Source organism: Streptomyces sp. AA1529 (assembly GCF_000280905.1).
GTDB lineage: Bacteria > Actinomycetota > Actinomycetes > Streptomycetales > Streptomycetaceae > Streptomyces.
On sequence record NZ_ALAP01000059.1, the window covers coordinates 1 to 50280 of the forward strand.

The 50280-nt window shown below is 72.0% G+C and carries 42 protein-coding genes; 15 read left to right on the forward strand and 27 right to left on the reverse strand.

Features of this window, described 5'->3' with window-relative positions:
* From A949_RS33725 to A949_RS39525, 13 genes are all read right to left on the reverse strand, one after another.
* A partial coding sequence (locus tag A949_RS33725; RefSeq protein ID WP_037706687.1) for a glycosyltransferase family 39 protein occupies positions 1–699 on the reverse strand: 699 nt, incomplete at its 3' end.
* A gap of 407 nt (positions 700–1106) precedes the next feature.
* Positions 1107–3023: a 1-deoxy-D-xylulose-5-phosphate synthase gene (gene dxs / locus A949_RS0117535; protein WP_019357327.1), complete on the reverse strand. Its 1917-nt coding sequence runs from the start codon at positions 3021–3023 to the stop codon at positions 1107–1109.
* 423 nt (positions 3024–3446) lie between these two features.
* Entirely contained in the window at positions 3447–4775 is a 1329-nt protein-coding gene (locus A949_RS0117540) for an ABC transporter permease subunit (protein ID WP_019357328.1), read from the reverse strand.
* Positions 4772–5578: an ATP-binding cassette domain-containing protein gene (locus A949_RS0117545; RefSeq protein ID WP_074999911.1), complete on the reverse strand. Its 807-nt coding sequence runs from the start codon at positions 5576–5578 to the stop codon at positions 4772–4774. The genes A949_RS0117540 and A949_RS0117545 overlap by 4 nt, the downstream gene beginning before the upstream one ends.
* 67 nt (positions 5579–5645) lie before the next feature.
* Positions 5646–6758 carry a substrate-binding domain-containing protein gene (locus A949_RS0117550; RefSeq protein ID WP_019357330.1) on the reverse strand — a complete coding sequence of 371 codons (1113 nt, stop codon included), beginning with the start codon at positions 6756–6758 and terminating at the stop codon, positions 5646–5648.
* 165 nt (positions 6759–6923) lie between these two features.
* Positions 6924–8108 (reverse strand): ROK family transcriptional regulator, encoded by a 1185-nt coding sequence (locus A949_RS0117555; RefSeq protein ID WP_026004758.1) that lies wholly within the window; start codon positions 8106–8108, stop codon positions 6924–6926.
* A gap of 304 nt (positions 8109–8412) precedes the next feature.
* Positions 8413–9336, reverse strand: coding sequence for a carbohydrate ABC transporter permease (locus A949_RS0117560; protein ID WP_019357332.1), 924 nt, complete (start codon positions 9334–9336; stop codon positions 8413–8415).
* Positions 9336–10280 carry a carbohydrate ABC transporter permease gene (locus tag A949_RS0117565; RefSeq protein WP_019357333.1) on the reverse strand — a complete coding sequence of 315 codons (945 nt, stop codon included), beginning with the start codon at positions 10278–10280 and terminating at the stop codon, positions 9336–9338. Before A949_RS0117565 ends, A949_RS0117560 begins: the two co-directional genes overlap by 1 nt.
* 52 nt (positions 10281–10332) lie before the next feature.
* Positions 10333–11592, reverse strand: coding sequence for an extracellular solute-binding protein (locus A949_RS0117570; protein WP_019357334.1), 1260 nt, complete (start codon positions 11590–11592; stop codon positions 10333–10335).
* 234 nt (positions 11593–11826) lie between these two features.
* Positions 11827–12768, reverse strand: a complete 942-nt coding sequence (locus tag A949_RS0117575; RefSeq protein ID WP_019357335.1) for a carbohydrate ABC transporter permease — start codon at positions 12766–12768, stop codon at positions 11827–11829.
* Positions 12769–12787: 19 nt separating this feature from the next.
* On the reverse strand, positions 12788–13708 hold the full coding sequence (locus A949_RS0117580) for an ABC transporter permease subunit (RefSeq protein ID WP_026004759.1): 921 nt from the start codon (positions 13706–13708) through the stop codon (positions 12788–12790).
* Between the two features lie 175 nt (positions 13709–13883).
* Positions 13884–15308 (reverse strand): N-acetylglucosamine/diacetylchitobiose ABC transporter substrate-binding protein, encoded by a 1425-nt coding sequence (ngcE, locus tag A949_RS0117585; protein WP_019357337.1) that lies wholly within the window; start codon positions 15306–15308, stop codon positions 13884–13886.
* A 26-nt stretch (positions 15309–15334) separates the two neighbouring features.
* A complete protein-coding gene (locus A949_RS39525; protein WP_272944205.1) occupies positions 15335–15469 on the reverse strand; it encodes a hypothetical protein in 135 nt (44 codons plus the stop codon).
* Between the two features lie 325 nt (positions 15470–15794).
* Here A949_RS39525 and A949_RS0117590 point away from each other — a divergent pair, with 325 nt between their 5' ends.
* The gene (locus tag A949_RS0117590; protein WP_026004760.1) at positions 15795–19193 is read left to right on the forward strand and encodes a GH92 family glycosyl hydrolase; all 3399 of its coding nucleotides are present in this window, start codon (positions 15795–15797) and stop codon (positions 19191–19193) included.
* A gap of 174 nt (positions 19194–19367) precedes the next feature.
* On the opposite strand, the gene acnA is transcribed toward A949_RS0117590, so the two are convergent.
* Complete coding sequence (gene acnA, locus A949_RS0117595; RefSeq protein ID WP_019357339.1) at positions 19368–22088, reverse strand: aconitate hydratase AcnA; 2721 nt, start codon at positions 22086–22088, stop codon at positions 19368–19370.
* Positions 22089–22579: 491 nt separating this feature from the next.
* Here acnA and A949_RS0117600 point away from each other — a divergent pair, with 491 nt between their 5' ends.
* Together A949_RS0117600 and A949_RS0117605 are read left to right on the forward strand one after the other, a co-directional pair.
* Entirely contained in the window at positions 22580–23953 is a 1374-nt protein-coding gene (locus A949_RS0117600) for an amino acid permease (RefSeq protein WP_019357340.1), read from the forward strand.
* A 275-nt stretch (positions 23954–24228) separates the two neighbouring features.
* On the forward strand, positions 24229–25758 hold the full coding sequence (locus tag A949_RS0117605) for a helix-turn-helix domain-containing protein (RefSeq protein WP_019357341.1): 1530 nt from the start codon (positions 24229–24231) through the stop codon (positions 25756–25758).
* 105 nt (positions 25759–25863) lie between these two features.
* Here the strand turns inward: A949_RS0117605 and A949_RS0117610 are convergent, their stop codons facing one another.
* The 5 genes from A949_RS0117610 to A949_RS35610 all read right to left on the reverse strand — a co-directional run bounded on the left by A949_RS0117610 (position 25864) and on the right by A949_RS35610 (position 31232).
* Positions 25864–27285 (reverse strand): amidase, encoded by a 1422-nt coding sequence (locus A949_RS0117610; protein ID WP_019357342.1) that lies wholly within the window; start codon positions 27283–27285, stop codon positions 25864–25866.
* Positions 27276–28460 carry an MAB_1171c family putative transporter gene (locus A949_RS0117615; RefSeq protein WP_158687597.1) on the reverse strand — a complete coding sequence of 395 codons (1185 nt, stop codon included), beginning with the start codon at positions 28458–28460 and terminating at the stop codon, positions 27276–27278. The genes A949_RS0117610 and A949_RS0117615 overlap by 10 nt, the downstream gene beginning before the upstream one ends.
* A gap of 35 nt (positions 28461–28495) precedes the next feature.
* A complete protein-coding gene (locus A949_RS33730) occupies positions 28496–29002 on the reverse strand; it encodes a hypothetical protein (RefSeq protein ID WP_019357344.1) in 507 nt (168 codons plus the stop codon).
* Entirely contained in the window at positions 29002–29430 is a 429-nt protein-coding gene (locus tag A949_RS0117625; protein ID WP_019357345.1) for a helix-turn-helix domain-containing protein, read from the reverse strand. The genes A949_RS33730 and A949_RS0117625 overlap by 1 nt, the downstream gene beginning before the upstream one ends.
* Before the next feature lie 437 nt (positions 29431–29867).
* Positions 29868–31232, reverse strand: coding sequence for an MFS transporter (locus A949_RS35610; RefSeq protein ID WP_019357346.1), 1365 nt, complete (start codon positions 31230–31232; stop codon positions 29868–29870).
* Between the two features lie 125 nt (positions 31233–31357).
* On the opposite strand from A949_RS35610, the gene A949_RS33740 reads away from it, so the two are divergent.
* Entirely contained in the window at positions 31358–31966 is a 609-nt protein-coding gene (locus A949_RS33740; RefSeq protein WP_019357347.1) for a CGNR zinc finger domain-containing protein, read from the forward strand.
* Positions 31967–32045: 79 nt separating this feature from the next.
* On the opposite strand, the gene A949_RS0117640 is transcribed toward A949_RS33740, so the two are convergent.
* Positions 32046–32492 carry a RidA family protein gene (locus A949_RS0117640; RefSeq protein WP_019357348.1) on the reverse strand — a complete coding sequence of 149 codons (447 nt, stop codon included), beginning with the start codon at positions 32490–32492 and terminating at the stop codon, positions 32046–32048.
* Positions 32489–33805: an acyl-CoA dehydrogenase family protein gene (locus A949_RS0117645; protein WP_019357349.1), complete on the reverse strand. Its 1317-nt coding sequence runs from the start codon at positions 33803–33805 to the stop codon at positions 32489–32491. Before A949_RS0117645 ends, A949_RS0117640 begins: the two co-directional genes overlap by 4 nt.
* A gap of 203 nt (positions 33806–34008) precedes the next feature.
* On the opposite strand from A949_RS0117645, the gene A949_RS0117650 reads away from it, so the two are divergent.
* Positions 34009–35730, forward strand: a complete 1722-nt coding sequence (locus tag A949_RS0117650; RefSeq protein WP_019357350.1) for an AMP-binding protein — start codon at positions 34009–34011, stop codon at positions 35728–35730.
* A gap of 21 nt (positions 35731–35751) precedes the next feature.
* Entirely contained in the window at positions 35752–36624 is an 873-nt protein-coding gene (locus A949_RS0117655) for a PaaX family transcriptional regulator (RefSeq protein WP_051019542.1), read from the forward strand.
* An 87-nt stretch (positions 36625–36711) separates the two neighbouring features.
* On the opposite strand, the gene A949_RS0117660 is transcribed toward A949_RS0117655, so the two are convergent.
* The 4 genes from A949_RS0117660 to A949_RS0117675 all read right to left on the reverse strand — a co-directional run bounded on the left by A949_RS0117660 (position 36712) and on the right by A949_RS0117675 (position 41077).
* Complete coding sequence (locus tag A949_RS0117660) at positions 36712–36984, reverse strand: DUF3099 domain-containing protein (protein WP_026004763.1); 273 nt, start codon at positions 36982–36984, stop codon at positions 36712–36714.
* Between the two features lie 31 nt (positions 36985–37015).
* Complete coding sequence (locus tag A949_RS0117665) at positions 37016–37765, reverse strand: hypothetical protein (protein WP_019357353.1); 750 nt, start codon at positions 37763–37765, stop codon at positions 37016–37018.
* 170 nt (positions 37766–37935) lie between these two features.
* Complete coding sequence (locus A949_RS0117670) at positions 37936–40242, reverse strand: bifunctional salicylyl-CoA 5-hydroxylase/oxidoreductase (protein ID WP_019357354.1); 2307 nt, start codon at positions 40240–40242, stop codon at positions 37936–37938.
* Between the two features lie 7 nt (positions 40243–40249).
* Positions 40250–41077, reverse strand: a complete 828-nt coding sequence (locus tag A949_RS0117675) for an enoyl-CoA hydratase family protein (RefSeq protein ID WP_019357355.1) — start codon at positions 41075–41077, stop codon at positions 40250–40252.
* Between the two features lie 237 nt (positions 41078–41314).
* Here A949_RS0117675 and A949_RS0117680 point away from each other — a divergent pair, with 237 nt between their 5' ends.
* From A949_RS0117680 to A949_RS0117690, 3 genes are all read left to right on the forward strand, one after another.
* Positions 41315–42643: an AAA family ATPase gene (locus tag A949_RS0117680; RefSeq protein WP_019357356.1), complete on the forward strand. Its 1329-nt coding sequence runs from the start codon at positions 41315–41317 to the stop codon at positions 42641–42643.
* The gene (locus tag A949_RS0117685; protein WP_019357357.1) at positions 42640–43053 is read left to right on the forward strand and encodes a nucleotide pyrophosphohydrolase; all 414 of its coding nucleotides are present in this window, start codon (positions 42640–42642) and stop codon (positions 43051–43053) included. Before A949_RS0117680 ends, A949_RS0117685 begins: the two co-directional genes overlap by 4 nt.
* A gap of 103 nt (positions 43054–43156) precedes the next feature.
* On the forward strand, positions 43157–43612 hold the full coding sequence (locus A949_RS0117690) for a DUF6099 family protein (protein WP_019357358.1): 456 nt from the start codon (positions 43157–43159) through the stop codon (positions 43610–43612).
* A gap of 19 nt (positions 43613–43631) precedes the next feature.
* Here the strand turns inward: A949_RS0117690 and A949_RS0117695 are convergent, their stop codons facing one another.
* The gene (locus tag A949_RS0117695; protein ID WP_019357359.1) at positions 43632–43865 is read right to left on the reverse strand and encodes a heavy-metal-associated domain-containing protein; all 234 of its coding nucleotides are present in this window, start codon (positions 43863–43865) and stop codon (positions 43632–43634) included.
* Positions 43862–44305 (reverse strand): nuclear transport factor 2 family protein, encoded by a 444-nt coding sequence (locus A949_RS0117700; protein ID WP_019357360.1) that lies wholly within the window; start codon positions 44303–44305, stop codon positions 43862–43864. Before A949_RS0117700 ends, A949_RS0117695 begins: the two co-directional genes overlap by 4 nt.
* An 83-nt stretch (positions 44306–44388) precedes the next feature.
* Here A949_RS0117700 and A949_RS0117705 point away from each other — a divergent pair, with 83 nt between their 5' ends.
* From A949_RS0117705 to A949_RS0117730, 6 genes are all read left to right on the forward strand, one after another.
* A complete protein-coding gene (locus tag A949_RS0117705; protein ID WP_019357361.1) occupies positions 44389–45063 on the forward strand; it encodes a TetR/AcrR family transcriptional regulator in 675 nt (224 codons plus the stop codon).
* An 87-nt stretch (positions 45064–45150) separates the two neighbouring features.
* On the forward strand, positions 45151–46074 hold the full coding sequence (locus A949_RS0117710) for an LLM class F420-dependent oxidoreductase (protein ID WP_019357362.1): 924 nt from the start codon (positions 45151–45153) through the stop codon (positions 46072–46074).
* Positions 46071–46991: a homocysteine S-methyltransferase gene (mmuM, locus tag A949_RS0117715; RefSeq protein WP_019357363.1), complete on the forward strand. Its 921-nt coding sequence runs from the start codon at positions 46071–46073 to the stop codon at positions 46989–46991. The genes A949_RS0117710 and mmuM overlap by 4 nt, the downstream gene beginning before the upstream one ends.
* A 75-nt stretch (positions 46992–47066) precedes the next feature.
* A complete protein-coding gene (locus A949_RS0117720) occupies positions 47067–48314 on the forward strand; it encodes an arginine deiminase (RefSeq protein ID WP_019357364.1) in 1248 nt (415 codons plus the stop codon).
* Positions 48315–48374: 60 nt separating this feature from the next.
* On the forward strand, positions 48375–49385 hold the full coding sequence (argF, locus tag A949_RS0117725; protein ID WP_019357365.1) for an ornithine carbamoyltransferase: 1011 nt from the start codon (positions 48375–48377) through the stop codon (positions 49383–49385).
* A 248-nt stretch (positions 49386–49633) separates the two neighbouring features.
* Positions 49634–50280 (forward strand): amino acid permease (locus A949_RS0117730; protein ID WP_019357366.1); only part of this gene is annotated, 647 nt, incomplete at its 3' end.

The following is a 50280-nucleotide window of genomic DNA, read 5'->3' on the forward strand; positions in this document are numbered from 1 at the left end:
GTACAGGAACCGTCCCGGATCGAATGCGAGAGCAGCGATCACCACCGGGAGCGCCGCTCCGGCGGCCACCCGGACGACCGCCGGCCAGCCGGCCCGGTGCTGCCACAGCAGCACCAGGACTGGCAGCAGCACCGCACCGCCGGTCTGCTTCGAGAGCACCGCTCCGGCGACCGCCAGCCCGGCCCCGAGCCACCGGGCGCGCTCGGCGTACCAGATCGCGGCGACGGTCCACGGCAGCATGAAGACCTCGAACGTCGCCGCCTGGGTGTCCTCCGGCTTGAGCCCCACCGACAGGAAGACGTAGCAGATCCCCGCCGTCCACCCGGCCCGCTCACCCCAGCGGCCGGACGCCAGGGACGCGGCCAGGGCCGCACCCACCACGACCGCGACGACGGCCGCGACCCGCACCGGCCACAGCGAACCGTCGCCGAAGACCGCGAAGGCACCCCGGTAGAGCAGCGGCACGAACGGAGGCTTGCGGTCCACGACCGTGTCGTAGAGGACGCCGCCGTCGGCCAGTTGACGCGCCTGTGTGGCCAGATATCCCTCGTCCGGGTTCCACGGCGTGCGGGCGAAGGACGGGAGGCGGGTGAGGATCGTGAGCACGGCGAGGACGGCGAGGAGCCGCGTCCGGTTCGCCACCGCCTCCTTGGCGCGCGCGGCGGTGGTAGGGCGCTCCGTGGCAGGGGACAACGGCATACCGCTCAATCTAGCGAGCCGCCGGGGCCGCGGCCTCCCCGGCCCCGGAATCGCCCCCCGACCGGCGGACCCTCCGCCGGGGGCCCACCCGCCGGCCGCCCCGCGCCCGTCGCCTGCCGCGGTGTCCTCGGCTCGTCCTGGGCTCGGCTCGTCCTGGGCTCGGCTCGTCCTGGGCGGCCCTGCGGCTCCGGCCGCCGCCCGGATGCCGCGGCCCGTCCCGCCCGTTGCCGGGGCGCTGCACCCACGGTCCCGCACCGGGCCGGTGCGGGAGACGATTCCGGGTGCGGGCGCCCCTCGGGGCCCGGACCACAGCGGCCGGGCCCCGAGGGGCACACCGGATCCGCCGGACAGCGCCGAGCGGAGCCCCGCGGCCGGCGAGCCGCGGGGCGCGGTGCGCGGTGCGCGGGTCAGTCGCTGGCCACCTCGGCACGCGCCGCGTCGAAGCGCCCTTCCAGCTTGGCGACGAGTCCCGTCACCTGCCGGGCGATGTCCGGCGCGGTCAGCCCGATCTCCGCCATGATCTCCTTGCGGGAGCCGTGGTCCAGGAAGCGCTCGGGGATGCCGAAGTCCCGCAGCGGCACGTCCACTCCTGCGTCCCGCAGCGCCTGCGCCACGGCGGAGCCGACGCCGCCCGCACGGCTGTTGTCCTCCACCGTGACGACGACCCGGTGCCGGTCCGCCAGTGCGGGGAGCGCCTCGTCGACCGGCTTGACCCAGCGCGGGTCCACCACGGTGGCGGTGATGCCCTGCTTGTCCAGCAGGTCGGCGATCTCCAGGCACATCGGCGCCAGCGCTCCGACGGACACGATCAGCGCATCGCCGGCCGCGTCCTCGGCGGGCTCCCGCAGCACGTCCATGCCGCCGATCCGGCGCAGTGCGGGGACGGCGGGGCCGACGGCGCCCTTGGAGTAGCGCACCACGGTCGGCGCGTCGTCCACCTCGACGGCTTCGCGCAACTGGGCGCGCACCTGGTCGGCGTCGCGGGGCGCGGCCAGCCGCAGGCCGGGCACGCACTGGAGGATGGACATGTCCCACATGCCGTTGTGCGAGGCGCCGTCCGAACCGGTGACCCCGGCGCGGTCCAGCACGAAGGTCACGCCGCACCGGTGCAGTGCCACGTCCATCAGGAGCTGGTCGAAGGCGCGGTTGAGGAAGGTGGCGTAGACGGCGAAGACGGGGTGGAGTCCGCCGGTCGCGAGCCCGGCGGCGGAGACCGCGCCGTGCTGCTCGGCGATCCCCACGTCGTACACGCGTTCGGGGAACTCCTGTGCGAAGGCGTGCAGTCCGACCGGCCGCATCATGGCCGCCGTGATGGCGACGACGTCCTTGCGCTCCCGGCCGAGCGCGACCATCTCCTCGCTGAAGACGGAAGTCCAGTCGGCACCCGAGGACTTCACCGGCAGCCCGGTGTCGGGGTGGATGACCCCGACGGCGTGGAACTGGTCGGCCTCGTCCTGCCGGGCCGGCTGGTAGCCGCGCCCCTTCTCGGTGAGGCAGTGCACCAGCACCGGGCCCCCGAACCGCTTGGCGCGCTGCAGCGCCGACTCCACCGCCGTGATGTCGTGCCCGTCGATCGGGCCGACGTACTTCAGCCCCAGGTCCTCGAACATCCCCTGCGGCGCGATGAAGTCCTTCAGCCCCTTCTTCGCGCCGTGCAGCGTCTCGTACAGCGGCTTGCCCACCACCGGGGTGCGGTTGAGCACGTCCTTGCCGCGGGCGAGGAAGCGCTCGTAGCCGTCGGTGGTGCGCAGCGTGGCCAGATGGTCGGCGAGTCCGCCGATGGTGGGCGAGTAGGAGCGCTCGTTGTCGTTGACCACGATCACCAGCGGCCGGTCCTGGGCCGCGGCGATGTTGTTGAGCGCCTCCCAGGCCATTCCGCCGGTCAGCGCGCCGTCGCCGATGACCGCGACCACATGGTCGTCGGCGCCCCGCACCTCGTTCGCCTTGGCCAGGCCGTCCGCCCAGCCCAGCACCGTCGAGGCGTGCGAGTTCTCGATCACGTCGTGCGCCGACTCGGCGCGCGAGGGGTAACCCGACAGGCCGCCCTTGAGCCGCAGCTTCGAGAAGTCCTGCCGCCCGGTCAGCAGCTTGTGCACATACGACTGGTGCCCGGTGTCGAACAGCACCCGGTCTCTCGGCGAGTCGAACACCCGGTGCAAGGCGATGGTCAGCTCCACCACGCCCAGGTTCGGACCCAGATGGCCACCGGTCTTGGAGACCGCTTCGACCAGGAAGGTGCGGATCTCCTCGGCCAGCTCCTCGAGCTGCTCCGGAGCGAGCCGGTCCAGATCGCGTGGTCCCCTGATGCGGGTCAGCAACGCCACCCGTACCTCCTTGCGTCAAGCGTGATCGAACGCTGTCGAGAGCCGTCGTTGTCGGACCGTACCGATTCCTCCTCCGGGCCGCGGCCCGGAGGTACCACCGGACCGGGTCCGGAAGAGGTGCTCCCAAAGTCTAATGTTCCGCCGCCGCACGGGTTCACCGGACGGTGGCAACTCAGTCACACGAATGCCGAGCCCCCGCCGGTCTCCCCACCGGCCCGCGCCGGTCCCGGACCCGCTCCGGAGCGCCCCCGGGCCGGTCACGCGCGAGGGGTACCCCGGGAGGATCTCCCGGGGTACCCCTGGTGGCCCGGCCGCAGGCCGGGCCACTGTGCGGCGGACTCGGAATCCGCCGTCGGGCCGAGTGGACCCGCAGGCCGGACGCCCATCCGAGGGTCCCTCCCGCGGCCTCCGGCCCCGGGCGGGTCAGGCCCGCCCGGCGGTCTTCTGCGTCCGCCGGGAGACCGAGTCGATCACCACCGCGGCCAGCAGCACCGCGCCGGTGATCATGTCGCGCAGCGCGGAGCCGGTGCCCAGCAGCGCCATGCCCGAGTTGATCGACTGGATGACCAGCGCGCCCAACAGCGCCGACCAGGTCTTCCCGCGGCCGCCGAAGAGGCTGGTGCCGCCGATGACGGCTGCGGCGATGCAGTTCATCAGCAGGCTGCCCGCGCCGGAGGACTGGTTGGCCGCATTGATCTGTGACGCGAGGAACAGTCCGCCGACGGCCGCCATCGTTCCCGCGATCGCGTAGACCGTGATCCGGATCAGCGGCACGTTGATCCCGGCCCGGCCCGCCGCCTCGCTGCTCCCGCCGACGGCGAAGACCTTGCGGCCGTAGCCCGTACGGCGCAGCACGAAGTCCCCGAGGACGACCATGCCCAGGAAGATCACCACGGCCAGCGGCAGCCCCCGGTAGGAGTTGAAGACGGCCGCCGCCGCGTAGGCCGGGACCGCCAGGATCACGGTGCGCAGCAGGATCTCGCTCAGCGGGCGGCTGGGGACCTCGGCCGCCTTGCGCCGCCGCGCGTCCAGCAGCGAGAAGGCCAGGAAGGCCAGCACGCAGACGGTGGCCAGGCCCATGGCCGCCGCCTTGTCGGCGAAGTAGTAGTTGGTGAGATGCGCCACCACGCCGTCGCCGTCGAGGTTGATCGTTCCGCTCGGCCCCAGGATCTGGAGCATCAGGCCGTTCCAGCCCAGCAGACCCGCCAGGGTGACCACGAAGGCCGGGACGCCGATCCTGGCGAAGAAGAAGCCGTGGACGGCACCGGCCGCCATCCCGGTGAGGATGGCCAGCAGGACCGCCAGGACCTCGTTCATCCCGTGGTTGATGTTGAGGACGGCCAGCACCGCAGCGGCCATGCCGCTGACCGAACCGACCGACAGGTCGATCTCGCCGAGGATCAGCACGAAGACGATCCCGACGGCGATCAGCCCGGTGCCCGCGCTCTGCACGAACAGGTTGCTGAGGTTGTTCGCGCTCAGGAACGCCGAGTCCTGCAGCTGGAAGACCACACCGATGACCAGCAGGCCGATGACGACCGGGACCGAGCCCAGCTCGCCGGTCCGCAGCCGGCGCAGCAGGACGTCCAGATATCCGCTGAAGCCCTGCTGGCGCACCAGCAGCCGGGGGTCGACGGTGGAGACCTCGGCCGCCGGGGCCGGCGCTCCGCTCGCCCCGTCCTCCGGGGCCTTCGCCATGTCCACGGGCGCGTCGTCGGCCGGCGTGCCGTTCGTGGGGGTGTCGGTGGTCACTGCTGCACCTCCTTCGGGCGCGCGTTCTGGGCGGTACGGGCGTCGCGGCGGGTGACGACGTTGTCGGTCGCCCCGGTGATCGCGGAGACGATCTCCTCCTGGGTGGTCTCGCTCACCGTGTACGTCCCGTTGTTGCGGCCGAGGCGGAGCACCGCGACCCGGTCGCTGACGGCCCGGACGTCCGCCATGTTGTGGCTGATCAGCAGCACCCCCAGGTCCCGCTCCCGGAGCCGTTCGACCAGGTCGAGGACCTGCGCGGTCTGCTCGACACCGAGCGCCGCCGTGGGTTCGTCGAGGATGACGACGCGCGGCTCGCCCAGCAGGGAGCGGGCGATGGCGACGGTCTGCCGCTGCCCGCCGGAGAGCGAGGCGACGGGGACGCGGACGCTGGGGATGCGGATGGAGAGGGTGGAGAGCAGCTCGCGGGCGCGGCGCTCCATCTCCACCTCGTCCAGGATCCCGCGCGGCTTGATCTCGTTGCCGAGGAAGAGGTTCCCGACGACATCGAGGTTGTCGCACAGCGCAAGGTCCTGGTAGACGGTCGCGATGCCCAGCTCCTGGGCGTCGTGCGGCCGGTCGATCCGGACGGGTTCGCCGTTCCATTCCACCGTGCCCTCGTCGGCCGGGCCGACGCCCGCGATGGCCTTGACCAGGGTGGACTTTCCTGCACCGTTGTCCCCGACGAGTGCGACGACCTCGCCGGGGTGGACCTCCAGCTCGACGTCCGTGAGCGCCTGGACGGCGCCGAACCGCTTGGAGACTCCGCGCAACGCCAGCACGGGCGTAGCGGACACGTGAATCACTCCTTCTGCCCCGGGGCCGTGCCCGGGCCCACCGCCGCGGCGGTGGGCGGGCCGGCCGCCTGAGGGGTTACTTGATGCCCGCCTCGGTGCACGCCTTCTTGAAGTCGGCGGTGCAGATCTCCTTGGCCGTGAAGAATCCGGACTTGCCGACGTACTTCTTGATGTCGTCCTTGGTCAGCGGAAGCGGCGTGACGATCTTCGTCGGGACGCCCTTCTCGGACTGGCTGTCGGTCTTCGAGGAAGCGATCTTGTCCAGGGACTCGCCGCGGGCCAGCGCGACGGCGAACTCCGCGGCCGCCGAGGTCTCGGGCACGTAGGGCTTGTAGACGCTCATGAACTGCGAGCCCGCGAGGATCCGCTGCACCGCGTTGAGCTCGGCGTCCTGGCCGGTGACCGGGGGCAGCTTGTCCTTGTCGAAGCCCGCGCGCTTCAGCGCGGTGATGATGCCGCCCGCCATGCCGTCGTTGGCGGAGTAGACGCCGACGATGTTCTTCTTGCCGAGCGAGGAGATGGCGCCCTTCATGTTCTCGTTGGCGTTCTCCGGCTTCCACTCCTTGGTGTCGTACTCCTTGCCGATCTTCACCTTGCCGTCGAGGACGGAGTGGGCGCCGTCCTTGTACATCTTGGCGTTCGGGTCGGTGACGGAGCCGTTCATCATGACGATCTTGCCCTTGTCGGCCTTGTCGCCCAGCTCGTCGAGCAGGGACTGGGCCTGGATTCTGCCGACCCGGGGGTTGTCGACCGAGGTGTAGGCCTTGATCGGGCCCTCGGCCAGCCGGTCGTAGGCCACGACGGGGATGTCGCTGTCGTCGGCCTTCTTGACCGAGCTGGAGATCGACTTGGCGTCCACCGCGTCGACGATCAGTGCGTCGACCTTCTTGGTGATCATCGTTTCGACCTGCTGCTGCTGCAGGTTGGCGTCCTGCTTGGCGTTGGCGTAGAGGACCTTGGTGTCCTTGCCCGCCAGTTCCTTGATCTTCTTGACCATCAGCGGCTTGTCGAACCGCTCGTAGCGGGCCGTCTGGTTCTCGGGCAGCAGCAGCCCGATGGTCAGCGGACCCTTCTTGGACTTGTCGCTGTCCTTGCCGTCCGCCTGGTCCGCACTGCCGCAGGCGGCTGTGCTGAGGGCGAGCGAGAGCGTGATGGTGCCGAGGGCGATGCCGCGCAGCGCTGCGTGCATTTCAGAGACCTCCCTGACGGGGCCGCGGCGGTGCGGCCGGGGTGTCCGGAAGTCAACTCGCAGGAAACTCCGCGGTCAATAAGCTAATACTTAACGAGACGACAACGATGCCATCCGTTGAAGACAGAAACCCAGGATGTTGCTGTCCGGTGAACGGGACGCCCCTCAGGCAGCCGCCGACGCGGCGTCCACCAGGGTGGCGTCGCCCATCTCGTCGAGGACCAGCGCGAGGGCGCCCAACACCTCCGCGCGGCTGTCGAGTTCGCCGGGAAGGACCTTCAGTCGGCGCGCCGCGCTGGGGATGGCGTAACGCGCGACCGAGTCCCGCACCGGACCCAGCACCAGGTCCCCCGCCTCCGCGAGGTCGCCGCCGAGCACGACCCGCGAGGGGTTGAGGAGGTTGCAGAGGCTGGCGACACCGCTGCCGATGTAGCGGCCGATGTCCGCGACGACCCGGCGGCAGCCCGGATCGCCCTCCGCCGCCAGCCGCACCACCCGGGCCATGGTCAGATCCGTGCCGTGGCTGGAGTGCAGCAGCGGCAGCACGTAGCGGGCCGCGGTGAAGGTCTCCAGGCAGCCGCGGTTGCCGCAGCGGCAGACCGGGCCGGACTCGTCCAGCGTGATGTGCCCGATCTCGCCCGCTGTGCCGCCCGGGCCGCGGTAGATCTGGCCGTTGATCACCAGGCCGGCGCCGACACCGCTGGCGACCTTGATGTAGGCCAGGTCGCGGGCGCCGTGGCCGGCACCCCAGACCTGTTCGCCGAGCGCGCCGAGGTTGGCGTCGTTGTCGACGTAGACGGGCACCCCGGTCCGCGCGGCGAGCTCGTCGCGCGGGTTGGTGCCCGCCCAGCCGGGGAGGATGGCGGTGGAGCCGAGCACACCGGTCTCGATGTCGATGGGGCCCGGGACGCCCAGCCCGATGCCGATGACCTTGCCCGGGCTGATGCCGCTCTCCCCCACCAGCCGCCGCACCAGGCGCTCGGCACGGTCGAAGCCCTGCTCGGCCGAGGCGTCCACGTCGATGGGCTCGGCGTCCTCGGCCAGCACGGTGTGCGCCAGGTTGCCGACGGCGACCCGCAGGTGGGAGTGGCCGAAGTCGACCCCGACGACGATCCCGGCGTCGGCGCTCAGCGAGACGGCACGGGCCCGGCGTCCGCCCGACGAGGTGGGCGTGACCTCCACCGTCCCGGCGTCCTTGAGCTCACGGACGATGTTGGAGACGGTCGCCGCCGACAACCCCGTGCCGCGGGCGATCTCCGCCTGGGTGAGCGAACCGGCCATCCGGACCGCCCGTACGACACGCTCGAGATTGGCCCGGTGCAGCGAGGACTGCGACCCCGGAGTCTCCACCACTGTTCACTCCCCGCTTGTCTCCAACATCTGAACCCTTAGCAGAGCCCCGGCGGTTCTTCCCGTCAAGCCCTGCGAACCGGGCGGGGAACAGCTGGTGCTCATTTGTGGCTCATCATACGGAGCTGAGCGGGGAGAAAGCGCCGGGTCCCCGGCGGCGGCCGGGGACCCGGGAACAGCCACGGGCATGCAGAAGTCTATGCCCGCTTTCTGCCCGTGTACGGCGCTCGGCGCAGTCCGCGCCACGGAGCCGCGCGCGACCGCTCCCCGGCCGGCCGGTGGCCGGCGAGGGAGCGGCGGGCGGTCACTTCACGGAGCCCGCGGTCAGGCCGGAGACCACGTGCCGCTCGATGAAGGCGAACAGGACGATCACCGGGATGATCGCGACCACCGACGCGGCGAACAGGTAGTTCCACTGCACCGTGTAGGCGCCGATGAAGTTGTTGATCCCGACGGTCAGCGGCTGCTTGTCCGGCTCGGTGGAGAGCGTCAGCCCCATCACGAACTCGTTCCAGGAGGTGATGAAGGTGAAGATCACCGCGGTCACCACGCCCGGCAGTGCCAGCGGCAGCGTCACCTTGATCATCGCCCCGAAGCGGCTGGTGCCGTCCACCATCGCCGCCTCCTCCAGCTCCGGCGGGATCGACCCGATGTAGGCGGTCAGGATCCACACGGCGAAGGCCAGGTTGAACGCGGCGTTGCTGAGGATCAGCGTCCAGATCGAGTTGAGCATCTCCAGCTGGTGGAACTCCCGGTAGAGCCCCACCAGCAGCGCCGTCGGCTGGAACATCTGGGTGACCAGCACCAGCAGCAGGAACCACTTGCGTCCCCGGAACCGCATCCGCGCCGTGTAGTACGCGGCCGGCAGCGAGACGAGCAGCACCAGGATCGTGGCGCCGCCGGAGATCAGCAGCGTCACCTGGAGGTTGTCCCCGAGCGAGGACTCCTTCCAGACGTCGATGAAGTTCGACCAGTTCAGCGTGTCCGGCAGATAGGTGCGGTCCCGCAGTTCGTCCGCCGGCCGCAGGGCCGTGACGATCATCTCCAGATACGGCGCGAGGAACAGCGCCGCGAGCAGCCAGGCCACGGCGGTGATCACCAGGGTGCGGGGCCGGAAGACGCGCTTCGGCGGCCGCGCCACCGGCCTGGCCGGCGCGGCGGGAGCCCGCTCGGCGGACTCGGGGTCGCGGCCGGGGCCGGCTCCGGCGGTCTGGGTTGCGGTCGCCATCAGTCCTCCTCGTTCCACCGGCTGACCTTCAGGAAGATCAGCACGAGCACGACGACCATCGCGAAGTTGACCACCGACATCGCCGCGGACTCGGCGATGTCCGTCTCCTTCAGCTTGTACATGAACACCGTGGTCGTCGCGGTGTCGCTGCCCGGTCCGCCCTGCGTCATCGCCCAGATGATCGGGAACGAGTTGAAGACGTTGATCAGGTTGATGACCACGCCGACGAGGAAAGCCGGGCGCAGCAGCGGCAGCGTGATGCCCTTGTAGGTCTGCCAGGAGCCGGCGCCGTCGATCCGCGCGGCCTCGTAGACGTCGGCCGGGATCGTCTGGAGCCCGGCCAGCAAGGTGTAGGTGGTGAAGGGCAGCGAGACGAAGACCGCCACGAACATCATCCAGGGCCAGGCGGTACCCGCCGATCCCAGCCAGTCCTTGGACGAGTCGATGATGCCCAGATCGATCATGACGGTGTTCAGGACACCGGCCGTCCGGTTGAGCATCCATTTGAAGCCGATCGCCGTCATCAGCACCGAGGCGGCCCAGGGTGCGATGAGGGCCCAGCGGGTGACGCGGCGGCCCGGGAAGTTCTGGTTGAACAGCTGCGCCAGGCACAGCGAGAGCAGCATCGTCACGCCGACGACCACGACCGTCCACAGCACGGTCCACAGCAGGACGTGCCCGAAGTCGGTCTCGTCGAAGAGCTTCTTGTACTTGTCGGTGCCGGCCGAGCCCCGCACGATCCCCGCGATGCTGATGTTCAGGAACGAGGTCCTGATCAGCTCGATGACGGGCCAGACGACGACAGCGAGAATGAGCAGGACGACAGGGGCGATCCAGGGGAGCGGGCCCAGCCGGGCCAGCCCGCCGCTCGTGCGGCGGACCGGCCGGCCGGACTGCCCTCCCCGCCCCCGGCTCCTGCGGGCCGGGGACGGCGGGGCCTTCATTGACACGGGGTCTCCTTGCGGTACGGAGGTGCTGGGTTATGCGGCCCGCGGCCTACTTGTCGGCCGCCGCCTCCTCCGCCTTCTTCTGCAGGTCGCCGAGGACCTTCTTCGGGTCCTCCTTGGCCGCCTTGCCGCCGCTCTTCTTGATCTCGGCGGAGACGACGTCCCAGGACGGGTCGCCCAGCGGGTAGAACTTCGCGTTCTGCAGCTCGTCGAAGAAGGGCTTCAGGTCCTCGTGCTTGCCGTTGGACTGCATCGTCTCCAGCGCGTCCTGGGTGACGGGCGGGAAGTTGTACATCTCGTCGAACTTCAGCATCTTCTTCGAGTAGACGAAGTCGAGGAACTTCTTGATCTGCTTCTGCTTGCCGCCGTCCTTGAAGGCCATCATCCAGTCGGCGACGCCGAGGGTGGACTTCAGCGGCCCGTCCTTGCCGGGGATGGTGGTGACGCCGTAGTCGACCTTGCCCTGCTTGGCCATCTGGACCAGGCTCGGGTGGCCGTTGAGCATGCCCGCCTTGCCGGCCGCGAAGTCCGCGAAGGCGGTCTTGCGGTCGGTGGTGCCCGGGTTGGAGTAGGTCAGCCCCGGCTTGACCAGGTTGTCCTGCAGCCAGTTGAAGGTCTCGACGTTCTTGGCGCTGTCGATGGTGTACTTGCCGCTGCCGTCGGTGTAGCCACCGCCGTTGCCCAGCTCCCACATCATCATCTCGCCCTGGGCCTCCTCGGGGCCGAGGGGCAGCGCGTAGGGGGTGTCGGCGGCCTTGGACTTCTTTATCTTCTCCGCGGCGTCGGCCAGCTCGTCCCAGGTCTTCGGCGGGTTCTTGATGCCCGCTTTCTTGAAGACCTCCTTGTTGTAGAAGAGCACGCGCGAGGAGGAGACCCACGGGATGCCGTACTGGGTGCCGTCCACCTCGCCGGCCTTGGCGAAGGAGGGGATGAGGTTCTTCTGCGTCGCGGGCGAGAGGACGTCGTCCGCCTTGTAGAGCAGGTCGTCGGCGACCTTGTCGGCGTAGCCGCCGGTCTGCAGCAGATCCGGCACGTTGCCGCTCTGGATCATCGTCTTGACCTGCTTGTCGATGTCGTTCCAGTTGATGACCTGGACGTCGACCTTGATGTCCTTGTTCTGCTTCTCGAAGTCCTCGGCCACCTTGTCCCAGTAGATCTTGGAGGCGTTGGACTTCTTGTCGCCGTAGTCGGCGGCCACCAGTTTGATGGTGTTCTTGTCCCCGGAGCCCCCGCTGTCACCGCCGCAGGCGGTCACGCTCAGTGCCATGGCGAGCACTGCGGCGCCGGCCGCCGCTGCTCTCTTGTTCATGTTGCTCAACCCTTCGACATCGGTGTCGACTTGCTCGCAGGTGATGCGTCACACTCCGGGCGCGACCCGGACCTCCCGGGCAGCGTCGGTCGAGGAGGGCCCCGACCGCTCGGTGAGGTGTTCCCCCGTGCCGCTACGGCGCAGAGACTACTCACGGCATATTCCGCCGCACAGGTCTAGGCCACTTTCGTGGCCAACCTGAAATCACTGCGCCCCACGGAGGATTAGACCTGCCTACTTCAGGGCACCGGCCGTCAGGCCCGCCTGCACCTGCCGCTGGAAGACGGCATAGACCACCAGCACCGGCACCATGGCGATGGTCAGCCCGGCGAACAGGGCTCCCCAGTCTCCCGCGTACCCCTGCGACACCGTCAACGCCGCGAGTCCCTGGGGCAGCACGTAGTTGTTCTCGTCCTCGTTGTTGAGCAGCAGCGGCAGCAGGTACTGGTTCCACTGACCGAGGAAGTTGAAGATCCCGATGCTCACCAGGCCCGGCTTGGCCATGGGCATCATCACCTGGAAGAACGTCCGGGTGTGCGAGGCCCCGTCGATCATCGCCGCCTCCTGGACCCCGCTGGGCAGGGTCCGGAAGAACGAGGTGAGGAAGAAGGTGGTGAAGGGCAGCGAGTAGGCGATGTAGGCGATGATCAGGCCCGGGCGGGTATCCAGCAGGGACATGTTGTCCATGATCGTGAAGAGCGGGATCAGCGCCAGGATCACCGGGAACATCATGCCGCCGGCGAACAGCAGGAAGACGAACCGGTTGCCGGGGAAGGTGAACCGGGCGATGACATAGGCCGCCATCGAGCCCAGCAGCATGGTGCCGGTCAGCGAGCCCGCCAGGATGATCACCGAGTTGAACGCGTACCGGCCGATCTTGGCCTCGGTCCAGGCGTGCACGAAGTTCTGCCAGTGGAGCGAGGTCGGCAGGCCCATCGGGTCGTTGAGGAAGTCCGCGGTGGGGCGGAAGGCCGTCAGCGCCACCCAGATCAGCGGCCCGGCCGCCATCACCACCCAGGCGATCAGGAAGGCGTGCGAGAAGACGTTCAGCACGCCGCTCCCGCCGCGCCCCGGGCCGGAGCGCGCCGCGTCCCCGGCGGCGCGCGGGGAGGGGGACGCGGCGGGTTCCTCCGCCCGGTCGGTGACGGTGTCGGTGGACATCGGTTCGGCACTCATCGCTTCGCTTCCCCGCTTCTCAGTACTCGATCTGGTCACGGCGCCCGACCCGCATCACGATCAGTGTGAAGACCATGCTGAGGACGAGGAGCACCACGCCGATGGCCGTGGCGTAGCCGAACTGCCCCTCCCGGAAGCGCTCGTAGAGGTAGACCGGGGTCACCTTCAGCGCGTGCGGCGGCACCATGATCAGCACGACCGCGAAGGCGTCCAGGGCCTGGATGCCCATGTAGATCCAGCCGGTGCGCACGGTGTCCCAGATCAGCGGCAGGGTGACCCGGAAGAAGGTGGCGGCGCGCCCGGCGCCGTCCAGCAGCGCGGCTTCGTAGATGTCCTTGGGGATGGCGCCCATGGCGGCCGAGAAGAGCACCACGTAGAAGCCGACGAAGCTCCAGGCGATCACCGCCATGGTCGAGAAGAGGGCGAGCTTGTAGTCACCGCCGAGCCAGCGCTGTTCGAGTCCCTCCAGCCCCACGGAGCCGAGCAGGCCGTTGAGCAGGCCGCTGCGGGAGCTGTAGACCTGCTGCCAGACCACGGCGATCAGCGCGATGGACAGCACCTGCGGGAAGAAGTAGACGATCTTGTAGAGCGAGGAGCCCGCCACGCCCGAGACCGCCTGTCCTCTGCGGTGCCGTCCGCCCGCGGTGATCATGTAGGCGAAGAAGATGCCCAGCGCCAGGGTGACCAGCGGAACGACGACCAGCAGCAGCAGACTGGACTGCAGGGAGGCCCAGAACCGCTCGTCGTGCCACATCTTCACGTAGTTGTCGAAGCCGACGAAGTTCGCCGTGGCACCGCCCGCCCAGTCCGTGAACGAGTAGTAGATCGCCTGGAGGAACGGGGAGATGACGAAGACCGCGTAGAAGGCCAGCGGAAGGGCCAGAAAGCCCACGATGAAGCGGTACTTGTCCAGCGTGCGGTATCTGCGGTCGTTGCGCACCCGCTCGGGGGTGAACCGGGGCGGCAGGACGACGGCCAGCGCGAAGGCCGCGCCCCCGCCCGCCCGGGTCCGCCCGACAGCCCGCTTGCCGCTCGTCTGCCCGCCCGTGGCCGGCCGTGTCTCAGTCTTCACGCCGCTCCGATTCTCCCCGGGTCCGTGCCCGCCGCCCGGTCGCTCAGGACTTCTTGATCCTCGTGACGTCGGGGTCCTTGGCGGTGCGGTCGGCAGCCTTCTGCATCGCGCTCATGGCCTCCTTCACCGATGTCTCGCCATTCATGAACTTCCCCACGACGGCGTCGAAGTCCACCCGCCACAGGTCGGCGTACCACTCCTTGAAGAAGGCGATCACGATGTCGTCGCCCGCGGCCTTGACGGCCTGCTGTGCGCTCTCCACCCCCGGGGGCAGCTTCATCCCGTCGATGGCGCCCTTGACCACGGGCATCGAGGAGACCTCGTGGAAGAGGTTCACCGCGGCCTTCTTGCTGTACATCATCCGCATCCACTCCAGCCCGCCCCGCCGGTTCGAGGCCTTGGCCGGGACGATGTAGGGCTCACCGGGCGGCGCGTAGAGGGTGCCGAAGGGCATCGCGTCACCCTTGTCGAGCGAGGGCGTGGCGCCGACCCGCATCTCGAAGTCCTTGGGAGTGGTGTCCTTCGCCTCGTTCTCCACCCAGGAGCCGTCCGGGATGAAGACGGCCTTGCCCTTCGTCCAGGCGGTCTGCGCCTCGATGTGGGCGTTCTTTCCGTCGAAACCGGTCAGCACGTACTTCTTGGCGAGCAGTTCCTCATACGCTTCGAAGACCTGCTTGACGGCGTCGGTCTTCCAGGCGTTCGGCTCCAGATAGTCGAAGGCGTCCAGCTGCTTGCGCCCGCCCGCCTGGCCGAACATGGCGTACATGCTGAAGAACATGTAGCGGGGGTGGCCCGCCGGGTACGTCCAGCCGTGCAGCCCCTTCTTCTTGGCCTTCTTGCAGAGGGCCAGCATGTCGTCCCACGTCTTGGGGTATTCGGCCTCCAGCGTGTCGCGGAGCATCCGGTCCGAATACCAGATGCCGTACACGGTCTGGGCGATGTTGAGCTGGTAGCAGGCGTCGCCGCCGAACTGCCCCATCTCCACGACACCGGGCACCAGGGTGTCGCGCACCTTGACGTCCGGGTCGTCCCAGCTCGGCGCGTCGAGCAGTTCGGTGACATCGCTGACCTGCTTGTTCTTGACCAGTTTCGAGATCGACATCATCTCGGCGCCGGAGTTGTTGACCACGTCCGGCGGGTCGCCCTTGATGATCCGCGGCTGGACCTGGGTGGCGATGCGTTCGGTCCGCTTCTGGTCGACCTCGGCCTTCGTGTACCGCTTTTCGTACATGTCGCTGACGAAGCGCGCGTACTTGTCGTCGTATCCGCCGTTGAAGACGTAGACCTGCAGTCCGGCGTCCTTCTTGACGCCGAGCGGATTCTTGTCCGTCTTCTCGCCCTTTTCCGCCTTGGTGTCCTCACCACCACCGGTGGCGCAGGACGTCAGCGAACCGAGGGCCGGCACGGCGAGAAGTCCGGCCGCGGTGGCCTTGACGATGTCGCGACGGTTGACGCTGTTGGTTCCCATGCTCAAGTCCTCGCCTTCTTCAGGACTCAGGCGGTGTACCGGTCTCCCGTCAACTCGCCACCGGCGAAGGGCCCGACACCGCGGGTCAGTTGGAGCTGGGTGGTGCGGATCGTGCGGATGGTGCGGCGCTGGGGCGGCGTCCGTGCGCGGGTACCGCTCAAGGTGCGGACAGGTATAGTCCACTCTTCGCCATCCGGGCAAGATCGAGAACATTCCCGTCCGCCATCTTTCCCGAGTTGAGACCTGTTTCGATTCCCTCCTTCCGGCGGATTACCCCGAGTTCCTCCGGAATCCCCGACTCCCCTTGACACTCAGGGGAAGACGTACGTTACTTGTCGCTGATATCCACAATCTGACAACGTTGTCGGCCTGTTCGCCTGTTGAGAGGTGCGTGTGCGCCGCAGCCCGCAACCCCGTACCCGGTCCGACGCCGGATCCGGCCCCGCACCCCGGCTCCGCCGCGAACCGCGGGGCCTGCTGCGGGCCTTGTCCCGTCGGACGGCCGCGCGCCGCCGGGCGCTCGCCGTGCTCCTCGCGCTGCTCGTCACCGCCACGGCACAGGCCACCACGGCCGTCGCGGCACCGGACCCGGGAACCGGACCGCGGGCCACCCGCTTCGCCTCCTCGTTCGAGGCGGACACGCCACCGCCCGACTGGAACGACACCGTCGAGACCGGCCCGGACGGCAGACCCCGCGCCGACGGAGTCAGCGCCGACGGCCGCCCCGGACTGGCCACCCGCACCGGCGGTGGACCCGAGTCCTCGCCCACCGCCAAGACCGGCGCCGGCTTCACCGGCACCCGCGCCCTGCGCTTCGCGGGCGACCACGCGGCACCGGGCCGCGGATACGCGTACAACAAGATCTTCGACGTCGATGTCACCGTCACCCGCGACACCGTGCTCTCCTACCGGCTCTTCCCCGAGATGACCGGCCAGGACCGCTCCTACGCCGCCACGCACGTCGCCGTCGACCTCGTCTTCACCGACGGCAGCCGCCTCGGCGACCTGCGCGCCGCCGACCGGCACGGCACCCGGCTCACCCCGGCCGCGCAGGGCGCCGCCAGGACGCTGCACGTCAACCAGTGGAACAACGTCGAGGCCCGGATCGGCCGGGTCGCCGAAGGCCGGACCGTCGACCGCGTCCTGCTCGGCTACGACGCGCCGTCCGGACCTGCGACCGGCTCCCGCGCCTTCGCCGGCTGGCTCGACGACCTGCGGCTCGCCCCGCAGCGCCCGGCCGCCCCCAAGGCCCATCTGTCCGACCACGTCCGCACCACCCGCGGCACCCTCTCCAGCGGCTCCTTCTCGCGCGGCAACACCTTCCCCGCCACCGCGCTCCCCCACGGCTTCAACTTCTGGACGCCGGTGACCGACGCGGGCGCCAAGAGCTGGCTGTACGAGTACGCGCGGAAGAACAACGCGGACAATCTGCCGGCGCTCCAGGCCTTCAGCGCCAGCCACGAGCCGAGCCCCTGGATGGGCGACCGGCAGACGTTCCAGGTGATGCCCTCGACCGCGAAGGGCACCCCCAGCGCCTCCCGTACGGCCCGCGCACTCCCCTTCCGGCACTCGGAGGAGACGGCCAGGCCGCACTACTACGGCGTCACCTTCGAGAACGGGCTGCGCGCCGAGGTCACCCCGACCGACCACGCGGCGATGATGCGCTTCACCTTCCCGAAGCGGGACGCCGCCGCGCTCCTGTTCGACAACGTCGACGACCACGCGGGCCTCACCCTCGACACCCGCCGCGGCACCGTCAGCGGCTGGTCCGACGTCCGCAGCGGGCTGTCCACCGGCGCGACCCGGATGTTCGTGCACGCCGAGTTCGACGCGCCCACCACCGGCGGCAGCAAGCTGAAGGACGGCGGGAGCAAGGACGCCGCCGGCTATCTGCGGTTCGCGCCGGGAGCGGACCGCACCGTCACCATGCGGATAGCCACCTCGCTGATCAGCGTCGCGCAGGCGAAGGCCAATCTGCGCGCCGAGGTCCCCGCCGACCGCTCCTTCGCCCAGGTGCGGAAGCGGGCCCGGGCACGGTGGGACGATCTGCTGGGCGTCATCGAGGTCGAGGGCGCCACCCCCGACCAGCTCACCACGCTCTACTCCAACCTCTACCGGCTCTACCTCTACCCCAACGCGGGTCACGAACGGGTCGGCGGCCGGACCCGCTACGCCAGCCCCTTCTCCCCCGCCGCCGGTCCGGACACCCCCACCAGGACCGGCTCGAAGATCGTCGACGGCGAGGTGTACGTCAACAACGGCTTCTGGGACACCTACCGCACCACCTGGCCCGCCTACTCCCTCCTCACCCCGAAACAGGCCGGGAAGATGGCCGACGGGTTCGTGCAGCAGTACAAGGACGGCGGCTGGATCTCCCGCTGGTCCTCCCCCGGCTACGCCGACCTGATGACCGGCACCTCCTCCGACGTCGCCTTCGCCGACGCCTACCTCAAGGGCGTCGACTTCGACGCGGAAGCCGCCTACGAAGCCGCCGTCAAGAACGCCACCGTCGCCCCGCCCGACCCCGGCGTCGGCCGCAAGGGCATGGCCACCTCCCCCTTCCTCGGCTGGACGAGCACCGACACCAAGGAGGGGCTGTCCTGGGCCCTGGAGGGCTACCTCAACGACTTCGGGATCGCCCGGATGGGCAAGGCCCTCTACAAGAAGACCGGCAAGAAACGCTACCGGGAGGAGTCCGCCTACTTCTCCCAGCGCGCCCGCGGCTATGTCCACCTCTTCGACAAGAAGACCGGCTTCTTCCAGGGCCGGGAACCCGACGGCTCCTGGCGACTGTCTCCGCAGGAGTACGATCCGCGCGTCTGGGGCTACGACTACACCGAGACGAACGGCTGGAACTTCGCCTTCACCGCACCCCAGGACACCCGCGGCCTGGCAGCCCTGTACGGCGGCCGCCCGGGCCTCGCCGAAAAGCTGGACCGCTACTTCGCCACTCCGGAGACGGCCGAGCGGAAGTACGCGGGCAGCTACGGCGGCGTGATCCACGAGATGACCGAGGCCCGCGACGTACGGATGGGCATGTACGGGCACAGCAACCAGCCCTCGCACCACATCCCCTACCTGTACGACGCGGCCGGGCAGCCGTGGAAGACCCAGGCCAAGGTCCGCGAGGTGCTCTCCCGGCTCTACGTCGGCAGCGAGATCGGCCAGGGCTATCCCGGCGACGAGGACAACGGCGAGATGTCGGCCTGGTACGTCTTCAGCGCGCTGGGCTTCTACCCGCTGGTCATGGGCTCCCCCGAGTACGCGGTCGGCTCACCGCTGTTCACCAAGGCCACCGTCCACCTGGAAAACGGCCGGGACCTGGTGATCGAGGCGCCGAAGAACAGCGCCGAGAACGTCTACGTCCAGGGCCTGAAGGTCGACGGCAAACGCTGGAACTCCACCGCGCTGCCGCACGAACTGCTGGCCGACGGCGGCACCCTGGAGTTCGCCATGGGCCCGAAGCCGTCGAAGTGGGGCTCGGGCCGCGACGCGGGACCGACCTCGCTCACCCGCGGCGACCGGGCGCCGACACCGGTCGCCGACGTCAGCGAACCGGGTGACTCCCCACTGCTGGACGACACCTCCGACACGGCCGCGGACGCCGCGTCCGGCACCGTCCCGGTGGCCGGCGGTGCCCGCGTCACGGCGTACACCCTCACCTCCGACGACCACACCGAGGCACCCGGCGGCTGGCGGCTGCAGGGTTCCCGGGACGGCAAGCGCTGGCACACCCTGGACCGGCGCGCGGACGAGACGTTCCGCTGGGACAAGCAGACCCGCGTCTTCACCCTCCCCCGCAGCGCGCACTACACCCGCTACCGCCTGCTCCCGGCCACCGAGGGCAGCCGCCTCGGCGAACTCGAACTCCTCGGCAGACGCTGACCGACGCGATTGCGCGGGGCGCCTGCGCGGGGCGCCGCCCGTGCAGCACGCCGCCGACCCGTGGACGCCGCCGACAGTACGGACGGCCCGGCCCCGGCCCGGAAATGCGGCGGCGCACAGCACGGCGGGCCGCACCCTCGAAGGGTGCGGCCCGCCGTCGCGCGGTCGGTCCGGTCAGTCGCGGATGAGCGACCGCAGGACGTACTGCAGGATGCCGCCGTTGCGGTAGTAGTCGGCCTCGCCGGGGGTGTCGATGCGGACGGTGGCGTCGAACTCGACGCCGGTGTCCGTGGTCACCTTCACCGTGGCGGGGACGTCACCCTCGTCGAGGGCGGTGATACCGGTGATGGAGAAGGTCTCCTCACCGGTCAGCCCCAGGTCGAGCGCCGAGCCGCCGGTGGGGAACTGCAGCGGCAGGACGCCCATGCCGATCAGGTTCGAGCGGTGGATGCGCTCGTAGGACTCGGCGATGACGGCCCGCACGCCGAGCAGCGCGGTGCCCTTGGCCGCCCAGTCGCGGGAGGAGCCGGAGCCGTACTCCTTGCCCGCGAGGATGACCAGCGGGGTGCCCTGCGCCTGGTAGTTCTGCGAGGCGTCGTAGATGAAGGAGACCGGGGAGCCGTCCTGGGTGAAGTCCCGGGTGAAGCCGCCCTCGGTGCCGGGCGCGATCTGGTTGCGGAGCCGGATGTTGGCGAACGTACCGCGGATCATGACTTCGTGGTTGCCGCGGCGGGAGCCGTAGCTGTTGAAGTCGCGGCGCTGGACGCCGTGCTCGGTGAGGTACTGGCCGGCCGGGGTGTCGGCCTTGATGGCGCCGGCCGGGGAGATGTGGTCGGTGGTGACCGAGTCGCCCAGCTTGGCCAGCACCCGGGCGCCGGAGATGTCCGTGACCGGCGCGGGCTCCATCCCCATGCCCTCGAAGTACGGGGGCTTGCGGACGTAGGTGGACTCGGCGTCCCACTCGAAGGTGTTGCCGGTGGGGACGGGGAGGGCCTGCCACTGGGCGTCGCCGGCGAAGACGTCGGCGTAGTCCTTGGTGAACATCTCCTGGCCGATGGCGGAGGCGACGACCTCCTCGACCTCCTGTTCGGAGGGCCACAGGTCGGCCAGGTAGACGGGGTTGCCGTCCTGGTCGGTGCCCAGCGCGTCCTGGGTGATGTCCACCTTCATGGACCCGGCCAGGGCGTAGGCGACCACCAGCGGCGGGGACGCCAGGTAGTTCATCTTGACGTCGGGGTTGATCCGGCCCTCGAAGTTGCGGTTGCCGGAGAGCACCGAGACGACGGCCAGGTCGTTGTCGTTGACGGCCTGGGAGACCTCGTCCGGCAGCGGGCCGGAGTTGCCGATGCAGGTGGTGCAGCCGTAGCCGACGAGGTTGAAGCCGAGCTTGTCCAGGTAGGGGGTGAGCCCCGCCCGGTCGTAGTAGTCCATGACGACCTGCGAGCCGGGGGCCAGGGTGGTCTTGACCCAGGGCTTGCGGGTGAGGCCCTTCTCCACCGCCTTCTTGGCCAGCAGCGCGGCGCCGACCATGACGTACGGGTTGGAGGTGTTGGTGCAGGAGGTGATGGCCGCGACGGCGACGGCGCCGTGGTCGATCTCGTAGGTGACCCCGTCGGGACCGGTGACCTGGACCGGCTTGCTCGGCACACCGTTGGAGACGGCCGGTGCGTCGGAGGCCGGGAAGGACTCCTTGCCGGCCTCGTCGGTGTCGGCCTCGGAGACGTAGTTGACCACGTCCTGGCCGAACTTGTGGGCGGCGTCGGCGAGCGCGATGCGGTCCTGCGGGCGCTTCGGGCCGGCGATGGAGGGGACGACCGTGGCCAGGTCGAGCTCCAGGTACTCGCTGTACTCGGGCTCCTGGGCCGGGTCGTGCCACAGGCCCTGCGCCTTGGCATACGACTCGACCAGGGCGAGCTGGTCGGCGCTGCGGCCGGTCAGCCTGAGGTAGTTGATGGTCTCCTCGTCGATCGGGAAGATCGCCGCGGTGGAGCCGAACTCCGGCGACATGTTGCCGATCGTGGCGCGGTTGGCGAGCGGCACGGAGGCCACGCCCTGACCGTAGAACTCCACGAACTTGCCGACGACACCGTGCGCGCGCAGCATCTCGGTGATGGTGAGCACGAGGTCGGTGGCGGTGGTGCCGGTGGGCAGTTCACCGGTGAGCTTGAAGCCGACGACCCGCGGGATGAGCATCGAGACGGGCTGGCCCAGCATCGCGGCCTCCGCCTCGATGCCGCCGACGCCCCAGCCCAGCACGCCGAGGCCGTTGACCATGGTGGTGTGCGAGTCGGTGCCGACCAGCGTGTCGGGGTACGCCTTGCCGTCCCGGACCATGACGGTGCGGGCCAGGTGCTCGATGTTGACCTGGTGCACGATGCCGGTGCCGGGCGGGACGACCTTGAACTCGTCGAAGGCGCCCTGGCCCCAGCGCAGGAACTGGTAGCGCTCGCGGTTGCGGCCGTACTCCAGCTCGACGTTCTTCTTGAACGCGTCGGAGGTACCGAAGGTGTCGGCGATGACGGAGTGGTCGATGACCAGCTCGGCCGGGGCGAGCGGGTTGATCCGGTCGGCGTCGCCGCCCAGCTCCTTGACGGCCTCGCGCATGGTCGCCAGGTCGACGACGCAGGGAACGCCCGTGAAGTCCTGCATGATCACCCGGGCCGGGGTGAACTGGATCTCCTGGCTGGGCTGCGCCTCGGGGTCCCAGCCGCCGAGCGCGCGGATGTGGTCGGCGGTGATGTTCGCGCCGTCCTCGGTACGGAGGAGGTTCTCCAGCAGGACCTTCAGGCTGTAGGGCAGCCGGGCGGAGCCCTCTACTTTGTCCAGCTTGAAGATTTCGTAGGACTCGTCGCCCACCTGCAGCGTGCTGCGGGCGTCGAAGCTGTTCGCCGACACGACAGTCTCCTTCAGTGCCTTGAGTGCATCGGCCGCCGGTGCGCTATGGTGAGCGGGAGAAGAAGTTAGGTAAGCCTTACCATCCTTACCGAACAGCTCCTCGCCCTGCGACAGCGACCGCGACGTATGCCGTCGCCAGTTATCTCGATGTCGAGATAACTCTAGTACACGACCGGCCGCCGGTCATGCCTGCCCCCGGGTGCCCTCCGCGAGCCGCGCCGACACCCGGTCGGCGGTGCTGCCCCGCGGCGCGGCGCCCCGCACCGCGGACCGCCGAGCCGGCCGGGGTGCCGGGGTGCGGGACGGAGGGTCCGCGCGGAGGCAACCGGCGCCGGGCGGAGCTTCCTGGCGCGGCGGGAGCAGGCGGTCCCGCCCGCCCGCGCACGAGGGGCCCTTTCGCGCCCTGCGGGAAACGGGCCGTTCGGGGCTGCGCACCCGGACGCGCGCCGCGTTCCCTGGACCCGCGGTCACGACTGCCGCACAGTGTCCCCGTGTCCACCGCGAACCCGCACGAGCCCGCACCCCGGGACGCCGGGGAACCGTCTGGACCAGCGCTGAAACGCGCCATCGGCCCCAGGCTGCTCATCCTGTTCGTGATCGGGGACATCCTGGGCACCGGCATCTACGCCACCACCGGCAAAGTCGCCGGAAAGGTCGGCGGAGCCCTGTGGCTGCCGTTCGCGATCGGATTCGTGGTGGCGCTGCTGACAGCCGCCTCGTACGTGGAACTGGTCGGCAAGTACCCGAAGGCGGCCGGGGCGGCGCTCTACACGCAGCGCGCGTTCAGGGTGCCGTTCCTGACGTTCATCGTCGCCTTCATGGTGATGTGCTCGGGGCTCTCCTCCGCCAGCGCGGCGGCGCTGGCCTTCAGCGGCGACTACCTGGACGAGCTCACGGGCGGGGCCGTACCGCCCACGCTGGTGGCAGTCCTGTTCGTGCTGGCCCTGGCCGGACTGAACCTGCGCGGCGTCTCGGAGTCCGTCAAGGCCAACGTGGTCTTCACCCTGGTGGAGCTCACCGGGCTCGTCATCATCCTCGGCATCGGGGCCGCCGCCGCGTTGTCCGGGACCGGCGAACCCTCCCGGCTCGGCGACCTGGAGACCGGGGGCACCGGGTACGCGCTGTTCTCCGGGGTGCTGGGCGCCACCGCGCTGGGCTTCTTCGCCTTCGTCGGGTTCGAGGACTCGGTCAACATGGCCGAGGAGACGGTGGATCCGCAGCGCACCTTTCCCCGCGGCATCTTCATCGGCGTGGCGGTGACCGGAACCGTCTACGTACTCGTCGCGGTGGTCTCCTCGCTGCTCGTCCCGACGGCGACGCTGGAGGAGTCCAGCGGACCGCTGCTGGAGGTGGTCAAGGCGGGCGGCGTGCACTTCCCACAGCAGCTCTTCGCCGTGATCGCCCTCTTCGCCGTCTCCAACTCGGCTCTCATCAACATGATGATGGCCTCGCGGCTGTGCTACGGCATGGCCAACGAGCGCATCCTGCCGCGCGCGATGGGCAGAGTCCTCCCCGGGCGCCGCACGCCCGTCGTCGGCATCGTCTTCGTGACCCTGCTCGCCCTCGGGCTGGTGTCGACCGGGGAGATCGCCGGACTGGGCGACACCACCTCCTTCCTGCTGCTGTGCGTCTTCGCCGTGGTGAACGTGGCGGTGCTCGTGCTGCGCCGCGACCGGGTCGCGCACCGGCACTTCCGGGTACCGACCCCGCTGCCCGTGCTGGGCGCCCTGACCGCGCTGGTCCTGGCCAGCCCGCTCGCGGACCGGACCACAGGCGTCTACGTCAGGGCGGGCATCCTGGTACTGCTCGGTATCGCGCTGTGGGCGGTGAACGCGCTGGTCCGCAGAGCGGGCGGCGAGAGCTGAGCGACCGCCGCGGCGCCCGGCATCGGCACGACGGCCACACCCGGCACCCGGCACCCGGCACCCGGCACCCGATTGGGGGTACCGCCCGCGCCCCGTGCCCGTGCGGCCCCTACCGTACGGACGAGGAGCCACCCAGTGGCCGGCCCGGACATCGCTGCACCCGGCCGAGCCGGCCCGCAACCCGGATGCGGCATTCAGGCGGTTACCGGCGAATCGCCGCCGCCACACCACCCCCGGGTGCGCCGCTATCTCAGATCTGAGATAGATTCTTCTCCATGACCGACGACTACCTCGCCCGTATCGGGCAGTTGATCCGCGATGCCCGCCAGCATCGAGGCTGGACCCAGTCGCAACTGGCGGAAGCGCTCGGCACCAGCCAGAGCGCCGTCAACCGGATCGAGCGCGGGAACCAGAACATCAGCCTTGAGATGATCGCCCGGATCTCCGAGGCTCTGGACAGCGAGATCGTGTCCCTGGGCTACTCCGGCCCGATGCACCTGCGCGTGGTCGGCGGGCGGCGGCTGTCCGGCAGCATCGACGTCAAGACGAGCAAGAACGCGTGCGTGGCGCTGCTCTGCGCCTCGCTGCTCAACTCGGGCCGTACGGTGCTGCGTCGGGTCGCCCGCATCGAGGAGGTCTACCGGATCCTGGAGGTGCTCTCCTCGATCGGCGTCCGCACCCGGTGGATCAACGGCGGCGCCGACCTGGAGATCGTGCCGCCCGCCGAACTGGACCTGGACTCCATCGACCACGAAGCCGCGCGCCGCACCCGGAGCATCATCATGTTCCTCGGCCCGCTGCTGCACCGCATGGACCGCTTCCGCCTCCCCTACGCGGGCGGCTGCGACCTGGGCACCCGCACCGTCGAGCCGCACATGAGCGCGCTGCGCCACTTCGGTCTGGCGGTGACCGCGACGGAGGGCATCTACCACGCCGAGGTGGAAACGGGCGTCGCCCCCGCGCGGCCGATCGTGCTAACCGAACGCGGGGACACCGTCACCGAGAACGCCCTGCTGGCCGCCGCCCGCCACGACGGCGTCACGGTCATCCGCAACGCCTCGTCCAACTACATGGTCCAGGACCTGTGCTTCTTCCTGGAGCAGTTGGGCGTCCGCGTCGAGGGCGTCGGCTCGACGACGCTGACGGTGCACGGCGTGCCGGTCATCGACACGGACGTGGACTACTCGCCCTCCGAGGACCCGGTCGAGGCGATGAGCCTGGTCGCCGCCGCCGTCGTCACCGAGTCGGAACTGACGGTGTGCCGGGTGCCGGCCGAGTTCATGGAGATCGAACTCGCGGTCCTGGAGGAGATGGGCCTCGACTTCGACCGCAGCGCGGAGTACCCGGCCGACAACGGGCGCACCCGGCTGATCGACCTGACCGTGCGGCCCTCCAAACTGGAGGCGCCCATCGACAAGATCCACCCGATGCCGTTCCCCGGCCTCAACATCGACAACGTCCCCTTCTTCGCGGCCATCACCGCCTCCGCGCAGGGCAAGACCCTCATCCACGACTGGGTCTACGACAACCGCGCCATCTACCTCACCGACCTCAACCGGCTCGGCGGCAGGCTCCAGCTCCTGGACCCGCACCGGGTCCTGGTCGAGGGCCCGACCCGCTGGCGGGCCTCCGAGATGATGTGCCCCCCGGCGCTGCGCCCCGCGGTCGTGGTCCTGCTGGCGATGATGGCCGCCGAGGGCACCTCCGTCCTGCGCAACGTCTACGTCATCAACCGCGGCTACGAGGACCTGGCCGAACGCCTCAACGAGGTCGGCGCCCAGATCGAGACGTTCCGCGACATCTGATGCACGGATGCCGCCGTGCCCCGGCCCGACCTGCCGCTCAGCGGGCCAGGATCGGGGGGGGCGGCGGCATCTCCCCGGGACTTCTGCGGGACCTGTGGACTGCCGTCAGTCGGTGCCCGTCAGCAGACCGGCGAGGCGGGTGACGGTCAGGTCGCCCAGATACGGACCGATGAGCTGGACCCCGAGCGGGAGGCCGTCGGGAGTGACGCCCAGCGGAACGCTGGCCGCGGGCAGATGCGCCAGACCGGCCAGGTTCAGCCAGGTCGTCTGGTCCCAGTACGCCCGGCGCTCGCCGTCCACGGTGAGGTGACGCTCCGGGACGGGGACGTCGGTCTGGCTGGGAACGGCGGCGGTCGGAGCGGCGGGGGTGACGAGGACGTCGACGTCGCGGAAGTATGCCGCCCACTGCTGCCGCACGCGTCGGCGCTCGTCGTCCGCGAGCAGCCAGTCCCGGTGACGCAGCGTGCGGGCGCGCAGGAACTCCGCGCCGGGGGACTGCGCGCCGGGCGGCAGATTCCCGGCGGCCTGCACCTCGCCGTCGAAGGCCTCCGCGGACGCGCCGGCCGACGAACCGGCGAACATCAGAGTGCGGAAGAGGCGGTCGGAATGGGCCATGTCCACCGGCCGGCTGGTGGCGTCGACGCTCGCCCCGGCGTCCAGCAGCCGCTTCTCCGTGCTGTCGAGCAGCTCACGGGTGGCGGCGTCCACGGTGCAGTGGGAGTCGTCCGCCCACAGGCCGACTCTGAAGTCGCGCAGACTGCCGTGCCGTGCCGGGGGGAGGGTGAGCTGCCAGCCCGCGCTGTCCTCGGGGGAAGGGGCGGCCAGCACGCCGAGAGCGAGTTCGAGGTCGGCCGAACTCCGTGCGAGGGGGCCGATGCTGAGCATGTCCGAGGTCGACAGCCGACCGGGGGCCCGGGGGATGTGCCCCCTGGCGGGGACCACGCCGTAGCTGGGGCGCAGCGCATGGACGCCGCAGTAGTGGCCGGGCAGTCGCAGGGAACCGGCCAGGTCGCTGCCGATGCCCAGCGGACTCAGCCGGGCCGCCACGGCCGCGGCCGAGCCTCCGGAGGAACCTCCGGCCGTCCGCTGCGGGTCGTGGGGATTCGGCGTCGTGCCGAAGAGCGGGTTGGTGGTCTGGATGTCCTGGCACATCGAGGGGGTGTTGGTCTTGCCGAGGATCACCGCGCCTGCTCGCCGCAGGAGGGCCACGGCGTCCGCGTCCCGGTCCGGCACGTGCCCTTCCAGCTCGGCGGCGCCGCACGTGGTGCGCAGGGCTTCGGTCTCCAGCGAGTCCTTGACGACGACGGGCAGTCCGAGCAGCGGCCCTTCGGAACCGCCCTGGGCGCGCCTTCGGTCCGCCCGGGCCGCCGCATGCAGAGCCCCTTCGCGGTCCAGCGTCGTCACCGCGTTGTGTTCGGGGTGACGTGCGATGCGCTCCAGATGGGCAGCCGTGAGTTCCCGGCTGGAGACCTCTCCCGTGGTGAGGGCGTGGAGCTGGTCGAGGGCCGTGCGGTGGGTCAGGTCCATGAAGGTGCGGTTTCCTGTCGTGCGGGTGCGGTTTCGAAGTGGGCAGCCATACGCAGCAGCGCTTGGACGTCGTCGTCCGGCGTACGCACGTCCTCCCGGGTGCTTGCGTCCGCGTACTCCGCCGGGATCCGAGGTGCCTCGTCGCGCTTCGAGGCGCTCAGCGCCGCCCGGATCTGGTCGGCGGTGACCGCGGATGCCAGGTCGGCACCGGTGAGCCCGGCAGCGCTCCGGCGCTGCTCGGATGTGTGGCGCACGGAGGCGTCCAGGAAGGGCTGAAGTGCCCACTGGCCGTCCCGGATCTCCACAGCCCGGCGGTAGAGATGCCAGGTGATGGCCCGGACGCGCAGCCGTGAGCCGTTGCGGGTGCGGGGGGAGTTCAACGCCACGCCGGGGACGGCCTCGTGCATCGCCTCCCAAAGCGGCGCGAGACGCCGGTGGTCGCGCTGCGCCCGGAGCCAGGCACGGGCGTGCGGAACGGCGTGCAGAGCCAGCGTCGGCACGAAGAAGCCGATCAGGGTGAGCGTGGTGCCGCCGTCGGCGCACAGCCAGGCGAACTTCTCGGCAGCGGCCGAGGGCTGCGGGAGCCCGGACAGCACGGCGACGACATAGCCCAGGCGTACGGCGCTGTAGCCGATGGTCACGATCGCGCCCACTCCCACGATGCGCAGTCCACGGGCGATCCAGACCTCGCCGGTGTGCCGAGCCGCTCTCCAGCAGCCCACCGCCAGAACCGTTTCACCGAGCGTGTAGGCGGCGATGTAGAGCGTCAGATATGCCTGGTAGGTGCCGGTGTGCACGTAGTTGATGGTGAACCCCTGTGGGGTCGACCGGCCGGTCGGCGTGAGGTGGAAGAAGAGCACCCCCAGTGCCGCGATGACGACCGCACCTGCCGCCAGGCAGAACACGGTACGCCTCCGTGCCCGCTCCCCCGGCAGCGTCCAGTGGGCGAGCACGACGGGCTGGAGGGCGAGCAGGGCCACCACCGAGCCGAAGGCCGCGAGGATGCCTGTGGAGGGTCGTCCCGTCGTCTCGTCGAGCACCCTCCAGACGGGTTCGAGCGACACCAGGAAAGAGAGCGCCGAGAACCCGTAGACACCGGCCAGTGCGGCAAGCGCGCGGTCTTCGGCGAGGCGTCGCGGCGACCGGAGCAGCAACAGCAGACCGGTGGCAGCCAAGGCGAGGCATATGGGGTGAAGGAGCTGTTGCACTGCTATCTCCCGTGACGCAGCAGAGTCTCGGCGATGGGGTCCTCAGCGCTGATGTCGGGGCCTCGGCGATGAATGTGCCGTTGCAGGTGTGAGGCGATCAGCTCGGCTTCCCGCTCGTCGTGGAGCTCGTAGTCACTGCGCCCCAGCATCATCTTGACCACCTGCGGATCGAGAGTGGGGGCGAGGCGGTCCGTCACGGGATTGACCTCGCCGAGTGTGCCGCTGCCCTGGTGATTCCGCAGGATGTGCGCGGCCTCGTGCGCGATGATGTGGTCCTGGTGCGCGCGGCTGGTCTCCTCGTTCACGAAGATGTAGTCGATGCCCTGCACCGTGCGTATCCACATTCCGCACAGGCCCCCTCCGCTGTTCGGCGGGGCGGACTCCAGCCGGATCGAACGGCCCGAGCGGGACTCGATCGCGGGCAACAGGTCGCGGATGCTCTGCGCCGGGGGGAGACCGAGGTCCCGCACGAAGCGGCGGCATTCCCGCCGCAGGCTGCGGCGGCGCATCAGGCGGTGCCTCCCGCACCCGAGTCCGGATCCAGACCCTCGCGCTCACGTATGTGCTCGATGGTGGCGAGGACCTGTTCCATGCTCCGCGGCGACAGCCCCGCCGCGCGGGCCGCCACGCGCTGCACGCCGCTCTCGCGGATGCGCCGGACGAATGCCAGTTCCTCGGAGACCCTCAGGGCGGTGTCCTCGTCGAAGAAGTAGGCCACCGGGACGCCGAAGAACTCTGCGAGCCCCTCGAGGTGCCGTCGGGTCGGGTTGTCCCGCCGTCCGGTGCGCAACTGCCACAAATAGACGTGGGAGAGCGTCGGTCCGCCACGCTCCCGGAGCAGCGCCGCGACCTCCTGGTTCGTGTACGGGCCGCGGTCAGGGGGGTGGACCATCTCGAACAGCCTGTTCAGACGCTCACTGAAGGCGTCAGTCGGCATACGACCTCCCTGATGACGAGATTAATCCGAGTTGACACTGCGATGCAGGGTGTGCCATGTTTCTGCCCTGCGATTAACTGAGATTAATCGACGGACGGTTCGGTGTGCACAGCAAGCACACTACCGACGCCGGTTGTCCGGTGGCTCACCGCACGCACACCGGGGAGAGCCGAGCGCACGGCGCTCGGGACGCAGGAGACAGGGGCCGCCACGGTCCGGCGAGATTCGGAGCACTGCACGCATGAGCACCACACGGACTCGCCTCCGATCCCCCAGGCCCGTACCCCGCGGAGCGGGAGCCGTCTCCTCACCCGGTGATCCGTCCGAGCGCAGCGCCGGGCCGGCCGCGAGCCCGCACGAGGCCGTGCGCCACAAGCCTTCGAGGAAGCCCGGCACCGAAATCGTGTGAGTGCGAGGCAGCATGCCCCGGCTCGCATTCACCATGAGCCGCCGGAGCTCCGCGGACCCCGGGGGAGTCCGCGGAGCCCCGGCTGATGCCGGGTACCGGCTTCCGGCTCCTGGGCCGGGGACGCCGGCCGCCTGCGTCGCAGGCCGCGCAGGAGCGCGGCGGCGGCCAGTTGGAGCGCCGCGATCAGCAGGAGCAGGGAGTGGGGCGGCAGCGCGGCGAGCGCACCGACCAGCGCGGTCCCGGCAGCACCCGCGGTCAGCTTGAGCCCCGCGCCGAGGGTGAAGACCTGGGCACGGGTCCCCTCCGGGGCGTGGTCGGCGCGGAGGCGCAATGTCGCGGACAGCAGCGGACCCTCGCCCAGTCCCGCGCACAGGAACAGCGCGGCCGTCCACAGGAGGGACGGGGTGAGGGCGGCGCCCGCCAGCCCGGCGGCCGTCACCAGCAGTCCGAGGCGCGCCGAGCGGACCCGTCCGGACGTACCGGACCACCGTGCCGCCGCGAGAGACCCGGCGAGCCCGCCGACGGCGAACGCCGTCATCAGCAGTCCGCCGCCGTCGGACGCGCCCCGGGCCCGGGCGAGCAGCACGGCGGTGACGGGGAGCGCACCGGCACCGAGAAAGGCCACGCAGGTCGCGAGGGTGAGGGTGGCGAGCTGGGGGGTGCGCCGCAGGACACGGAATCCGGTGCCGAGTTCGCGGGGACGAAAGCGGCCGGCCGGTAGGGGCCGGTGGCCGGCCGCGGGGAGCCGCAGCGTCGTGCACAGCAGCGCGGCGCAGCCCGCCGAGACCGCGAGCAGCACCGTGGCCAGGGCCGCGGAGGACACGGCGGCCGTGCCGGCGACGGCAGCCGGTGCGGTGACGGCTGCGGCGTTGTAGGTGGCCGCGTCGTAGGCGAAACCGCGGTCGCGGAGGCGTCTGCCGCGGCCTTGGGCCGAGGCGGCGGCGCCGCCGGGACGGTCTCCGTCCGCGCACCTGCCGGAGGCCGTACGGCCCGGGCTGCCGTCACCGCCCTCGCCGGCTCCGCTGGGCGCGCGCGTCTCGGCGAGGAGGCTGGAGAGGCCGCCGGTGACGAGCGGGCCGACGCTGCCTCCGGCGAGGGCGACGGCGAGGGTGAGCGGCAGCGGTGTCCGCCCTGTCGTCAGTGCCAGCAGGGCGAGCGCCGTGCCGAGGAGGGCGAGTGCGCACCCGTGCAGCAGGCGCGGGGTGCGGGTCCGTTCGGCCAGCGCGCCGACGACTGGGGCGGCCAGTGCGTGCGGGGCCAGCCAGGCCGCGAGTACGAACCCGCCCAGCGCCGGGCGGCCCGTCCGTTCGACCGCCAGCAGGGCCAGTGCGACGCCCACCCCTTCGTCGGCGAACCGCGCCAGGAAGGCCGTGGCCAGATACGTCCTCAGCAACGCTGCTGCCCTCCCCCCGGGGCGAACGGCCCTCCGCGCGGCATGTCCCGGTGGTCCCGGGTGCCTGCCCGGCGCCGTGTGCCGGACCGACCGTCGAGTAACGGCTCCATCGTATAATGCGTTACATGAAGCAGCATGGCGAGCCGCAGGACGGGTTCCGGCCCGGCGAGCGGCTGATCGACCTCGCGAACGCCGTACGGGAGGATCCCGCGCTTCCCCGCGCGGCGATGACGGCCCTTCTGCGGCGGCACGGCGAGTCGGAGGAGGAGCTGCGCAGCCTGACGGACGCCGAAGCGGGCGCACTGCGCCACGCGGTGGTGGAACTGACGGAACGGGTACTGGCCGAGACCGCCACCGACCGCGCGGCCGGGGCGCTCAACGAGCTGCTGGAACGCTGCGCGGCCCGCCCCCGGCTGAGCAGGCACGACGGCCACGCCTGGCATCTGCACGTCGACCGGGGCGACGACGCGAGCTGGGCGGACTGGTTCACGGCGGCAGCGGCACTGGCACTCGCCCGGCTGCTGAGCGAGCAGGGCGGCACCGCCTGGGGCGAGTGCGCGGCACCGGGCTGCCGGCGGCTCTATCTGGGCGGCGGTCCCGGTGCGCCGCGGCGCTACTGTTCCCGCCCGTGCGCCACCCGGACCCGGGTCGCCGCGCACCGGCACAGACAGCGCGGCGGAGGCCGGCCGCAGGCCGGACCGGACGGCGGGGAGCGGACCGGGCCCGGCGGCTGACACCGTTCCACGACCGGGCAGGCCCACGACCCGGCCGCCCCCGGGGCCCCGGCCGTCCCGCGACCCCGCGTTCCCGGGGTCAGGGCAGCACCGCGAAGCCGTCCAGTTCGATCCGGGCCTCCTCGTCCCACAGCCGTACCGCGCCGATGACCGCCATCGCGGGATAGTCGCGTCCGGCCAGCTCCCGCCAGATCCGGCCCAGTTCGGCGGCGTGCGCACGGTATTCGGGAACGTCCGTGGTGTAGACGGTGACGCGGGCCAGGTCCGCCGGAGTCCCGCCGCATGCGGCCAGGGCGGACAGCAGGTTGCCCAGCGCGGTGCGGAACTGGTCGGGGAGGGTGCGCGCGGCGACGTGGCCCGCGCTGTCCAGTGCGGTCTGGCCCGCCAGGAAGACCAGCCGCGAACCGGTGGCCGTCACGGCGTGCGAGAAGCCGCTCGGCGGAGCCAGCTGCGCGGGGTTGACCCGCTGCAGGGCGCCCCCGTCGGTCCGGTGCGGGGCGCTCCCGTCGGTGGGGTCGGGGTTCACAGCCGGTCCTCCCCCGCCTGGTCCGCTGCCCGGCCGGCGGCGGCCTCCGGCGGATCGTCCCGTACGGCCTCCCCGACACCGACGGCAGGCCCCTCCCCCGCACCGGCCCGGCCCGAAGCCGCGCCCCGCGCCTCGGCGCGCTCCCGGTACAACTCCTTGGCGATCAGGGAGCGCTGGACCTCGCTGGCGCCCTCGTAGATGCGTGGCGCCCGTACCTCGCGGTAGAGGTGTTCGAGCAGGTGGCCCCGCTGGAGTGCGGCGGCTCCGTGGATCTGGACGGCCGCGTCCACCACGTCCTGCGCGGTCTCGGTCGCCAGCAGCTTGGCCATGGCCGAGCGGCGCGCCAGGTCCGCGCCCTCGCCGTCGCTGCCGTCATAGGCGCAGGCGGCGGCGTACACCAGGAGCCGCGCGGCCTCGGTGCGGGTCGCCATCTCCGCCAGCCGGTGCGAGACGGACTGGAGGTCGCGCAGCGTGCCGCCGAACGCGGCGCGGCTGTCGGCGTGTTCGAGTGAGGCGTCCAGCGCTGCCTGGGCCATGCCGATGGCGAAGGCGCCGACGCTGGGCCGGAACAGGTTGAGGGTGCGCATGGCGACACGGAATCCGGCGCCCGGCGCGCCGAGGAGGTCGGCCCGGGTGACGGGGACGGCGTCGAAGGTGAGGGTGCCCAGGGCGTGCGGGGCGAGCATGTCCAGGGGTTCGCCGTGCAGTCCGGGCCGGTCGGCGGGGACGAGGAACGCGGTCACGCCGCGGGCTCCGGGGGCCTCGCCGGTGCGGGCGAAGACCGTGTAGAAGTCGGCCCAGGGCGCGTTGGAGATCCAGGTCTTGGTGCCGGTCAGCCGCCAGCCGTCCGGGCTGCCGGCCGGGTCGTCGTCGCCGGCCCCGCCGTCCGGTTCCGCGTGCAGTGCCAGCGCTGCCGCGTCACTGCCCGCGCCGGGCTCGCTCAGCGCGAAGGCCGCGACCGCCCGGCCCGCGGCGACGGCGGGCAGCCAGCGGGCCCGCTGCTCGGCTGTCCCGGCGTCGGCAACCGGCCCGGCGCCCAGTCCCTGGAGGGCGAGGGCCGTCTCGGCCTGCGGGCAGGAGTAGGCCAGCGACTCACGCAGCAGGCACAGGTCGAGCGCGCTGCCGCGACGCCACGGAGGCGCCGCGGGAACGGCGCGGGCGAGCAGTCCCAGTGTGCCCAGTTCGCGGAGCAGGGGGCGGTCGACGCGCCCGTCCTCGCACCGGGCGGCGAGCGGGGCGAGCTGTTCTCCGAGCGTGCGCAGGCGGGCGCACCAGGCGCGCTGCTGCGGGGTGAGTGCGAAGGCGGTGGTCATGGCGGCTCCCCTCGGCCGTGGCCCGTTGCGGAGGTTCCGCGCGGACCGGTTCCTGTGCTGTCGCCGACTCCCTGTCTATCGCGGACCATTGACTGCCGTCACCAACACGTTACGCTCGACGCCACGCGCCGGACCGGCGCCGCCGGCGGTCCGCGGGCTGCCGGCCGAGTTCGGAGGACCGCCCGCGAGGGGGTAGCCCGGTGATGGATCCGACTCCGTCCGCGCACGTCGACACCTTCGCCCGGGACCATCTGCCGCCGCCCGACCAGTGGCCCGTGCTGCTGCTGGACGACCCTGCCCCGGCCTATCCCGCGCGGCTCAACTGCGGTGCCGAGCTGCTGGACGGGACCATCGAGCGGCTGGGAGCCGACCGGCCCGCCTTCCACTCCGGCGGTCTGCCCCCGGCTCCCGGCGCGGCACCCGACCGGCCGCCGCCGCCCCGGCGCACCTGGTCGTACGGCGAACTGCGGGCCACCGTCGACCGGCTCGCGCACGTCCTCACCGGGGACCTGGGCGTGGTGCCCGGCAACCGGGTGCTGTTGCGCGGCCCGACCAGCCCGGAGCTGGCCGCCTGCTGGCTGGCGGTGATGAAGGCGGGCGCCGTGGCGGTGACGGTCCTGGCCGCCCACCGGGCGGGCGAGTTGGCGACCGTCTGCCGGCTGGCCCGGATCTCGCACGCGCTGTGCGACGTGCGGTCGGCGGACGAACTGGTCAAGGCGGAGGTACCCGGGCTGCGCACCGGCCTGTTCGGCGGCGGTGGCCCCGACGACGTACTGCGGGTGGCCGCCTCCCGGCCGGACCGGTTCGAGGCGGTGCCCACCGCGGCCGACGACGTGGCGCTGATCGCCTTCACCTCCGGGACCACCGGCCGCCCCAAGGGCTGCGCGCACTTCCACCGGGACGTCCTGGCCGTCGCGGACACCTTCGCCGCGCGGGTGCTGCGCCCGCACGCCGACGACGTGTTCGCCGGAACGCCTCCGCTGGGCTTCACCTTCGGGCTGGGCGGGCTGGTGGTCTTCCCGCTGCGGGTGGGCGCCTCGTCGCTGCTGGACCAGTGGGGCGGCGCCGCCCGCACCCCGGAGGCGATCGCGGCGCACCGGGTCTCGGTGCTGTTCACGGCGCCGACCGCCTACCGGGCGATGCTGGCGCGGCTGGCGGCCGAGCACCCCGGCGACGCCGGCGCCTGCGACCTGTCGTCGCTGCGCCGCTGCGTCTCCGCGGGCGAGCATCTGCCCGCCGCGACCTGGGAGGCGTGGCGGGAGCGGACGGGGTTGCGGATCATCGACGGGATCGGGGCGACGGAACTGCTGCACATCTTCCTCTCCGCCGCCGACGACGCGATCCGGCCCGGCCGCACGGGAGTTCCGGTCCCGGGGTTCCAGGCCCGCATCGTGACGGGCGACGCGCAGGGGGCGCTGGTGCCGGTGCCGGACGGCACCCCGGGACTGCTGGCGGTCCGCGGACCGGTCGGCTGCCGCTACCTGGCCGACGAGCGACAGCGTGCCTACGTGCGCGAGGGGTGGAACATCACCGGGGACACCTATGTACGCGACGCGGAGGGCTACTTCCGGTTCGTGGCGCGCGCCGACGACATGATCATTTCCGCGGGCAACAACATATCGGGCCCCGAGGTCGAGGAAGTGCTGCTGCGCCACCCGGAGGTGAGCGAGGCCGCCGTGGTCGGCTGCCCGGACGAGCACCGCGGGCAACTGGCCGTCGCACACGTCGTGCTCGCCGCCGGCGCACCGGACAGCGGGACGGCCGAGCGGCTGGCGACGCACGTGCGCGCGGAGCTGGCCCCCTACAAGTGCCCGCGCCGGTTCGTCTTCACCCCCGAGCTGCCGCGCACCCCCACCGGCAAACTGCAGCGCTTCCGGCTGCGGGACACCGGTCCGCCGGAGAGGCCCGGCACCCGCCGGGCCTAGAGTGACGGCGTGGTCCAGAACGTGTTCCCGCAGCTCGACGAGGCAGCCCACGCCCCGCGCGGCTCGCTCCGCAAGCCCTCGCCCGGCTCCCTCGTGCTCTCCTTCTACGGCGCCTACGGCCGAGAGCCGGAAGGCGGGGGCGCCGTACCGGTCGCCGCGCTGATCCGGCTGCTGGGCGCCCTCGGCGTGGACGCGCCCTCGGTCCGCTCGGCGGTCTCGCGGCTGAAGCGGCGCGGGCTGCTGGCCGCCGACAGACCCGGCAGCAGGGCGGCCGGATACCGCCCCTCGCCCGCTGCCGCGCAGCTGCTCGCGGACGGCGACCACCGCATCTACCACCGCCCCGAACCGGACGGCAGTTGGCTGCTGGCCGTCTTCTCCGTCCCGGAGAGCGAACGCGACCGGCGGCACGTGCTGCGCTCCCGGCTCACCCGCCTCGGCTTCGGCACCGCCGCACCCGGCGTGTGGATCGCGCCCGGGCACCTGGAGGCGGAGACCCGGCACTCGCTGGAGCGGCTGGAGCTGGCGCCGTACGTGGACCTGTTCCGGGGCAGCCACACCGGTTTCGCGCCGACGGCCGAAGCGGTGGCCCGATGGTGGGACCTGGAGGCGATGGCGGAGGGCCACCGCGCGTTCCTCGCCGTGCACGAGCCGGTACTGCGCCGCTGGGAGCGGCGCAGCCGGGTGCCCGCGGAGGCGGCCTACCGGGACTACCTGCTCGCGTTGGACGCCTGGCGGCGGCTCCCGTACGCCGATCCGGGCCTGCCGTCGGCGCTGCTGCCCGCGCGCTGGCCCGGCGAGCGGTCGGCGAAGGTGTTCGCCGGGCTGCACGCGAAGCTGCGCGACGCGGGGTACGGGTATGTGCGCGAGGTGTACGCGCAGACGCCGGGCCGCTGAGGCGCCGGGCCGCCCGGAATGCCGACGGGACCGTCGGGCAGCGGCCGGGGCCGCAGCGGGATGCGGCCGGGGCTCCGGGCCGTCGGCTCAGCGGCCCCCGCCGTCGCGCCGCGGGCCGTCGTCGCCGGTCCACCGGTCGTCCGGTGGCAGGTCGTCCTCGGGCGGCTCGTCCCACCACCGGTCGTCGGGCTCCCGCCGGTTGCCGACGATGGCGGCGAGCGGCGGGAGGATCATGGCGACGGCACACATGGCGACGGCGGCGGGCACCGACCACAGCCGCACGAAGGCCCAGGCGCTGACGAACAGCACCAGGCAGATGGCCATCAGCGTGAAGTACCGCCGTCGCCTCCGTGCGTACATACTTCCACCGTACGGCGGTGCGGGGGTCTCGTCAGGCGGAGCGGAGAGCGAAGCGCAGGGCGAGTTTCTCCAGCGCGTCGGCGGTGGCCTCGGGGTCGGTGAGCGGACTCAGATGGTGCGCGGTGCGCCGCAGCACCCGGTGCCCGAGAGCCTCCACCCGCATCGCGGTCTCCTCGTAGCGGGGGCTGAGCCGCAGGTAGGCCGTCCGGGCGGGGTCCGGGTCCGGGACGGCTGCCGGGGCGGGCTCCTGGAAGTAGGCGAGCGGTAGCCGCGGGAGGCCCGCGCGGAACCGGTCGCGCAGCACCGGGTCGGGGATCGCGTCGATCAGGTCCTGCTCGGCGAAGCAGATGTCCCAGGGCGGCAGCACGCCGTCCTCGGCCAGTTCGCGCAGGCGCGCGGCCTGCTCCGGCGGGAGGGCCGCCAGCCCGCTCCGCCCCGGGAGCGGCCACGGCGCGTCCACGTAGACCGTGCCGGCCACGGTGCGCGGCGGGCGGTGCCCGCGGGTGAGCAGTTCGCGGAGGGCGGGCAGCAGGGCACCCGCGGCACTGTGCCCGGCCAGGACGACAGGGGCGGCGGGGGCCGAGGGGGCGGCCAGCCGGCGGGCCACGGCGTCGAGCAGTTCCGGGTAGTAGGGCCCCGCGGTGTCGAAGACCGCGGTCAGGGAGGGAACGCTCACCGTGCGGCCCCGTACGCGCAGCGCCCCGGCGACGGGCTGCCAGAAGAGGTCTCCGGCGAGCGGATCGTGCACCAGCACCAGTTCGGCCTGGTTCAGAGCGGGCACATTCCTCCCCTTTCCGGCTTCGGCGGGCGTGCGCGCCGGCTCGCCCGTCCGCGCCCCGAAGGCGCCTTCCCCGGAGGCGGGGGATCGCGAACGGACCGCTCAGCCTAGACCCGTACGGGGCGGCGAGGCCTGGGGATTACTACATACCGCGCAGTTTGCAGCGGCAGGGACTACAGGGACAGACGGGGCTTCGGCGCATCGGTGCGGCCGGTGGGAGGCCTGCGGCTGCCCGCCCGGTACGGCTCGGGCCACGGCGCGCCGGGCCCCTGGTACTCCTGCTCGGCCGCCGCGTGCAGCGTCCAGTGCGGGTCGTACAGGTGCGGCCGGGCCAGCGCGCACAGGTCCGCGCGCCCGGCGAGGAGCAGGGAGTTGACGTCGTCCCAGGAGGAGACGGCCCCCACGGCGATGACCGGGATGCCCAGCCGGTTGCGGATGCGGTCGGCGAACGGGGTCTGGTAGGAGCGGCCCAGCGCGGGGCGCTCGTCGGCCACGACCTGGCCGGTCGAGACGTCGATGGCATCCGCGCCGTGCTCGGCGAAGGCGGCCGCGATCCGGACCGCGTCCTCCCCCGTGGTCCCGCCCGGCGCCCAGTCGGTGGCGGATATCCGCACCGTCATGGGGCGTTCGGCGGGCCACACCTCGCGCACCGCGTCGAAGACCTCCAGCGGGTAGCGCAGCCGCGCCGCCAGCGGGCCGCCGTAACCGTCGGTGCGCCGGTTGGTCAGCGGGGAGAGGAAGCCGGAGAGCAGATAGCCGTGTGCGCAGTGCAGCTCCAGCAGGTCGAAGCCGGCCCGGGCACCGCGTCGCGCCGCCGCGGTGAACTCCTCCCGGACGGCGGCCATCCCGGCGGGGGTCAGCTGCTGCGGGGTCTGGCTGACACCGGGCCGGTAGGGCAGCGGAGAGGCGGCGACCAGCGGCCAGTTGCCCTCGGGCAGCGGCTCGTCGATGCCCTCCCACATGCGCCTGGTGGAGCCCTTGCGCCCGGAGTGGCCGAGCTGCAGGCCGAGCGCGGCGGTCGGGGACTGGCGGTGCACGAAGGCGGCGATCCGCCGCCAGGCCGCCTCCTGTTCGTCGTTCCACAGCCCCGCGCAGCCCGGCGTGATGCGGCCCGGCTCGGAGACGCACACCATCTCGGTCATGGTCAGCCCGGCGCCGCCGAGGGTCCGCGCACCCAGGTGGACGAGGTGGAAGTCGCCGGGCACGCCGTGCTCGGACCGGTACATGTCCATCGGGGAGACGACCACCCGGTTGCGCAGCTCCAGTCCGCGCAGCCCGAAGGGGGTGAACATGGGCGGGGTGCCCGGCGGGATCCCCGCCTCCCGCTCCGTCGCGGCGACGAACGCGGGGTCGCGCAGCCTCAGGTTGGCGTGGGTGACGCGGCGGCTGCGGGTCAGCAGGTTGAAGGCGAACCGGTGCGGGGGCTGCGCGACATGGTCGGTCAGCTCCTCGAACCAGGTCAGGCTGGCGTGCGCGGCGCGCTGGGTGGACCGCACGACCGGCTTGCGCTCGGCTTCGTAGGCGGCCAGCGCGGCGGGGAGGTCGGGCTCCTCGCGCAGACGGGCCGCGAGCGCCAGGGCGTCCTCGACGGCGAGTTTGGTGCCCGAGCCGATGGAGAAGTGCGCCGTGTGCGCGGCGTCGCCGAGCAGCACGATGTTCCCGTGTGTCCAGCGCTCGTTGACGACGGTGCGGAAGGCGGTCCAGCGCGAGCGGTTGCCGTGCAGCGTGCGCCCGCGCAGTGTCGCGGGGAACAGCGCGGCGCATCGCTCGGCCGCGGCACGCTCGTCCAGCCGGTCCAGCCCCGCCGCCCGCCACACCTCCTCGCGGGCCTCGACCACGGCGGTCGAACGGTCCGGCGCGTAGGGGTAGGCGTGCAGTTGGAGGATGCCGTACGGGGTCTCGGCGATCTCGAAGCGGAAGGCGTCCGGCGCGAAGTCCGCGGCCAGCCAGATGTACCGGCAGCGGTGGGTGGTCAGCGCGGGCCGGAAGACGTCGGCGTGCGCGGCACGGGTGGCGCTGTGCACCCCGTCGGCGGCGACGACCAGGTCGTGGTCGCGGGCCAGTTCGGCGGCCGGGGGCGCCTGGGTGCGGAAGCGCAGCACCACCCCGAGCCCGCGGCACCGCTCGTGCAGCACCGACAGGAGCGTGCGGCGGCCGAGCGCCGCGAATCCGTGACCGCCGGAGGAGAGGGTCCGGCCGCGGTGCACGACCTCGATCGCGTCCCACCGCACCAGGTGTTCGCCCAGGGCGGCGAAGGCGTCCGGGTCGGCGTTCTCGATCCCGCCGACGGTCTCGTCGGAGAGGACGACCCCGAAGCCGAAGGTCTCGCCCGGGGCGTCGCGTTCGTAGACCGTCACCTCGCGCGCCGGGTCGAGCCGTTTGAGCAGCAGCGCGGCGTACAGTCCGCCGGGGCCGCCGCCGATGACGGCCACGCGCAGCGCCCGGTGCCCCGGGGACGGCGCCGGGTGCACCGCGGTCACGGCCTGCTCACCTGCCCCGCCAGGACGGCGGGCGCTTCTCGGTGAAGGCCGCGTGGAACTCCTGGTAGTCCTCGCCGTGCATCAGCAGCGCCTGGGTGGCGGCGTCGAGTTCGACGGCGCCGGACAGCGGGAGGTCCAGCTCGGCGGTGAGCAGCGCCTTGGTCTGTGCGTGGGCGAGCGCGGGACCGTCCGCGAGCCGCCGGGCCAGTGCGTCCGCGGCCGATCCGGCCGCGCCCTCCTCGGCCAACTGGCTGAGCAGGCCGATCCGTTCCGCCTCCGGTGCCCGCACCGGCTCCCCCAGCATCAGGATGCGGGTGGCGTGGCCGAGCCCGACCACCCGGGGCAGCAGGTAAGCAGCGCCCATGTCCCCGCCGGAGAGGCCGACGCGGGTGAAGAGGAAGGCGAACCGCGCGGTGGGGTCGGCCACCCGGAAGTCCGCCGCGAGTGCGAGCACCGCGCCCGCGCCCGCCGCCACCCCCTGCACGGCCGCCACCACGGGGAACGGCGCCTCCCGCAGGGCGCGGACGACCTGGCCGGTCATCCGGTTGAACTCCAGCAGCCGGGCGGTGTCCATCCGCAGGGTGGCGCCGATGATCTCGTCCACATCGCCGCCCGAGCAGAACCCGCGCCCCTCGCCCGCGAGCACCAGGGCCCGGGTGCGGTCGCGGTGCGACAGTTCGGCGAGCAGGTCGCGGAGGTCGGCGTACGCCTCGAAGGTGAGCGCGTTCAGTTTCTCCGGCCGGTCGAGCGTCACGGTGGTGACGCCCTTCTCCTCGGCGACCCGCAGATGCCGCCATTCCTCGGTGCGCTGCGCAGATCCGGTGAACGGGCTCATTCCGCGGCCTCCGTCGCTCCGTCGGCAAACCGTCGGCCTCCCGCCAGGTCGGTCGGGCCGGCCACCGCGTCGAACGTATCACTGGGATATGACTGTCGTCACGAGTGCGCGATAGACAGTACGGGTCAGGACCCCATCGCCGCCGCAGCACGCTCCGCCCTCACCTGTCATCCGATCGGGGGACCGCAGAGGTGCGGGAACGGTTCGTCTCACAGGGGCGTGCATACGGTCCCCGACATGCGAGCGGCACAGCACGGCGGCGCAGCTGCCGCGACCCTGGACGGCCGTGCGGACGGCATCGACGGCCCCGCGGACGGCCCCGGCCACCCCGGCGGGCCCGGCGACACCGCGAAGTTCCCCCGCGCCTCCGCCGACGGCACCGCCGTCGGGCCGGAAGGGGCCGCACGGGCACCTGCCGTCAGCGCCCTGCACCTGTCCGCCTTCCGCGCGCTGCGCACCCGCACCGTCCCGCTGGGGCCGGTCACCGTGCTGACGGGGCCCAGCGGCAGCGGCAAGTCCACCGTCCTGGAGGCGTACGAGGCGCTGGCCCGGCTCGGCCAGGGCAGCACGCTGGACGAGGTATTCGGCACACCGTCCGCCCCGCCCGCGGGGCACTCGCCCTACGTACCGCGGACCGCCAGGCCCGACCGACAGGGACGGCGCGGCTTCCGGCTCGGCTGCACCGTGGCGGGCCCGGCCGGAGTGCTCCGCTTTGACGTCGCCGTCCAGGCGGAACCCGAACTGCGCGTCGTGGGCGAACGGTTGTCCGCGCACTCCGGCGAGACGCTGCTGTCCACGGCACTGCGGGACCCGGCCCGGCGCGCGGTCGCGGCCACCTGCCCGGCGGCGGGCCCGTCCCGGACCCTGCGGATGCCCGACGACCGGCTGACCCTGCCGCTGCTGCCGCTGCGGGTCGCCGGGACGACACCCGAGGAACAAGTGCTGCTGGAGGCGGTCGAGCAGGTCGTGGTCGCGCTGCGCTCGGTCTTCGCCTGTGCACCGGTGCCCGCGCGGATGCGGCAGCCGGTGACGGCCCGGGACGGGAGGCTGCGCGGCGACTGCCGCAACCTCGCGGACGTCCTGCGCCGCACCGGATCGGAGTGCGGCACCCGGCACGCGGCCCTGCTGACCGCGGTGCGGGAGGGCTGCGCCGGGCCGGTCGCCGAGCTGCGCGCGGAACCGGCCGGGCCCGGCCGCGGGCAGGAGTCGGAGCTGGTGCGAGGCGTCCTGGTGCGGGACGACGGCGGGCCGGGCACGCCCCTGGAGTGGCTGGGCGAGGGCGAGTTGCGGTTCACCGCGCTGGCGCTCGTCCTGCTGACCGGACCCGGGGTGCTGTCGGTGGACACGGTGCACGAGGTACCGGCGGCGCGGCAGGCGCTCACGGTGCTGGCGGACGGCGCGGACCGGGAGCTGGACGGGCGGCAGGCGGCCGGACTCCTGGCGCTCGCCCGGCGGATGGCCGAGCGCGGCCATGTACGGCTGCTGGCCACGAGTACCGCCGGCGGCGCACTGGCCCGGGAGGCGGCGTCGACCGGCGGGCCGCTGCTGGTAGACCTTGGAGGGTGAACGCAGAGCACGACGACGCAGACGAGGCACACACCGGCGCCGCTGAAGGGGCCGGTGGCCACCGGGAGACTCCCCGCACGGTCGCGGAACTCCAACGACGACTCGCCCGGTTCGCCGAGGCACGGGACTGGGGGCAATACCACACCCCCAAGAACCTGGCGGCGGCGCTGAGCGTGGAGGCTGCCGAACTGGTGGAGATCTTCCAGTGGTTGACCCCGGAGCAGTCGGCACGGGTGATGGCGGACGCGGAGGGCGCCGCGCGGGTCGAGGACGAGGTCGCGGATGTCCTCGCGTATCTGCTCCAGTTCTGCCACGTGGTGGGGGTCGACCCCCTCGCGGCGCTGGAAGCGAAGATCGAGAGGAACGAATCGCGTTTCCCGAAGCCCGGAACCGGTCACTCTATGGAGTGAAGAACTTCGAGGCACGAGCCTTTTATCCACGATATTCCGAAACCTCCTGGCGGAGCTGGCCCAATTCAGTCACGCTGGGTGACGACCAGTGAGGGGTAGGCAGATGGACGCAGGCCGGCTCATCGCCGCCACACGCCAGGCCCTCGCGCTCAGCGCGGACGTGTCCGACACTCTCGCCGAGGCATGGCAGGCGCAGGCACTCGCGGCGGCGGTCGGCAGCCATCTCGCGGTCAGCGGCCCCCCGGCGGTCCGGTCCGAGGCGCTGGGCCTGAGCGAGGTGGGCGGCAGGGCCAACGGCTCCAGGAACCAGGCGATGCGGGCCGGAGCGGTGCGCGCGGCCCAGCTCTCGGAGATCGACGACCCCCGGCGCACACTGGACGACCTGGGCGCGCTCCTGGGCGAGGCGGGGGTCGCCCTGGTCGGCGTCGCGGTCACGGCGGAGGAGGAGACGCTGTACTGGCAGTGCATGGAGGCCATCGACGCGGCCGACGAGTCGGGCGACCGGATCGCCGCGATCCTCCGCACCCTGGCCATGCGGGAACGCGGCAGCCTGGCCTGACCGCACGGCGACCGCGGCTCTACTCCCCGCAGCCGGCGACGAGTTCGTACCCGGCCTCGTCCACCGCCTCGCGGACGGCCGCGAGGCCGGGAAGCGCGGTGCCGAGGAGGGTGACGGTGTCGCGCTCGACGTCGACCAGCACCTCGGCGACCCCCGGGAGCCGGCCCAGCTCCGCGGTGACGGCCTCGGCGCAGTGGCCGCAGGCCATCCCCAGCACCGTGTAGCTGCGGCCGCGGGCACCCGGCGCGCTCACGCGGCGGCCTCCGGTGCGTCCGGGAGATGCCGGGTCCCCTCCGGGACGTGGCGGGTGAGCATCCTGGCCCGGCGCAGCCGCCCGTCGGGGGTGAACCGGCCGAAGAAGCAGACCTCGATCGCGAACTCCCGCTTCCCGTCTCGCACCTGCATCGTGTACCGCGCGGCGAGCCGGTCCCCGGCCGTCAGCGCCTCGTGGACGGTCATCTCGAGCTTCGGCCGCCGTTTGCGGGTGGGGCGGGTGTGGGCGACCAGTTTCGCGCGGTCCATCCGGTGGCCGTCGGCGATCTGCTCGACGTCGGGCGTGTGGAAGCGGTCGACGATCGCCGCCGCCTCCTCGTCGCCACAGTCGCCGCCGTCGCCGCCGACGAGTGCGGCGTGGAACCCCGTGACGAAATCGGCGATGAAGCGCCGGGGTTCGGTGGTGCCGAACGGGCTCATGCGACCTCCAACTCCTAGAACTCTTACACGTTGTATGAATTGCACCGTAGCTGTTCGGCGGCATCTTTGACAAGGTGTAAGAGATGTCTCCTTCTCCGTCGTCTCCGTCCCCCTCTCAGGACCGCTCCCGCAACCGCCGTGCCGACGCCCGCCGCAGCAGGGCGTCGATCCTGGACGCGGCGATCCGGCTGCTGAACGAACGCCCGGACGCCAGCGTCGAGGCCGTCGCCACCGCGGCGGGCGTGACGCGGCAGACCGTCTACGCGCACTTCCCCTCCCGGGAGCGGCTGCTGGCCGCGACGCTGGACCGGCTCACCGAGCGGACCGCCGCCGCCATGGCCGCCGCCGAACCGGACTCCGGCCCGGCAGCCGAAGCGCTGCTGCGGCTGCTGGACGCGGCCGAGCGGTGCACCGCCGAACACCCGGGGCTCGTCCGGGCCGCGGCGGCGCTGCCGACGGACGCGCGGGAGGACGCGGAGCGGCACGTGGCCGTCGCCGAGTTGCTGGAGCGGGTCGTCCGGCGCGGCCGGCACGACGGCGAGTTCGACGACGGGCTTCCGGCGGACTGGCTGGTCTCCGCCGTCATCGCCCTCGCGCACACCGCGAGCGAGCAGGCGGAGGCCGGACGGCTGTCCCCGGACCGGGCCCGCGAGGTCCTCCGCACCAGCCTGCTCCGCCTTCTGGGGACCGGCTCCGGTCGGGCCGCGGAGGGCGCCGGGACCGGTGGGACCGGCGGGGGCGAGGCCCGGGACGGCTGAAGCAGGTCCGGCACGACCGGGGCGGGCGCACCGGCCCGAGCCGGTGCCCGCGCTCCGCGACGCCGTGCGACCAGGCAATATAGGGGCATGCGACTGCGAATCTTCACCGAGCCCCAGCAGGGGGCCGACTACGACACGCTGCTGAAGGTCGCGAAGGCCACCGAAGACCTCGGCTTCGACGCGTTCTACCGCTCCGACCACTATCTGGCCATGGGCGACTCCGACGGACTGCCCGGACCCACCGACGCCTGGATCACCCTGGCCGGGCTCGCCCGGGAGACCAGCCGCATCCGGCTGGGCACGCTCATGACCGCCGGGACCTTCCGGCTGCCGGGGCCGCTGGCCATCCAGGTGGCCCAGGTGGACGCCATGTCCGGCGGCCGCGTCGACTTCGGCCTCGGCGCGGGGTGGTTCGAGGCGGAGCACACCGCCTACGGCATTCCCTTCCCCAAGGAGAAGTTCGGCCGGCTGGAGGAGCAGCTCGCGATCATCACCGGGCTGTGGGAGACCCCGGTGGGTGAGACGTTCAGCCACCAGGGCACCCACTACCAGCTCACCGACTCCCCCGCGCTGCCCAAGCCGCGCCAGGAGCACATCCCGGTCCTGGTGGGCGGCTTCGGGGCCACGCGCACGCCGCGGCTGGCCGCGCGCTACGCGGACGAGTTCAACGTGCCCTTCGGCTCCCTCGCGGACACCGAGCGGCAGTTCGACCGGGTGCGGGCCGCCGCCCGGGAGCGCGGCCGCGACGCCGCGGACCTGGTGTACTCCAACGCGCTGGTGGCCTGTGTGGGCAGGGACGACGCGGAGGTGGCCCGCCGCGCGGCGGCCATCGGCCGCGAGGTGTCCGAGCTGAAGGAGAACGGACTGGCGGGCACGCCGGAGGAGGTCGTGGACCGGATCGGCCGGTTCGGCGAGCTGGGCAGCTCCCGCGTCTACCTCCAGATCCTCGACCTGGGCGACCTGGACCACCTGGCACTGATCGCGGACCAGGTGCAGGCCAAGCTGTCGTGACCCCGCACCCCGCGTCCCCGCTCGCCCGGGCGCTCGACCGGGGCACCGTACTGCTGGACGGCGGGCTCGCCGACCAGTTGGCGGCCCAGGGCAACGACCTCGGCGACGAGCTGTGGTCGGCCCGCCTGCTGGCCGAGGCGCCCGGGGAGGTCGAGGCCGCGCACGCGGCGTACGTCCGGGCCGGGGCGCGGGTGCTGATCACCGCCAGCTACCAGGCGTCGTTCGAGGGCTTCGGGCGCCGCGGCCGGGATGCGGCGCAGGCCGCGGCACTGTTCCGGCGCAGCGTGGAGCTGGCGCGGGCGGCGGCGCGGGGCGCGACCGGCGAGCAGGTGTGGGTCGCGGCCTCGGTCGGCCCCTACGGCGCGGTGCTCGCGGACGGCAGCGAGTACCGGGGCCGGTACGGACTGGGCGTCGCGGAGCTGGCCGACTTCCACCGGCCGCGGATCGAGGCGCTGGCTGCGGCGGAGCCGGACGTCCTCGCACTGGAGACGGTGCCCGACGCGGTGGAGGCCGAGGCCCTGCTGCGGGCCGCGGCGGACTGCGGGCTGCCGGTGTGGCTGAGCTGCACGGTGGCGGGCGGGCGCACCCGTGCGGGGCAGCCGCTGGCCGAGGCGTTCGGGCCCGCCGCCGGCAATCCGCAGGTGCTCGCGGTGGGCGTGAACTGCTGTGCGTCCGAGGAGGTGGACGCGGCGCTGGAGGCGGCCGCGCGCGCGTGCCCGGGGGTGCCGCTGGTCGCCTATCCGAACAGCGGCGAGGGCTGGGACGCGGCACGGGCCCGCTGGACGGGGTCGCCGTCGTTCGCGGCGCGGCGGGTTCCGGGGTGGGTGGCGCGCGGGGCCCGGCTGGTCGGCGGCTGCTGCCGGGTGGGGCCGCGGGACATCGCCGCGGTGGGGCGGATGCTGCGGCAGGACGGCTGAATCGGGCGGGGCACGTGCGGCGGCGGGGCCTGCCGGCTCCTCGCGGTGCGCGGGGCGCTCCGTCAGGATGAGCGCATGGGATTCCATGTCGACTCCGAGACCGGGCGGCTGCGCCGCGTCATCGTGCACCGGCCGGGGCTCGAACTCAAGCGGCTCACCCCCACCAACAAGGACGAGCTCCTCTTCGACGACGTGCTGTGGGTGCGCCGGGCGCTGGAGGAGCACGACGCGTTCGCCGGTACGCTGCGCGAACTCGGCGTCGAGGTGCATCTGTTCGGGGATCTGCTGGCGGAGGCGCTCGATGTCCCCGCCGCCCGCGCGCTGGTCCTGGACCGGGTCTTCGACGAGAAGGAGTACGGGCTGCTGGCCACCGACCATCTGCGGGACTCCTTCGACCGGCTGCCGACGGCCGAGCTGGCCGAGGCGCTGATCGGGGGCATGACCAAGCGGGAGTATCTGGAGCGCTGTGCCGAGCCGGCGTCGGTGCGCTTCCATGTGATGGACGAGGACGACTTCCTGCTGGCCCCGCTGCCCAACCACATCTTCACCCGGGACACCTCGGCGTGGGTGTACGACGGGGTGTGCATCAACGCGATGCGCTGGCCGGCGCGGCAGCGCGAGACCGTCCACTTCGAGGCCGTCTACCGGCACCATCCGCTGTTCGCGGCTGCCGCGGACGGCGGTTCCGGCGGCGGTTTCCACACCTGGGCGGGTGGCCAGTCGGCGTACCCGGCCACCATCGAGGGCGGCGACGTGCTGGTGCTGGGCAACGGCGCGGTGCTGGTCGGGATGAGTGAGCGGACCACCCCGCAGGCCGTGGAGACGCTGGCGCACGGGCTGTTCGCGCAGGGCTCGGCCCGGTCGATCGTCGCGCTGGACATGCCCAAGCGACGGGCCTTCATGCATCTGGACACGGTGCTGACGATGGTCGACGGGGAGACCTTCACCCAGTACGAGGGGCTGGGCATGCTGCGCTCGTACACGATCGAGCCGGGGTCCGGCGCCCAGGAGCTGAAGGTCTCCGACCACGCACCGGAGCACATGCACCGGGCCGTCGCGGCGGCGCTGGGGCTGGACCGGATCCGGGTGCTGACCGCGACGCAGGACGTGCGCTCCGCCGAGCGGGAGCAGTGGGACGACGGCTGCAACGTGCTGGCCGTCGAGCCGGGTGTCGTGGTGGCCTACGACCGGAACGTGACGACCAACACGCACCTGCGGCGGCAGGGTGTCGAGGTGGTGGAGATCCCCGGTGGCGAGCTGGGGCGGGGGCGCGGCGGGCCGCGCTGTATGAGCTGCCCGGTGGAGCGCGACCCGGTCGTATAGGAATTCGGTGTGCCGTATATAATTGCGGACAGCATTGCACGCGCGCACCTAGGAGCCCCCATGGCAGCAGACCTCACCGGCCGCCACTTCCTCAAGGAGCTGGACTTCACGCCGGAGGAGTTCGGCGGCCTGGTCTCCCTGGCCGCCGAGCTGAAGGCGGCGAAGCGGGAGGGCACCGAGCAGCCGCGGCTGCGGGGCCGGAACATCGCGCTGCTCTTCGAGAAGGCCTCCACCCGCACGCGCTGCGCCTTCGAGGTCGCCGCCGCCGACCAGGGAGCGCACACCACCTACCTGGACCCGGCCGGCTCACACCTGGGCGTGAAGGAGTCCATAAAGGACACCGCACGCGTGCTCGGGCGGATGTTCGACGGGATCCAGTACCGCGGCAGCGGCCAGGAGAAGGTCGAGGAGCTGGCCGCGCACGCGGGGGTGCCGGTCTTCAACGGGCTCACCGACGCGTGGCACCCCACCCAGATGCTCGCCGACGTGCTCACCATGACCGAGCACGCACCGGGCGCGCCCGGCCGGCCGCCGGCGGAGCTCGCGTACGCGTACCTGGGCGACGCGCGCAACAACATGGGCAACTCCTACCTGGTCACCGGGGCGCTGCTGGGGATGGACGTACGTATCGCGGCCCCGCGCCCGCTGTGGCCCGAGGAACCGGTGGTCGCCCGGGCCCGCGAAGTGGCCGGGCGCACCGGCGCGCGGATCACCCTGACCGAGGACGTGGCCGAGGGCGTCGCCGGAGCCGACTTCCTCGCCACCGACGTCTGGGTCTCCATGGGCGAGCCGCAGCAGGCGTGGGCCGAGCGGATCGCACTCCTGAAGCCGTACGCGGTGACCATGGACGTCCTGCGGGCCACCGGGAACCCCGAGGTGCGCTTCCTGCACTGCCTGCCGGCCTTCCACGACCTGGGCACGGCGGTGGCGCGGGAGATCCACGAGCAGCACGGGCTGACCTCGCTGGAGGTCACCGACGAGGTGTTCGAGTCGCCGTACTCGGTCGTCTTCGACCAGGCCGAGAACCGGCTGCACACGATCAAGGCCGTGCTGGTGGCCACGCTGGGCTGAGGCCGGCCGGACACCCGGCCGGCCGAGCACACCGAAGCCGGCCGGGCGCCCGCCACCCGTACAGCTGTGCGCATAGTCATACGGTTATCCGCGAGATCATGCAGCCGCGGCACTTACGATGGAGGGCACCTCGAAGGGTCCGGGCACCCGCCCGGACCCTTCCCTTGTGTCCCCGTGCCAGGCATCCCTGCGCACGTCCCGCGTGTGCGCCCACCCCCCGCACACCCCCGCACCACCCTGGAAGTCCCATGCCCCGCACCGGCCTGCGCCTGAAGTCCCCCGATCAGCTGGTCGCCGAGTCCGGCGCCGATCCGGAGGGGCACGGCCTCAAGCGCACCCTCGGCCCGTTCCAGCTCGTGTGCTTCGGCGTCGGCGCGATCGTCGGCACCGGCATCTTCGTCGGCCTGTCCGACACCGTCGCCGAGGCCGGTCCCGCCGTCCTCGTCTCGTTCGTCCTGGCCGCACTGACCTGCGTCTTCACCGCCTTCTCCTTCGCCGAGCTGGGCAGCGCCATCCCGGTCTCGGGCAGCTCCTACTCCTACGCCTACGCCGCACTCGGGGAGCGTGCGGCGTTCCTGGTGGGCTGGTGCCTGCTGCTGGAGTACGGCGTCTCGGTCTCCGCCGTCGCGATCGGCTGGGGGCAGTACCTCAACGAACTGCTGGAGAACACCGTGGGGGTGCGCATCCCGGCCGCCCTCGCCGACGCCCCGGGGCACGGCGGCGTCGTCAACGTGCCCGCGGTGGTCGTGATGCTGCTCGCCGCCGTGCTGCTGGTGCGCGGCGTACGGGAGAGCGCCCGGGCCACGGCCGCGATGGCCGTGATCAAGGTCGGCATCCTGGTGCTCTTCTGCGCCATCGCCTTCACCGCCTACGACGCCGGGAACCTCTCGCCGTT

Bases quoted from the DNA above. Each gene is read 5' to 3' on its own strand.
- A949_RS0117550 (WP_019357330.1), bottom strand. From the start codon at position 6,758: ATGCACGCAGCGCTGCGCGGCATCGCCCTCGGCACCATCACGCTCTCG.
- A949_RS0117560 (WP_019357332.1), bottom strand. From the start codon at position 9,336: ATGGCGACCGCAACCCAGACCGCCGGAGCCGGCCCCGGCCGCGACCCC.
- A949_RS0117565 (WP_019357333.1), bottom strand. From the start codon at position 10,280: ATGAAGGCCCCGCCGTCCCCGGCCCGCAGGAGCCGGGGGCGGGGAGGG.
- A949_RS0117570 (WP_019357334.1), bottom strand. From the start codon at position 11,592: ATGAACAAGAGAGCAGCGGCGGCCGGCGCCGCAGTGCTCGCCATGGCA.
- A949_RS0117575 (WP_019357335.1), bottom strand. From the start codon at position 12,768: ATGAGTGCCGAACCGATGTCCACCGACACCGTCACCGACCGGGCGGAG.
- ngcE (WP_019357337.1), bottom strand. From the start codon at position 15,308: ATGGGAACCAACAGCGTCAACCGTCGCGACATCGTCAAGGCCACCGCG.
- A949_RS0117605 (WP_019357341.1), top strand. From the start codon at position 24,229: ATGACCGACGACTACCTCGCCCGTATCGGGCAGTTGATCCGCGATGCC.
- A949_RS0117610 (WP_019357342.1), bottom strand. From the start codon at position 27,285: ATGGACCTGACCCACCGCACGGCCCTCGACCAGCTCCACGCCCTCACC.
- A949_RS33730 (WP_019357344.1), bottom strand. From the start codon at position 29,002: ATGCGCCGCCGCAGCCTGCGGCGGGAATGCCGCCGCTTCGTGCGGGAC.
- A949_RS0117625 (WP_019357345.1), bottom strand. From the start codon at position 29,430: ATGCCGACTGACGCCTTCAGTGAGCGTCTGAACAGGCTGTTCGAGATG.
- A949_RS33740 (WP_019357347.1), top strand. From the start codon at position 31,358: ATGAAGCAGCATGGCGAGCCGCAGGACGGGTTCCGGCCCGGCGAGCGG.
- A949_RS0117645 (WP_019357349.1), bottom strand. From the start codon at position 33,805: ATGACCACCGCCTTCGCACTCACCCCGCAGCAGCGCGCCTGGTGCGCC.
- A949_RS0117650 (WP_019357350.1), top strand. From the start codon at position 34,009: ATGGATCCGACTCCGTCCGCGCACGTCGACACCTTCGCCCGGGACCAT.
- A949_RS0117660 (WP_026004763.1), bottom strand. From the start codon at position 36,984: ATGTACGCACGGAGGCGACGGCGGTACTTCACGCTGATGGCCATCTGC.
- A949_RS0117675 (WP_019357355.1), bottom strand. From the start codon at position 41,077: ATGAGCCCGTTCACCGGATCTGCGCAGCGCACCGAGGAATGGCGGCAT.
- A949_RS0117680 (WP_019357356.1), top strand. From the start codon at position 41,315: ATGCGAGCGGCACAGCACGGCGGCGCAGCTGCCGCGACCCTGGACGGC.
- A949_RS0117690 (WP_019357358.1), top strand. From the start codon at position 43,157: ATGGACGCAGGCCGGCTCATCGCCGCCACACGCCAGGCCCTCGCGCTC.
- A949_RS0117700 (WP_019357360.1), bottom strand. From the start codon at position 44,305: ATGAGCCCGTTCGGCACCACCGAACCCCGGCGCTTCATCGCCGATTTC.
- A949_RS0117705 (WP_019357361.1), top strand. From the start codon at position 44,389: ATGTCTCCTTCTCCGTCGTCTCCGTCCCCCTCTCAGGACCGCTCCCGC.
- A949_RS0117710 (WP_019357362.1), top strand. From the start codon at position 45,151: ATGCGACTGCGAATCTTCACCGAGCCCCAGCAGGGGGCCGACTACGAC.
- A949_RS0117720 (WP_019357364.1), top strand. From the start codon at position 47,067: ATGGGATTCCATGTCGACTCCGAGACCGGGCGGCTGCGCCGCGTCATC.
- argF (WP_019357365.1), top strand. From the start codon at position 48,375: ATGGCAGCAGACCTCACCGGCCGCCACTTCCTCAAGGAGCTGGACTTC.